This is a genomic window from Clostridium caldaquaticum (genome assembly GCF_023806125.1).
Classification (GTDB): domain Bacteria; phylum Bacillota; class Clostridia; order Clostridiales; family Clostridiaceae; genus Clostridium_AT; species Clostridium_AT caldaquaticum.
Genome location: NZ_JAMSKT010000019.1, coordinates 1 through 57,671, shown reverse-complemented (window position 1 = coordinate 57,671; position 57,671 = coordinate 1). Strand labels below are relative to the sequence as shown.

General features: G+C 32.7%; 40 protein-coding genes, 2 pseudogenes, 1 riboswitch and 1 other annotated feature (1 of these 44 running past the window's edge). Of the genes and pseudogenes, 34 read left to right on the top strand and 8 right to left on the bottom strand.

The window, feature by feature from the left end:
* The 4 genes from M2651_RS11960 to M2651_RS11945 form a co-directional block, all read left to right on the top strand.
* Window positions 1-2,533: the 3' portion of a DNA topoisomerase IV subunit A gene (locus tag M2651_RS11960; protein ID WP_252132582.1), read on the top strand. It extends 410 nt beyond the left edge of the window; 2,533 of the gene's 2,943 nt are visible here — the last part of the coding sequence; its start codon lies off the left edge, out of view; it ends in the stop codon at window positions 2,531-2,533.
* A complete protein-coding gene (locus tag M2651_RS11955; protein WP_252132581.1) occupies window positions 2,517-3,779 on the top strand; it encodes a M16 family metallopeptidase in 1,263 nt (420 codons plus the stop codon). The genes M2651_RS11960 and M2651_RS11955 overlap by 17 nt, the downstream gene beginning before the upstream one ends.
* A 156-nt stretch (window positions 3,780-3,935) precedes the next feature.
* Entirely contained in the window at window positions 3,936-5,705 is a 1,770-nt protein-coding gene (gene recJ, locus M2651_RS11950) for a single-stranded-DNA-specific exonuclease RecJ (RefSeq protein WP_252132580.1), read from the top strand.
* A 127-nt stretch (window positions 5,706-5,832) separates the two neighbouring features.
* Complete coding sequence (locus tag M2651_RS11945) at window positions 5,833-7,848, top strand: PAS domain-containing sensor histidine kinase (protein ID WP_252132579.1); 2,016 nt, start codon at window positions 5,833-5,835, stop codon at window positions 7,846-7,848.
* A 48-nt stretch (window positions 7,849-7,896) separates the two neighbouring features.
* On the opposite strand, the gene M2651_RS11940 is transcribed toward M2651_RS11945, so the two are convergent.
* Window positions 7,897-8,088 (bottom strand): alpha/beta-type small acid-soluble spore protein, encoded by a 192-nt coding sequence (locus M2651_RS11940; RefSeq protein ID WP_252132578.1) that lies wholly within the window; start codon window positions 8,086-8,088, stop codon window positions 7,897-7,899.
* A gap of 212 nt (window positions 8,089-8,300) precedes the next feature.
* Here M2651_RS11940 and murG point away from each other — a divergent pair, with 212 nt between their 5' ends.
* From murG to M2651_RS11910, 6 genes are all read left to right on the top strand, one after another.
* Window positions 8,301-9,353, top strand: coding sequence for an undecaprenyldiphospho-muramoylpentapeptide beta-N-acetylglucosaminyltransferase (gene murG, locus M2651_RS11935; protein WP_252132594.1), 1,053 nt, complete (start codon window positions 8,301-8,303; stop codon window positions 9,351-9,353).
* A gap of 95 nt (window positions 9,354-9,448) precedes the next feature.
* Complete coding sequence (locus M2651_RS11930) at window positions 9,449-10,966, top strand: MBL fold metallo-hydrolase RNA specificity domain-containing protein (protein ID WP_252132577.1); 1,518 nt, start codon at window positions 9,449-9,451, stop codon at window positions 10,964-10,966.
* A 151-nt stretch (window positions 10,967-11,117) separates the two neighbouring features.
* Window positions 11,118-11,726, top strand: coding sequence for a SafA/ExsA family spore coat assembly protein (gene safA, locus M2651_RS11925; RefSeq protein WP_252132576.1), 609 nt, complete (start codon window positions 11,118-11,120; stop codon window positions 11,724-11,726).
* 253 nt (window positions 11,727-11,979) lie between these two features.
* The gene (nifJ, locus tag M2651_RS11920; RefSeq protein WP_252132575.1) at window positions 11,980-15,492 is read left to right on the top strand and encodes a pyruvate:ferredoxin (flavodoxin) oxidoreductase; all 3,513 of its coding nucleotides are present in this window, start codon (window positions 11,980-11,982) and stop codon (window positions 15,490-15,492) included.
* 173 nt (window positions 15,493-15,665) lie between these two features.
* Complete coding sequence (locus M2651_RS11915) at window positions 15,666-16,502, top strand: methyl-accepting chemotaxis protein (protein ID WP_252132574.1); 837 nt, start codon at window positions 15,666-15,668, stop codon at window positions 16,500-16,502.
* A gap of 170 nt (window positions 16,503-16,672) precedes the next feature.
* Window positions 16,673-16,733: riboswitch (Fluoride riboswitch) on the top strand.
* A 206-nt stretch (window positions 16,734-16,939) separates the two neighbouring features.
* A complete protein-coding gene (locus M2651_RS11910) occupies window positions 16,940-17,092 on the top strand; it encodes a hypothetical protein (protein ID WP_252132573.1) in 153 nt (50 codons plus the stop codon).
* Between the two features lie 508 nt (window positions 17,093-17,600).
* Here M2651_RS11910 and M2651_RS11905 read toward each other — a convergent pair.
* The 5 genes and pseudogenes from M2651_RS11905 to istA all read right to left on the bottom strand — a co-directional run bounded on the left by M2651_RS11905 (window position 17,601) and on the right by istA (window position 22,914).
* Window positions 17,601-18,167, bottom strand: coding sequence for a DUF2812 domain-containing protein (locus M2651_RS11905; RefSeq protein WP_252132572.1), 567 nt, complete (start codon window positions 18,165-18,167; stop codon window positions 17,601-17,603).
* Window positions 18,160-18,501, bottom strand: coding sequence for a PadR family transcriptional regulator (locus M2651_RS11900; protein WP_434062150.1), 342 nt, complete (start codon window positions 18,499-18,501; stop codon window positions 18,160-18,162). Before M2651_RS11900 ends, M2651_RS11905 begins: the two co-directional genes overlap by 8 nt.
* 420 nt (window positions 18,502-18,921) lie before the next feature.
* Window positions 18,922-20,248, bottom strand: a pseudogene (locus tag M2651_RS11895) (IS1380 family transposase).
* A 681-nt stretch (window positions 20,249-20,929) separates the two neighbouring features.
* On the bottom strand, window positions 20,930-21,490 hold the full coding sequence (locus tag M2651_RS11890) for an ATP-binding protein (protein WP_350338303.1): 561 nt from the start codon (window positions 21,488-21,490) through the stop codon (window positions 20,930-20,932).
* 35 nt (window positions 21,491-21,525) lie between these two features.
* Window positions 21,526-22,914: pseudogene (gene istA, locus M2651_RS11885) on the bottom strand (IS21 family transposase).
* Window positions 22,915-22,972: 58 nt separating this feature from the next.
* Between istA and M2651_RS11870 the strand changes: the two are divergent.
* Both M2651_RS11870 and M2651_RS14470 read left to right on the top strand, forming a co-directional pair.
* Complete coding sequence (locus M2651_RS11870; protein ID WP_252132568.1) at window positions 22,973-23,170, top strand: hypothetical protein; 198 nt, start codon at window positions 22,973-22,975, stop codon at window positions 23,168-23,170.
* Complete coding sequence (locus M2651_RS14470) at window positions 23,157-23,306, top strand: IS66 family transposase zinc-finger binding domain-containing protein (protein WP_350338302.1); 150 nt, start codon at window positions 23,157-23,159, stop codon at window positions 23,304-23,306. Before M2651_RS11870 ends, M2651_RS14470 begins: the two co-directional genes overlap by 14 nt.
* A 521-nt stretch (window positions 23,307-23,827) precedes the next feature.
* Here the strand turns inward: M2651_RS14470 and M2651_RS11865 are convergent.
* Complete coding sequence (locus M2651_RS11865; RefSeq protein WP_252132567.1) at window positions 23,828-25,072, bottom strand: helix-turn-helix domain-containing protein; 1,245 nt, start codon at window positions 25,070-25,072, stop codon at window positions 23,828-23,830.
* Window positions 25,073-25,253: 181 nt separating this feature from the next.
* Between M2651_RS11865 and M2651_RS11860 the strand changes: the two genes are divergently transcribed.
* The 22 genes from M2651_RS11860 to M2651_RS11755 all read left to right on the top strand — a co-directional run bounded on the left by M2651_RS11860 (window position 25,254) and on the right by M2651_RS11755 (window position 55,814).
* Window positions 25,254-27,557 carry a glycoside hydrolase family 2 protein gene (locus M2651_RS11860; protein ID WP_252132566.1) on the top strand — a complete coding sequence of 768 codons (2,304 nt, stop codon included), beginning with the start codon at window positions 25,254-25,256 and terminating at the stop codon, window positions 27,555-27,557.
* 46 nt (window positions 27,558-27,603) lie between these two features.
* A complete protein-coding gene (locus M2651_RS11855; protein WP_252132565.1) occupies window positions 27,604-29,064 on the top strand; it encodes an MFS transporter in 1,461 nt (486 codons plus the stop codon).
* 132 nt (window positions 29,065-29,196) lie between these two features.
* Entirely contained in the window at window positions 29,197-30,492 is a 1,296-nt protein-coding gene (locus M2651_RS11850) for a glycoside hydrolase family 1 protein (RefSeq protein ID WP_252132564.1), read from the top strand.
* 17 nt (window positions 30,493-30,509) lie between these two features.
* Window positions 30,510-31,355 carry a sugar phosphate isomerase/epimerase family protein gene (locus tag M2651_RS11845; protein WP_252132563.1) on the top strand — a complete coding sequence of 282 codons (846 nt, stop codon included), beginning with the start codon at window positions 30,510-30,512 and terminating at the stop codon, window positions 31,353-31,355.
* A gap of 19 nt (window positions 31,356-31,374) precedes the next feature.
* Entirely contained in the window at window positions 31,375-34,044 is a 2,670-nt protein-coding gene (locus M2651_RS11840; protein ID WP_252132562.1) for a glycosyl hydrolase, read from the top strand.
* Window positions 34,045-34,214: 170 nt separating this feature from the next.
* A complete protein-coding gene (locus M2651_RS11835; RefSeq protein ID WP_252132561.1) occupies window positions 34,215-35,321 on the top strand; it encodes a hypothetical protein in 1,107 nt (368 codons plus the stop codon).
* 321 nt (window positions 35,322-35,642) lie between these two features.
* On the top strand, window positions 35,643-36,989 hold the full coding sequence (locus tag M2651_RS11830) for a sigma-54 interaction domain-containing protein (RefSeq protein WP_252132560.1): 1,347 nt from the start codon (window positions 35,643-35,645) through the stop codon (window positions 36,987-36,989).
* Between the two features lie 260 nt (window positions 36,990-37,249).
* A complete protein-coding gene (locus M2651_RS11825) occupies window positions 37,250-38,611 on the top strand; it encodes an acyclic terpene utilization AtuA family protein (protein WP_252132559.1) in 1,362 nt (453 codons plus the stop codon).
* 15 nt (window positions 38,612-38,626) lie between these two features.
* On the top strand, window positions 38,627-38,929 hold the full coding sequence (locus tag M2651_RS11820; protein WP_252132558.1) for an AtuA-related protein: 303 nt from the start codon (window positions 38,627-38,629) through the stop codon (window positions 38,927-38,929).
* Window positions 38,930-40,624: a CocE/NonD family hydrolase gene (locus M2651_RS11815; RefSeq protein ID WP_252132557.1), complete on the top strand. Its 1,695-nt coding sequence runs from the start codon at window positions 38,930-38,932 to the stop codon at window positions 40,622-40,624.
* Between the two features lie 65 nt (window positions 40,625-40,689).
* Window positions 40,690-42,318, top strand: coding sequence for an extracellular solute-binding protein (locus tag M2651_RS11810; RefSeq protein WP_252132556.1), 1,629 nt, complete (start codon window positions 40,690-40,692; stop codon window positions 42,316-42,318).
* Window positions 42,319-42,411: 93 nt separating this feature from the next.
* A complete protein-coding gene (locus M2651_RS11805; protein WP_252132555.1) occupies window positions 42,412-43,377 on the top strand; it encodes an ABC transporter permease in 966 nt (321 codons plus the stop codon).
* Between the two features lie 12 nt (window positions 43,378-43,389).
* Entirely contained in the window at window positions 43,390-44,286 is an 897-nt protein-coding gene (locus M2651_RS11800) for a carbohydrate ABC transporter permease (protein ID WP_252132554.1), read from the top strand.
* 73 nt (window positions 44,287-44,359) lie between these two features.
* A complete protein-coding gene (locus M2651_RS11795) occupies window positions 44,360-45,127 on the top strand; it encodes an MBL fold metallo-hydrolase (RefSeq protein ID WP_252132553.1) in 768 nt (255 codons plus the stop codon).
* 666 nt (window positions 45,128-45,793) lie between these two features.
* On the top strand, window positions 45,794-47,074 hold the full coding sequence (locus tag M2651_RS11790) for an SLC13 family permease (protein WP_252132552.1): 1,281 nt from the start codon (window positions 45,794-45,796) through the stop codon (window positions 47,072-47,074).
* Window positions 47,075-47,376: 302 nt separating this feature from the next.
* Entirely contained in the window at window positions 47,377-49,140 is a 1,764-nt protein-coding gene (locus M2651_RS11785) for a sigma-54-dependent Fis family transcriptional regulator (protein ID WP_252132551.1), read from the top strand.
* A 277-nt stretch (window positions 49,141-49,417) separates the two neighbouring features.
* On the top strand, window positions 49,418-50,299 hold the full coding sequence (gene dapA / locus M2651_RS11780) for a 4-hydroxy-tetrahydrodipicolinate synthase (protein ID WP_252132550.1): 882 nt from the start codon (window positions 49,418-49,420) through the stop codon (window positions 50,297-50,299).
* A gap of 33 nt (window positions 50,300-50,332) precedes the next feature.
* On the top strand, window positions 50,333-51,502 hold the full coding sequence (locus tag M2651_RS11775) for an iron-containing alcohol dehydrogenase (protein WP_252132549.1): 1,170 nt from the start codon (window positions 50,333-50,335) through the stop codon (window positions 51,500-51,502).
* 3 nt (window positions 51,503-51,505) lie between these two features.
* Complete coding sequence (locus M2651_RS11770; protein ID WP_252132548.1) at window positions 51,506-52,798, top strand: four-carbon acid sugar kinase family protein; 1,293 nt, start codon at window positions 51,506-51,508, stop codon at window positions 52,796-52,798.
* Window positions 52,795-53,790 carry a 4-hydroxythreonine-4-phosphate dehydrogenase PdxA gene (pdxA, locus tag M2651_RS11765; RefSeq protein ID WP_252132547.1) on the top strand — a complete coding sequence of 332 codons (996 nt, stop codon included), beginning with the start codon at window positions 52,795-52,797 and terminating at the stop codon, window positions 53,788-53,790. Before M2651_RS11770 ends, pdxA begins: the two co-directional genes overlap by 4 nt.
* 227 nt (window positions 53,791-54,017) lie before the next feature.
* On the top strand, window positions 54,018-55,238 hold the full coding sequence (locus M2651_RS11760; protein WP_252132546.1) for a sialidase family protein: 1,221 nt from the start codon (window positions 54,018-54,020) through the stop codon (window positions 55,236-55,238).
* A 120-nt stretch (window positions 55,239-55,358) separates the two neighbouring features.
* Entirely contained in the window at window positions 55,359-55,814 is a 456-nt protein-coding gene (locus M2651_RS11755; RefSeq protein WP_252132545.1) for a NanQ anomerase/TabA/YiaL family protein, read from the top strand.
* Between the two features lie 79 nt (window positions 55,815-55,893).
* Here the strand turns inward: M2651_RS11755 and trpB are convergent, their stop codons facing one another.
* On the bottom strand, window positions 55,894-57,105 hold the full coding sequence (gene trpB / locus M2651_RS11750; protein WP_252132544.1) for a tryptophan synthase subunit beta: 1,212 nt from the start codon (window positions 57,103-57,105) through the stop codon (window positions 55,894-55,896).
* An 82-nt stretch (window positions 57,106-57,187) separates the two neighbouring features.
* Window positions 57,188-57,423: a binding site (T-box leader), on the bottom strand.
* Window positions 57,424-57,671 lie beyond the last annotated feature (248 nt).

The following is a 57,671-nucleotide window of genomic DNA, read 5'->3' as shown; positions in this document are numbered from 1 at the left end:
GGAAATGATAAGAGATATAGATAAAGATGTAGTTGATATGGTGGACAACTATTCAAATACTGAGAAGGAGCCAAAGGTGCTTCCAAGTAAGTTTCCAAACCTTTTAGTAAACGGAGCCTTTGGTATAGCAGTGGGACTGGCAACTAACATACCTCCTCACAATTTAAAAGAAGTTATAGATGGAACTATAGCCTTTATAGATAATAATGAAATTACAACTAGGGAGCTTTTAAGCTTTATAAAAGGACCAGACTTGCCTACAGGTGGAATAATTATAGGTAAGAATTCTTTGATTTCTGCTTATGAAACTGGAGAAGGAAAAGTAACTTTAAGAGCCAAGGCAAAGGTTGAAAAACTTGAAAATGGAAGATTAGGAATTGTAATTACTGAGTTCCCTTACAGAAGGTCAAAGGCAAAGCTTCTTCAGACTATATCCGAAATGACAGGAGATAAAAAACATTCAAAAGTTTTGGAGGCTATAACAGATATAAGAGACGAATCAGATAGAAACGGAGTTAGGGCTGTAATTGAGTTTAAAAAATCTGTTGATGAGGCTGCAGGAGAAAAAATATTAAAATATTTATTTAAAAAGACTGATTTACAGTGTAATATATCCTTTAACATGGTTGCTCTATCTAATGGAAAGCCAGAAACTATGGGACTTAAAACTATAATAACCCATTATGTAAATCATCAAAAAGAAGTAGTAACAAGAAGAACTGTAAGAGAACTTGAAATTGCAGAAAAAAGATTTCATATAGTTGAAGGTTTTATAAAGGCTATTGGAATAATGGATGAAATAATTGCTCTTATAAGAGCTTCAAAGTCTAAAAAAGATGCCCAAAAAAATCTGGTTTTAAACTTTGGATTTACAGAAATTCAGTCAGAAGCTATACTGGAGCTTATGCTTTATAGATTAACTGGTCTTGAAATTAAAACTTTCGAAAAGGAGTATAAGGACTTAGAAAAGGAAATTGCTAGGCTTAGAAAGATTTTAGATAATGAAAAAGAACTTTTGAAGGTTATAAAGAAGGAGCTTTTAGAAATAAAAGAAAAGTTTGGAGATAATAGAAGAACAGCTGTAATTGAGGATGATGAAGAAGCTAAAATAGATGTTGAAGAGCTTATAGTAGTGGAAGACATTGTAGTAACAATGTCTAATGAAGGTTTTATAAAAAGGGTACCTTTAAAATCTTATAACAGAATAAACAGCAGCGTTGAGGACATAGATTATAGAGAAGGAGATTTTAATAAGTTTGTCTTTGAATCTAACACAAAGCATACAATTATGCTATTTACTGATAAAGGAAATATGTATCAGTTAAAAGGTAATGCTGTTCCAGAATATAAATGGAAGGAAAAGGGCGAGAGAATAGACGAAATTGTGAAGTCTTTGAATTTAAGCATTGAAAAAATAGTATCCGTACATTCTATAGAGGATATATCTGTTCAAAAGGATTTTATTTTTATAACAAGTAAAGGGAATATAAAAAAGACAGGCTTAGATAAGTTCAACAGTACTTATTCAAAGCTGCAGGCATTAAAATTAAAAGATAATGAAACTTTAGCAGATGTAAAACTTGTAGAAAAACAGCGAAAAGAGGGTTTTGTTAAAATAATAACAAAAAATAGTCTGCAGTTTGTTGTTAAAGAGCCTATAATTGAAGCGCTAGAAAGAAATATTTCTTCTTTGAAATTGGTAAACTTATGTCCTAAAGATGAAGTCATATCTGTAGAGTATATAGAGGAAGGAGAGTATAAAGAGTTTTATTTAGCTGTAAGTGCAGAAGGCAGTATGAAAGTGTATAGCAGCAAAAAGGCCATTGGTAAAAAAAATAAATCTATATTTACAAACTCTTTGGAAAAAATATTTATATTTTTAGACAATGGAACGGCAGTTAGCTTTGATGCTGTTATGCTTTCCAATTTAGAAGATAGAGAAATAAGTTTAAACAGTTTATTTGATATTGACAGCAGAGTAAAAGTATTAAACTTAATTGGTATTAAAGATACAAAAAAGAATATTGATATATTCTTTTTTACAGCAAAAGGACTTGTTAAAAAAACTGGTTTTGAAGATTTTAATGGAGATTTCAGCAGTATTGTATCTTATAAATTTAAGAGTGAAGATGACAGGCTTATTGATGTTTTATTTAGTTTAAGAGATACAAAAAAGGATATTTTAATAATTACAAAGAAAGCTTTCGGAATAAGAATTGATGAACAAGACATACCAACTATGGGAAAAGCTGCTTCAGGTGTTTTAGGTATAAACCTAAAAGATCAGGATGAAGTTATTTTCGCAGCACTAATAAATAGAGAAGAAGTTGTGAACTCTATAAAAATAGATGAGATAGCCTTATCTCTAGAAAGTTATTGTGAAATTATATTGACTACAAATAAGAAAAATAACCAAAATGTAAGCCTTCAAAGCATTAAAAAGCAAAACAGAGCTGGAAGAGGTGTAAGCCTTATGCTTGCAGTTTTGGATGAAGTTGTTAAAGAAGTAAAAATAAATGAAAAAGCAAGATGAATTAAGAATCGGGGGAATAGGCTTGCAAAAACAAATTCTAATTAATGGTATTAAATTTATATATGAATACAGATCAGGAAACCTTACATCCTTTTGCATTGGTTTTGAAGCAGGTGCTTTAATGGAAGAAGGGTATAAAAAAGGCATTGCTCATGTAGTTGAGCATATGCTTTTTAAAGGTACTAGCACAAGAAGTGAGAAGGAAATTAATAAACTTTGTGATGAGGTTTTTGCTTTTCATAATGCCATGACAAATTATCCTTATTGTATATATTATGGAACAACTCTAAGTGAGGATTTTAGAACAGGTTTTGAATTATACTCAGATATTATTTTAAACCCAAGCTTTAAAGAAGAAGGTTTTAAAGAAGAGATAGATATTATTTGTGAAGAGCTTTTAGAGTGGAAGGATGATATTACACAATACTGCGAGGATGAGCTTCTATTTAATGCATTTAAAAATAGAAGGATAAAAGAACTTATTATAGGGTCAAAGGAAAGTGTTAAATCTATAACTCTAGATGAGATAAAAGCATTTTATGAAAGGTTTTATGCTCCTGAAAACTGTGTAGTTACAGTTATATCCTCATTAGGTTTTCATGAGGTATTAAAAATAGTTAAAGAAAATTTAGGAGAGTGGAGAAAGGAATATGTAAAGCCTCAGCTGAAACTGTACGAAGATAATATTTCAGGAATATTTATAAAGGAACGAAAAGGAATAAGCGGAGCAAAACTTCAGTATATATATTCAATTCATGAGCTCACTGATAGGGAAGTAAATATCTTGAAGCTTTTTAATGTAAGTTTTGGAGAAGGGATAAGCAGTATTCTCTATGATGAAGTAAGAACAAAGCATGGACTTGTATATGATATAGGAAGCACTATTAAAAATGAAAAAGGAATAAAACTATATACAATTTATTTTGGAACTTCTAAGTTCAATATAAAAACTGCAATAAAGCTTATAGACAGTATAATAAATGACATTAAAACAAGTAAAAATTATTTTACGAAAGAAAGAATAGAAAATACTGCTAAAATCATAAAGCTTAAAAGAGAATTTAATATGGAAAGAGCTGTGGAGCTTTGCAAAAGTTTAACTTCCTACGAAATAATGTATGGTTCTTATGAAAAGTTTTTATATGAGGAAAATAATTTAAACAATTTTACGGAAGAAGAAATACTTAAGGTTATAAATAAAGTATTAACAAAACCTTCTATTCAGATAATAAGCCCTGAAATTTAGATTGTCTTATAGCTGCAAATAAAACATATATTTCCTGGGAAATTATGTATATGTTATTTTCATGAGTTTTTTAATATATTAGTATTTTAAATTTGACATGAGTATTCATTATCTGTAAAATACAACTGTTAATTGATATATTTGGATGTGATTAAAATGGAAAGATGGATGTTAAAAAATGTAAAGCATGATATAAAAAGAATGGCTCAAGAGTTAAGCTGCAGTGAAATTATTGCAAAAATACTTGTTAATAGAGGTATTACAGATAAGGACAGAGCTTATAAGTTCATTAATGCCAGCGTAGAGCATTTAAATAATCCAAGACTTATGAAGGATATTGAGAAAGGTGTTTTAATTATTAAAAATGCTATAGAGAAACAATTAAAGATACTTGTCGTTGGTGATTACGACGTTGATGGGGTAATTAGTACATATATGCTGTATACTATATTGTCTCGCTGCGGAGCAAATGTAGATTATCGTATTCCAGATAGAGTTAAAGAGGGCTATGGTATAAATGAAAGTATTATAAAAGAGGCAAAGAAAAATTCAGTGGATGTAATCATAACCTGTGATAATGGTATTGCTGCTATAGAACAGGTAAAGCTGGCAAAAGAACTTGGAATTATAGTTATTATAACTGATCACCACGATATTCAGTTTATTGAAAAAGATGATGGAATTAGGGAATATGTAGTTCCAGATGCCGATGCAGTAATAAATCCTAAGCAATTAGACTGTCAATACCCGTTTAAATACCTATGTGGTGCAGGAGTTGTATTTAAATTTGCTCAAATACTGTTTGATATTATGAAATTAGATAATTCGGAGTTATATAAATTATTGCAATTTGTTGCAATAGCAACTGTATGTGATGTTGTAGATTTAATAGATGAAAATAGAATTATAGTTAAAAATGGATTAAGATTAATTAATAATACAAACAATCTTGGACTTAAAGCATTATTTGAAGAAACAGGAATTTACAATAAGGAAATAACAGTATATTCTCTTGGATTTATTATTGGACCTAGTATAAATGCATCTGGTCGTTTGGAACAGGCTATTTGGGCATTAAAGCTTTTATTAACAAACAATTTAGATGAAGCAAAGGAATTAGCTAAAAAGCTTCATGAATTAAATAAAGAAAGACAAGATATTACTAATAATGGGGTTGAAGATGCAATACATTTAATAGAAAATTCTAAAATGAAAAACGACAAAGTATTAGTTGTATTTATGCCAGAGGTGCATGAGAGTGTTGCTGGAATAATTGCAGGACGAATAAGGGAAAAATATAATGTTCCTGCTATTGTTTTAACAAAAGGAAAAGAAGGCGTAAAGGGTTCTGGAAGGTCAATAGAAGAATATAATATGTTTGAAGAACTGTTAAAGTGTAAAGATTTGCTTACTAAATTTGGTGGACATCCTATGGCAGCAGGATTATCTTTAGAAGAGGATAAAATCAGTTTATTAAGAGATAAACTTAATAAATGCTGTCCTTTAACTGATGAAGATATAATTCCTAAAGTAATAATTGATATGCAGTTACCTCTTTCAAGAATTACTATGCAGCTGGCAGAAGAACTAGAATCTTTAGAGCCTTTTGGGAAAGGTAATACAAAACCTTTATTTGCGGAAAAGAAAATAAAAGTTTATAAGGCTATGGTTTTAGGTGTAAATAAAAATGTATTAAAATTAAAATTATTATCTAAGGATGGTAAGCTTATAGAAGCAGTATATTTTGGAGATATTGAAAATTTTAATGAAACTATAGTGAGTAAATATGGAGAAAATGAGATGCAGAAAATGTATGAAGGAATACAAAATAATATTGAAATGGACTTCGTATATTCAATAAATATAAATGAATATAGAGGAACCAGAACTGTTCAATTGATTATTACAAATTATAGAGTATCTTAAAAAATAAGGAGAGGCTAAAAAAGCTTCTCTTTTTTTTAGAAATTTTAATTTGTTTTTGAAGGATTTTACAATTTTATGCAGAATATAATATAAGTTATTTAATGAAAATAATGGAGGAAATGTTTATATGCTGAAATTTTATGAAAGTATTCCTTTTGGAGTAATAATACTTAAAGGTAAACCTTTAAGTATAGAATATTTTAATAATAGGGCAGAAAAAATGCTTAATTTAAAAAAAGAAATACTTTATAAAAGCTTTTATATTCTTCAGTTTTTAAGAGAACTCAGTTCTGTAATTATAAACTGCTTTAACAAAAAACAGGAAGAAGAAATAACAGAAGTTGAAATAGGTGAAAACAAATTTTATTCAATAATTATTTGCGGAAAAGAAGAACAGGTGGAGATATATATACAGGAAAAGACTAAAAGTGTTCTGGAAAATAGAAAAAAAATTGAAGATAGTATGCAAAGATTAGACAGGGAAAAAGAAAAGTTTTTAAATATTTCTACAGAACTTAAAACAAAATGTGATATTATAGAAATATTAAGGGATAGGGAAAAAAAACACCTTATGCATCTTAGAGATGTAATAAATAATATATCAGAAGGGATTTTGGTAGTAGATAGCAATGGTACAATAAGTATATGTAATAGAGCTGTATATAATATTATTCAACTTGATTTTGGTCAGTTAGTAAGCCCAGCAGCTATTTTTAATAAATATAATGTGTTCAATCTGCAGGAAGATAGACTAAGTATGCATTATATATATGAAAAAGCCTGTAAAAAAAATCTACCTATAAATAATCTTATAGTAAAGCTTGTTGATAAAGAAAGCTTAAATACAAAGTATGTAGAGATAAATAGTAATCCTATATTTAACAGACAACAGGAAGTAATATATACTATAATAACTTTAAAAGATGTAACAGAAGCTAAACTTCATCAAATTAATGCAGAGGAGCAGGCAGCTTTTATAAAAGATGTAGTTAATGATTTGGATGTACCAATTGCCGTTTTTAATTATCCTGAATTAACCTGCAAACTTATTAATAAAAAATATAAAAATATAATAAATACTACAGATGATGAAAAAGCATTGATAAATGAATACCATACTATAGATATTAATAAGGTTGATAATAGTTATTCATATGATAAGCTGAATAATATAATTTGCAACGTTGGAGAGAAAGGAAAGCCCTTTAGTCTTTCACCCTACAGTGTATTAGATGAAAATGGAATTAAAAGGTTCTACAAAGTTAAATTTATTCCTTATAAAGATAATGATAACCTGGTAAATAGAATTCATGTGTATGGATTGGATATAACAGATGAGGTAAATAGAAACAGAGAACTTGAAGAGATTACAAAACTAAAAGATGAATTCTTTTCCGTTATATCTCACGAGCTTAGAACTCCGCTGACTATAATTTATTCTTCTCTTCAATTAGCCTATGATATATATAAAGATGAAATAACTGATAATATAGATAAAACTTTGAGAAGAATAGACCAAAACTGCAGCAGACTTTTAAAGCTTATAAATAATATATTGGATATTTCTAAAGCTGAAGCAGGTTTTTTAACTTTAAACTCCTCTAATTTTGATATTGTATATACAACTGAATTTATTATTAGTTCTGTAAATTTATATGCAAAAAGCAAAGGTATTCAATTAATATTTGATACAAATGAAGAAGAATGTATAGTGCTTTTAGATAAGGATAAATATGAAAAAATACTTTTAAATCTTTTATCAAATTCAATAAAATTTACGCCTGAAGGAAAGCAGGTTTTGGTAACTTTATTTGTAGAGGATGATTATGTGACTTTAAGTGTAAAAGATGAAGGAATAGGAATACCGGAAGATAAATTAGACTGCATTTTTGATAGATTTTCGCAGATTAATACATCTCTTTCAAGAAGAGCTGAGGGGACTGGCATTGGACTTTCTTTAGTGAAAAAATTTGTCGATTACATGAATGGAAGTATTAAGGTTATAAGCAAAGAGGGAGAAGGCAGCGAATTTTTAGTAAAGTTTAATAAAGAGTGTTTACAAAAAGGTAAAAATTTAACTATAGCTGCTATAGATACAACTATAAATGATAAGATTAATATTGAATTTTCGGATATAAATTAAAAAGCACAAGGATTACAAATCCATGTGCTTATTTTGTAAAAAAATTTATTATAAATTTCTTTCGTAAGCTTCAACCATTTTCTTAACCATTTGACCGCCTACTGAACCATTTTCTCTAGCTGTTAAATCTCCGTTGTAGCCTTCTTTAAGATTAACACCTACTTCTCTAGCAGCTTCCATTTTAAATTTATCTAAACTAGCTTTAGCTTGTGGAACTAATATTCTGTTGTTTCTTGACATTTTGCATTCCTCCTTTTTATGTTTGTAATAATATATTGTCCATTTAAAAAATAATTATTTTAGTGTAATATAGGTATTGGAGTTAAAAAATTAATTGTTTTTTAAAATTTTATTTTATTATATTCAAAAAATAAATACTTAGTATATTATATAATTAGTAAGCAACAACTAAATGTCTAGGAGATGGTATATTGAATACTAAAAAGATAATAATGACAGGTGGAGGTTCAGCAGGACATGTTACTCCAAATCTTGCGCTTATTCCAAGGCTTAAAGAAGAAGGGTATGATATAGAATATATTGGTACTGCTGATGGTATAGAAAGAAGAATTATAGAACAGCATAATATTAAATATCATATAATAGTCAGTGGTAAACTTAGAAGATATTTCGATATAAAAAATTTTACAGATCCTTTCAGGGTTTTAAAAGGAATTAAACAGGCCTATGATATAATAAAAAAAGAAAAACCAAACATAGTGTTTTCAAAGGGAGGTTTTGTAGCTGTACCTGTAGTATTAGCAGCTTATTTAAATAAAATTCCTGTAATTGCACATGAGTCTGATATAACTCCAGGACTTGCAAATAAGCTTTCTATTCCTTATTGTACTAAAATTTGTGCTACCTTTCCCGAAGCCTTAAAAAAATTAAATAAGAACAAAGCAGTGCTGACAGGAACACCTATAAGAAAGGAATTATTAGAAGGAAGTAAAATTAAAGGATTAAAAATATGTGGATTTAATGATAATAAGCCAGTACTGCTTATTATAGGTGGAAGCTTAGGTGCTAAGGTTATAAATGAGATTGTTAGAAGTAACATAGATGTATTGCTCAAAAGTTATAACATAATTCATATATGTGGAAAAAATAATGTAGAAGATAATTATAATGTGAAAAATGGATATAAGCAATTTGAATATGTAAGTGAAGAACTTCCTCATTTAATGGCTTCAGCAGATATTGTAGTATCAAGAGCTGGTGCAAACTCAATTTTTGAGCTACTTGCACTTAAAAAACCTAATTTATTAATACCGCTTTCAGCAAAGTCTAGCAGAGGAGATCAGATTTTAAATGCGGAATCTTTTGAAAAGAGTGGATTCAGTATGGTTTTAAAGGAAGAAGCTTTAGATAATAAAAGCTTTTTAAAAAGTTTAGAAGAACTATATAACAATAAAGAAAATTACGTAAAAAATATGTTAAACAGTAAATATAGTAATGGAGTAGAACCAATAGTGAAGCTTATACTTCAATATAGCCGAAAATAATAAAATAAGCCCTAAACTTTACAGTCTAGGGTTTTGTTTTAAGTTATTTTAATATAATACAAATATAAAGTAATAAATTGCTGGGAGGAAGCGAAATGAAACTACAATTTTACGGAGCTGCTGGTTGTGTTACTGGTTCTTGCCACTTAATAAAAGTTAACGAGAAGAATGTTTTAGTTGACTGCGGACTTTATCAAGGAAAAGATGAAAAGGAGAGGGGAAACGAAGATTTTGATTTTAATCCAAAAGAAATAGACTTTGTTATATTGACTCATGCTCATATAGACCACAGCGGTAGAATTCCTCTTCTTTATAAGAGAGGCTTTAAAGGGGAAGTTATATGTACAGAAGCCACAAGAGATCTTTGTAGTGTTATGCTTCCAGACAGCGGTCATATAATGGAGATGGAAACAGAGTGGAAAAACAGAAAGAGAATAAGACAGGGTTTGGAACCAATAGAACCTTTATATACTGCTAAAATAGCGGAACTCTCAATTTATCTATTTAGAAGCTGTGAGTATGATAAATGGATTGAACTTTTTGAAGGTTTTAAAATCAGATTTAAAGATGCAGGACATCTTTTAGGCTCTTCATCTGTTGAAATAAAGATAAAGGATAAGGATAAAGGTGAAGTTAAGCTTGTATACAGCGGTGATTTGGGTAATAAAAATTTACCTCTTATTAAAGATCCTTCTAAAATAGACTACGCAGATTATGTAATTATGGAAACCACTTATGGAGATAGGCTTCATGATAATATAAACGATGAATTTGGACAGCTTGTAAATATTATAAAAACTACTTTCAAAAGGGGTGGAAATGTTATAATACCTTCTTTTGCAGTAGGGAGAACTCAAGAGGTGCTTTATGTTATTAATAAGTATGTTGAAAATGACACACTAAAAAACCTAACTGTTTATGTGGACAGTCCTTTAGCTTCTGAATCAACAAAAATATTTCAAAAATATAGTAATATATTTGATGAAGAAGCAAAAAAGCTTATTGATAAAGGTGATAATCCCTTAGATTTTGAAGGATTAATTTTTACTAGTTCACCAGAAGATTCAGCAAGGATAAATAAAATACAAAGCGGTGCTTTAATAATATCTGCAAGCGGGATGTGCGAGGCAGGAAGAATAAAACATCATTTAAAGCATAATCTTTGGAGAAAGGAATGTTCAATTGTATTTGTAGGATACCAAGCAGAAGGTACTCTTGGAAGAGCTATAATTAGTGGAGCTAAGAAAGTTAAAATTTTTGGTGAAGAAATTGCGGTGAATGCTGAAATTCATGTTTTACAGGGTCTATCGGGTCATGCTGACAGAAATGGCTTATTAGAGTGGGTGGAAGGTTTTAAGAAAAAGCCTAAAGAAATTCTTTTAGTTCATGGTGATAGTGAAGTACAGGACAGCTTTAAAAATTTACTAGAATCTAAAGGTTTTAATGCAAGAATAATGAAGTATGGAGAAAGATATATAATTAACAAATATGATGGTAAGGCAACTGTTGATGTAAAAGAAAAAATTATTAAGCTTTTAGATTCATTAAAAGATATCGATGAAATGGATAAGGAAATTTTATTGCAAAAAATAAAAAAAGTATTGGAAGAATAAAATATTTTAAGGAAGGCTTTACAATTTTAGTTAATTGTAAAGTCTTTTTTAATTTAAAAATAACATTTATAGCAATATTTATCTATATAGCCATTAAAAATTAAAATAAATAATATGAAATTTATTAAGAATATAGTTGAGGTGATAAGTGATGAAAAAAATTTGTACAATTATGTTCAGTTTTTTATTAGTCTTTTGTGCAAAAACTGTAGTAAATGCACAAAATATAAGTTACACAGTTAAATCAGGAGACAGCATGTGGAAAATAGCAGTAAGATACCAAATAGGAGTATCTGAAATTATAAGTGCTAATCCTCAGATTAAAAATCCAAGTCTTATATATCCTGGACAAAAGCTCAGCATACCAAACATCGATGATATTAAAAAGCTTGAAAACGAGGTTATAAGATTGGTTAATGTAGAAAGAAGCAAGTATGGGCTTAAGCCTTTAGCAGCAAATTGGGAACTTTCTAGAGTTGCCAGATATAAATCTCAGGATATGAAGAATAAAAATTACTTTTCCCATCAGTCCCCAACTTATGGTTCACCATTTCAAATGATGCAGCACTTTGGAATAGTTTACAGAACTGCTGGTGAAAATATAGCTATGGGACAAAGAACCCCCCAAGAAGTTATGACTGCTTGGATGAATTCTCCAGGTCATAGAGCAAATATATTAAAGGCAGAGTATACAGAAATTGGTGTTGGTGTGGCTAAAGATGGAAGTATTTATTGGACTCAGATGTTTATTGCAAAATAATTAACAAAAATTTCACAAACTCTCTCTTAGCTTTATAAGAGAGAGTTTATTTATGTATACGTATAAAAAATTGTTTTAAAAAGCAAAAATATAGTGACAATTTGGTTGAATTATTAAAATAATAGTATATAATAGAAATTGGGCCTGTACTATTTTATTTAATGTTGCAAAAGACTAGGTATTTGGTATTTTGTTTTAAATGGTTTATGTTTCTGTATCAATTTTAAATTTTTTATAGAAAGAAGGTATATCCATGAGAAAGATGAAAACTATGGACGGTAATACCGCTGCAGCACACGTAGCCTATGCCTTTACGGATGTAGCAGCTATATACCCTATAACTCCATCTTCACCTATGGCAGAGCATGTTGATGAGTGGAGTTCTAAAGGAAGAAAAAATATTTTTGGACAAGAAGTTAAGGTAATTGAAATGCAGTCAGAAGCTGGAGCAGCTGGAGCTGTACACGGTTCCCTACAAGCTGGAGCTTTGACTACAACGTTTACTGCTTCTCAAGGTCTTTTATTGATGCTTCCAAATATGTATAAGATAGCTGGTGAGCTGCTTCCATCAGTATTTCATGTTAGTGCTAGAGCTATAGCTGCTCATGCTCTTTCAATCTTTGGAGATCATCAAGACGTTATGGCTGCAAGACAGACTGGTTTTGCACTTCTTGCATCAAGCAGCGTACAAGAAGTTATGGACTTATCTGCAGTTGCCCATCTTTCAGCAATTAAAGGAAGAGTTCCATTCTTAAGCTTCTTTGATGGTTTCAGAACTTCACACGAGGTTCAAAAGATTGAAGTTTTAGAATATGACGAATTAAAGGCTCTTGTAGATGAAGATGCAGTTAAAGCCTTCAGAAAAAGAGGATTAAATCCAGAACGTCCTGTAACAAGAGGAACAGCTCAAAATCCAGATATATATTTCCAAGGAAGAGAAGCTGCTAACAGATTTTATAATGCAATTCCTGAAATAGTTGAAAATTATATGGCTGAAATAAATAAACTTACCGGAAGGGATTACCATTTATTTAACTACTATGGAGCAGAAGATGCTGAAAGAATGATAGTAGCAATGGGATCAGCTTGTGATGCTATAGAAGAAACAGTAGATTACTTAAATGCTAGAGGAGAAAAGGTAGGTCTTTTAAAGGTTCACCTATTCAGACCATTCTCAATTGAACATTTTGTTAAATACATACCAAAGACTGTTAAGAAGATAGCTGTACTTGACAGAACAAAAGAGCCAGGTTCAGCTGGAGAACCATTATATCTTGATGTTAAAAATGCCTTCTATGACAGTGAATTTAGACCAGTTGTTGTAGGTGGAAGATACGGTCTAGGTTCAAAAGATACAACACCAGGACAAATAGTTTCTGTTTTTGAAAACTTAAAGGCAGACAAGCCTAAAAATGGTTTCACTGTTGGTATAAATGATGATGTAACCTTCCTGTCACTTCCAGCAGCAGAAGAAATAGATGTTGCAGACGCATCAACTAAGGCATGTAAGTTCTGGGGATTAGGTTCAGATGGAACTGTTGGAGCTAATAAAAGTGCTGTCAAGATAATAGGAGATCATACAGATCTTTACGCACAAGCATACTTTGCTTATGACTCAAAGAAGTCTGGCGGTATTACAATTTCTCACTTAAGATTTGGAAAGAAGCCAATTAAGTCACCATATCTAATTAATAAGGCTGACTTTATAGCTTGTCATAACCAATCTTATGTAAATAAATATAATGTTTTAGATGGACTTAAGAAAAATGGAGTATTCCTGTTAAATACTCTATGGGATGAAGAAGGTCTTGAAAAACATCTGCCAGCAAACATGAAGAGATTTATTGCTGAAAACAATATTAAGTTCTATACAGTAAATGCTGTTAAAATAGCACAAGAAATTGGTCTTGGCGGAAGAATTAACATGATAATGCAAGCTGCTTTCTTTAAGCTGGCTAATATTATTCCAATAGAAGATGCTGTTAAGTATCTAAAAGATGCAGTTGTTGCTTCTTATGGCTTAAAGGGAGAAAAAATTGTTAACATGAACTTTGCTGCTATCGACAAAGGACTTGAATCCTTAGTAGAAGTTAAGGTGCCTGAAGCATGGAAGAATGCCTATGAAGAAGCTGCAGCTACTAAGGCTGTACCAGACTTTATAAAGAATGTACTTGAGCCAATGAATAGACAAGAAGGAGATGCTCTTCCTGTAAGTACTTTCTTAGGAGTTGAGGATGGAACCTTCCCAATGGGAACAGCTGCTTACGAAAAGAGAGGAATTGCTATAAGTGTTCCAGAATGGAATATAGATAAGTGTATTCAATGTAATCAGTGTTCTTATGTATGTCCTCATGCTGCAATAAGACCATTCTTAGTTAATGAAGAAGAAGCTAAGAGTGCTCCAGAAGGTTTTAATACTAAGAAAGCTCAAGGCGGAAAGGCGTTTGAAGGCTTAAGCTACAGAATTTCAGTTTCTGTATTAGATTGTACAGGCTGTGGAAACTGTGCTGATATTTGTCCAGCACCAGGAAAGGCACTTACAATGAAACCGGTAGAAACTCAGTTAAATGAGCAAAACAATTGGGATTACTCTTTAACATTATCATATAAGGAAAATCCAATGAACAAAGAAACAGTTAAGGGCAGCCAATTTGAGCAGCCGCTTCTTGAGTTCTCTGGTGCTTGTGCAGGCTGCGGAGAAACTCCATACGCAAGACTTGTAACACAATTGTTTGGTGATAGAATGATGATAGCTAATGCTACAGGATGTTCATCAATCTGGGGAGGAAGTGCTCCATCTACACCATATACTACAAATCACTGTGGACATGGTCCAGCTTGGGCTAACTCTTTATTTGAAGATAATGCTGAGTTTGGATTTGGTATGTTCCAAGGCGTAAGGCAAATAAGAGAGAGATTAGCTGCACGTGCTAAAGAAGCTTTAGCTTTAGAAATAAGTGATGAGTTAAAGGCAGCAATTCAAAATTGGCTTGATAATTTCAAGAATGGAGAAGGTTCAAAGAAAGCAACACTTAAGATGCTTCCACTTCTTGAAGTTGAAAAAGGTAATTTTGAAGCTTTAGCTGATTTATATGAAAACAGGGAATTCTTAATAAAGAAATCTCAATGGATATTCGGCGGAGACGGATGGGCATACGATATAGGATACGGGGGATTAGACCACGTACTTGCATCTGGAGAAGATGTAAATGTTCTTGTATTCGATACAGAAGTTTACTCAAATACTGGTGGACAATCTTCAAAGGCAACTCCAACTGCTGCTATTGCTAAGTTTGCTGCTGCAGGAAAGAGAACTAAGAAGAAAGACCTTGGTATGATGGCTATGAGCTATGGATATGTTTATGTAGCACAAATAGCTATGGGTGCTGATAAGAATCAGACTATAAAAGCTATAACTGAAGCTGAAAAATATGATGGACCATCCTTAATTATAGCTTATGCTCCATGTATAAACCAAGGACTTAAATCAGGAATGGGTAAGAGCCAGGAAGAAGCGAAGAAGGCTGTTGAAGCTGGATACTGGCATATGTATAGATTCAATCCAGAACTTAAGGAACAAGGAAAGAATCCATTTGTTCTTGATTCCAAGGAACCAACTGCTTCCTTTAGAGAGTTCCTGCTTGGTGAAGTTAGATATGCTTCCTTATTAAAGGTATTCCCAGAGCAGGCTGAAGCATTGTTTGAAAAGACAGAGAAGGATGCAAAAGAAAGATACGAAGCCTATAAGAGACTAGCTGCTAATTAAGCTGACACTTAAAAGTAGACTGCAATTGCGGTCTACTTTTTTTAAGTGCTCCCTGTTATTGTCAATGAAAATTTTCCCTTTTTCGGTAATGTCATTTAGTTAAGACATTAGGATGAAAAAACTTAAAAGAGTAAGGTATAAAAGAAGTAGCTTATATATTGGAGGTGTTTTAATTGAATAATAATATTTTTGATAATGAAGTTTTAAATTCGTTTAATATGGTTTTGCCATATTTAAAAAATATGTTTGATGAAGATGTCGCCTTTGGTATATCTAATACTGATATATTTTTAAAAGTTCAACAAGGAAAAACTTTAGTTTTAAAATCAAAAGAAGGTGATAAAATTCCATCTGGTGGTGCTGTACATAAAGCAATACAATCTGGAGAAATTATTGTTGCTGATGTACCAAAAGAAGTTTATGGTGTACCATTTAGATCCTATGCTGTTCCAGTAAAGGATGATTCCAATAAAGTGGTTGGGTGTATTGTATTAGGTAAAAGCTTAGAAACGAGTTCTGAACTAAAAACAATTGCTAATACTTTATATTATACTCTAGAAAAAATATCTTCTGAAATCAATGATTTATCAACTGCTATTCAAAAAGTATTAAATATGAATATTGAAATTTCTACTCAAGTTCAAGAGGCTGAAAAAAGTTCAAAAAATACCGATGATATTTTGAAATTTATTCAGGGTATTTCTGCTCAAACAAATATGCTTGGTTTAAATGCAGCTATAGAAGCTTCAAGAGCTGGTGAAGCAGGAAAAGGTTTTAATGTAGTTGCAAAAGAAATTAGAAAGCTTTCTGGAACAACTAGTGAATCTATAAAAAAAATTGATGATGTTCTTAAGAATATTGTAACTTTAATTAATAGTATTCATTCAAAAATTAATGAATCAAATGAAATATTCCAAGCAAAAGCAACTGTTATTGAACAAATTGCTGTTGCACTACAGGAATTAAATTCTTCTGCGCACAAACTAAATAATTTATCAAAGAAATTATAATATAAATGTGGTTAACCATTTACAGTAATGTATATAAAAAATATAGACATACATTTGACAGTACATCATAGAACAAAATATTTTATGAAGGCACTTTAAATGATTAATGTAATATATGGAATTTTTGTTGACTTAAAAAAAATATGGTGTTAAAATTATTTTAGAATTGAAAATTAATAGGCGATGGAGTTCGTCTAAAAATGCTTATAAGCTAATGACTCCTGCAAATGTTTTAAAACATTTGCAGGAGTTTTTTGTATTTAATTACAACTGCTATTAGTTATATTTATCCTACTATAAAACAGGAATTAAATGATTTATATAATTAATATTAGAAAAATTGTAGGCATAATAATGAGATCGGATAAGTTTGTATAGAGTTGTAAGAGTAAAGACTAACCATAACTTTCTATCTATGATAAAGGGAGGTCGTTTATATGTTTTACAGTATTCTTTTTAAGACTAAAGAGCAGTATGATCAAAAAAGGTGTATAGATGAACCAGATTGTTTTAAGGATTTAAATCTTAATCAGATTTTTGATCTGATTTTAAAAAATAAAAAGGTGTTGCTTATAATCCACAGAAATTGATAAATGATATAAAACATCCAGAAGTTACAGGCAAAGCTGCTTAATAAATATGTATAATTATTATTTAAATATAAATTATCAACAGATTTTTAGATTGTAGTTCTTTGATAAATGAAGCTTGGAGTAGTCGGTAGTATAAATCACCATACGGGCATAGACCCTGCAAAGGAGCATAACTGACATCCACCTCACGGATAGGTTGAACGAAGGAATTTTGGGACGATGATCCTGCGAGACATGGGAGGGTAGACCACCTGAGAATTGTGGATATCCATTAGCTTTATTTTATTGAAAATGAAAATCTAAGAATAAATAAGTATATTAAAGAAAATTAAAGATTATAGAGGGAGGAGAGTTATAAAAATACCCTATCATTAATTGGTGGCGGCCGAGTAGCGATAGGGTGTTTTTAATGTATTAATTTATATATCGCAATGCAATTTTCACAAATGTTTGTATTCTATTCAGAGAGAAGAATGATTTTAAATAAGAAATTTTAGTATTGTTATTATTCATGTAGTCTTTTTTCTTTTAACAGTCTTGAAATCTTTTTTTGAAGTGGTATGGCTAAAGTAAGAAAATACGCTCCAATTATTATAAGTATAAGATTTACGATTATATCAGAGACATTTAAAGTTCCCCAAAAAATACTTTGTATAAGTGTAAATGGCTGGGATAGCCCGGAGAAAATAAATATAAAGGCAATGATATACCATATAATATTTATTCTCTTATAGTGCTCAATTTTTGAATCAATATCAGAATAGATATCAAATTCACCTAGACACGATTTTTTTCTAAAATAGTGCCATCTCCCTACAGATGAAACAAGATCAACATTCATTTCTTGCATAAAATTTTTGTAAGACTCTTTATTTTCATAAGTATTCTCGTTTTTTATAAATTCTACCCTATATATATATTCATTAGGATTACAATCTTCAAAAATATAATAGCCGTTTGAAATATCTTTTAGTGCATATCCATCACTACACATCTTATTTAGCCATTTTTCTTCTTTTTCTAAATCAACAAATATATTTTTAATTATGTTTCTTCGTATCTTTTTAATCATTTACATGACCTCCAACAATTTTAATACCGTTATTGTAAAGCTCCTTTAACCTGCTAATTTCAGATTCAATTACTTCACGACCGAGATCAGTTATAATATATTCTTTCTTCCTAGAGTCTGTGTTAGAGTTATAAACTTTAATCCAATTCTTATCAAGTAAGCTGCTAATCGCACCATAAAGCGTACCAGGTGCAAGGACTAAACGACTATTGCTTATATTACTTACAAATTGCATAATTCCGTAACCATGCAGAGGTTGAAATAGTGAGAGTAGTATATAATACGTGGATTCTGTTAAAGCAGGGTATTTAATATTTGGTAATATTTCAATCACCTCCTAAAAATATTAAAAAGGTATATATCGTCATGCGTTATATCGTAATACAAATATAACGCATGACGATATATTTGTCAATATGGTACAAATATAAATTTAGATTTTTTAAGTATTTTAAATAATTTTGTGGTGAATTTGAAAAATTATTTAAACCTGAATTATTCACCAAGTTTATTTCGAGTACCTATCTTGAAAATTATGGCATTAAAAATAAGCTTGGTGATTGTTTTTTTGTTCTAATTTAGAAATTTTTCATATAAAACTTCTTTTTCTTAACTGGCAGCCTTCAAATGCTTTAAAAAACGCTAGTTTTTCCCTACTGACTTGCACCTTAGATTTTAGAGCCAAAACTAAAGTAAGTACCTACCATAAACCCGTAGGGTGCTTTCAAATATACCTAAATATATCTAAACATTTTTAAGTATAAGATGAAAAAAATGAAAGCTTATTAATATTGTCTAAAGTATTCCAAAACGTATCTTTATATGCATAAGTGCTGCAGAGCTTAAAATTCAAATATCTAGAACCCTTAACTATCTTTGCAGCTATTTTTACAAGCTTTATTCTTATAGTTTCAATTCTGCTTGATACCATTGATTTGCATAAGACTAATCTTCTAAACCAATTATTAAAGTTATAGGCTAGCATGGCTATTTGAAGTTTATTTGCGTTGGCAATAAACTCTGAACTGCTCATAGAAGCAAAGTTAAAGCCGTTTTTACCTTCTTTAATAAAGTTTTCCATGGTTCCCCTGTTACAGTAAAACATTATTATCTTTTTAGGTGTAGAAACCATATTACTGACTACAAAAGTGTAATTGTAACACATCTCACCTTCAGGCTTTTCAACTTTAACAACCACTCTTCTTTCCTTATCCCATGATGAAGCTTTATAGGCAATCTCACCATAAACAACTTGGTAATCGTAAATATTACTTTTGCACAACTTATCCATTCGCTCAGTTATGCTAGCAGCTGTTTTGTAGAGAGTAGCATTAGCTTTCAGTCTTATAGCGTAAAAGCCTTTATTTTCTTCAATCAGTTTATATAGCTCTGGATTAGCAAAACCACTGTCTCATCTTACAAACCTTGACATAGAGGGATACTTTTCTGCATACATTTTTAAACTTGGTCCAATGAATCTTACAATCTGCCTTGATGTATAGATGTTACCTGCTCTAAGCTCCGCTTTAATTAAATCTCCTGTTAGTCCATCGAACATTAATATATGGATGGTATCCAGTTGAAGAATAGTGAAAATTATACGCTGACCCATGTTGATTACCATAAGTCTCAAAATTCGTAGAATCTATGTCAAATATAATTTCACTAGGCATTTCCACTGAATAAACATTATTCAGAAGTAACTCATTTATCTTTTCAAACTGCTTTACATTGTCAATTGCCAATCTATTGTTGAATCGTGAGATTGTAGGCTGAGAAGCTAATGCTCCCTTCTCTAAAACAGCTGTAAATGCTGGGTCATTAATCAAATCATCGGCATTATCATCAGTGTGATACCCAGATATATTTTGATAAATCTTGTGAATAGCTATGTCAGAATTTGTATGATATCTAAATTTAGCATCATCTTTAACTCTTAAATTATTTTCTATAGCTACGCTTAAACCTATCTTTTCATTAAACTCTTTATAAAGAAACAATCCTGCATCAGATGTTAAATCTCCACCATCAAAATTGATTTTTTTATTGAAATTTAGTGATTTTTCTTTTAAACTATTCATAAAAAGTCTCTCCTTTGTTAAGTGTTTTACGCAAATTAACCATAACAAATTAAGGCCTTTTTTTCTATAGCTTTTTATCACTTTTTAAGTGAAAGCTAAAAACAAAGGAAATGTAGTTATAATGCCATGCTACGCATAGTTTTTATAGCATTCGTGAATAATTCAGGTTAAAATATAAGTCTAGAATATTTTTTCATGCTTTATTCGAAATGAAAAGGCTTATTATAATTTGTTATTTGCATAAATGTATAGATATCAATTTTTAGATGCCCCCTTACTATAGGGGGTTCATCTTTACGCAAAATCTATATTAATGCGTATTAGTATCATCATTCTATCAAAACACACGTTGAGTGTGTCGTGAAGATAGAGAAGAAATAGCTTGAAATCAAAGGCTTGGGGCAATTTGCCCCTTTTTTTCATGTGTGTTTGTATGTTCCCTCAGACTACGGTTTGGGGAATTTTTACTTGAGGGGGTTGTACTAATTCGCTAAATTAGGAGTATTTGGATATTTGCAAAATGGTATGAAGAGTTGCGGTAAGAATACAAAATACTAAAAGCTAAATTATCAGTTACCGAGGAGTTCTCGGATACTTAGATGTATCTCAAAAATAAGTATTTACAAATATACGTATATAAAATACAATATAAGTATATTTGTAAAGGGTGATGAGAATGGATTATATAAAGAAATTAGAAGATTTAATTAAGGAAAACAATGGAACGATAGTAACCTCCGAAGTTTCTTTTATCCTATAAGATGGTCCACTCATGTTCACAACATAAGATTTGTGAGTTAGCCTATCCGTCATTGCTGCAGTCATTACAGGGTCACCAAATATTTCGCCCCATCTATCAAAAGAAAGGTTAGTGGTGATTATAGTGGATTTTTGCCCAGCTCTAAGGGAAATATGGGTAAAAAGGAGCTCCGCCCCCTCCTTATCAGCAGAGATGTATCCAAATTCATCAAGTATAACTAAGTCGTACTTAGAAAGTTTATTTTGAAAACCTCTTAAACTCTTAGTGGATTTCAACCCCTTTAACTGTGTAATAAAAAGCGGTACAGTTGTGAATAATACTTTATATCCTTCTAAGCATGCTTTTATTCCTAATGCGATAGCAATGTGGGTTTTTCCAGTTCCACAGTTTCCAGACAAAATAACATTTTGACCATCTTTTATAAACTTTAAGCTGCTGAGATACTTTAATTTTAGTTGAGCGTCAGCTGGTAGATCTTCAATAGGTAATAAGCATATTTTCCCTTTATATGTGCTTACTAAATATTTAGAAGGCTGTTAAATTCATTTAACATACTAAGTGAGTTATTCATAATTTCATCATTATGGTCTGCCAAATAAACAATTTTAGGATCATCTTTTCTACAACAAATAAACTCAATTTTATCAATGCTTATATCTGTTGGGCATAACTCTTGTAAATTCTTAATGGCATTATCAATAGATATAAGACCATAGATCCCAACTAATTCAATAAGCCTTACAAAGTCTTTTTCATTGCTCTTAAAATATTTAGAATAAATGTCTTTAAGCGTATTATCCATCTGTTTAAAAGCTGTACTGTTAACTAGAGCCTTCGGCTTTTTAAAAAGAGTTTTAGAGTAATGGGGAATATCTATATGCCATAGATTCATACCATAAATCTTATCATGTCTGGCAATTTCCTTCTCATTATAAAAAACTAAAATTTTAGTAGTGTAAACCTTGCAGCGTACTATTGTGCCAACATAATCATCTGGTACAGAGTAATAGCAGGAATCAACCATAATTGTTGAATATTTATTTACTCTTAGATCTGTAATGGTTGCAGTTTCATATAAAGGCATATCTGGCAATAAGTACTCTCGTTCTTCGTTTAATAATTCTAACGGTGACTTATTGCAATTAGATAGAGTTTGTGAATTTAATTTATCTATCATTTCATCAAGATAAGCGTTAGCCTCATTAAGAGAGCCAAATGTGCAATCTCTTGAAAATGCTTTTCTTCTTACAAATTCAACACTTCTCTCAACGTGTCCCTTTTCATTACCGCTATATGTATTGCAGAATCTAAATAAAAATTTATAGTATATAGATAGCTTTAACAGTGCTTCCGTTGGTTCTTTTTCTGTATGCCCTACAAACTTTGCTACCGCAACTCTTGTATTATCATAAACAACAGTCCTGTAATTTCCCATAATTTTCTTAAAAACAAAGCGTGAGCTTCTAGAAAGCAACTTGTATTCTGTTTTGGAAATAATCTAGCCCATCTATAATTACTATAGGCTGCAGTAAATACAGCTAGTTGAAACTCTTTTATGCCTCCATCATTCATCTTAAGCTTTACTGTTCCAAAATCAAATTCTACAATATCTCCAGGTGCATATTCCTGTTTTATGTACGCTTCGCGTTTCTTTCTTTCAATGCTATTTATGGTATTTACAACTGATGGGTAGCTTATGTCATATCCTTCTTCAATTAAAGCCTCGTACATATCAATCTTTTTCTCCTAAATTGTCATTGACTTCAGTAAGCTTTTTTTCATAGGCTTTAATATATTTTCTTATGGTCTCTCTAGCAATTCCTGATTTTTTACTTATCTGTCTCTGTGACTTACCTTCTCTAATATACTTTAATATAATTTCTTGCTTCTCATTCAAATTTATCACCTTCCACACTTCCTCTTATACCCAATATTATTACCTAAATATTGTTAGTATAATTGTTTTGGAAAATACTAGTGGGCAGGTTTTTATTATTACTTGGCACAGTTATAGTTTAGACAATACAAACACTTTTTATGTAGGAAAAAAAGATAACCTTGCTAATTTAGAAAGAGTTGCTATTAAACATAAATTAGATGATGACAATGCAACTTGTGATAAATGCCATGATAAATTAACTATAAACTATAATAGGAACTAAAACAAAAGAAATTTTTAAATATAAACCAGCACAGCTTTATATAGAGGAACATATAACCTACAGCTATGCTTGTAAGTCCTGCGAAGAAACAGATGAAAAGGTAAATATAATTACAACAATATTGAAAAGTATTTAATTTATCTTATGGATGTGCTATGCAATTTAGATAAGATAGATACAGATACGCTATTAAAATACATGCCTTGGTCCAAAGAACTTCCTGAAGAGTTAAAGCTTCAAAACAAAAATATCCATGGAACAAAAGATTAAAAATAATCCAGTAGAAGGCTTTACAGCTTATTCTACTGGATTTATTTTATAAAAGGATAACTGAGCAGTGAATACGGAAATTTTTTGAAACTAACGTTTTTTGGCAACCGGGAGACAGTTTATAAATGTTCCATATTAACATTTTCTTTTTCAGTTAAGTTATAGAAGAAAAATAAATTAAATTGCATGATGTTGAATGTTTCTTATATGTAATCAATGATTTTGTTTGGAATAGTCACGATTACCTTGGTGAAGCCGGTCTTGGAAAGCAGGAATCTGTAGAGCCTGAAGAGACAGCGGTTGCTTTTAGAAGCCCCCATATAGTCAAGTAACCGTGTAAAACTTCTAATGATGCCGATTTAGACTTGTACGGTTTTGCTGCATGGTTTATTTCAGATTCTTTCTGTATTCCGAAGGTGTCATTTTCTTAAATTTTTTAAATACTTTTGAAAAGTAATTAATATCATTAAATCCAACCATATAAGCTATGTCTGTTATTGATATATCTTTATTTTCCATAATATACACAGCCTCATTTATTCTTTGTATATTTATATATTCAGTAATATTATATTCCGTCTCTTTCTTAAATTGTCTGGACAGTACATAGGGATTCACATTAATAGCCTTAGAAATAGTTTCGAGACTAAGTTCGATGTCAATATTTTTTCTTATATATTCTATAGCCTTTTTTGTAAGATAATTATAGTTTCTTAGTGACAGCTTTTTTACAGCTTTGCAGTAATCTAAAGGCATCTTATTAAGCAGTTTTGATAACTGTTTGATAGTTGTTGTTTGTTCAATTTGTACTGCATATTTCCCCGACATGTTGTGAATATCCACGGGATGAAGCCCGCCTTTTTCTGCAGCCTTTCTTAGAAGAGTATTTAATACAAAAGCTAAGTTTTTTCCTGCTCGTAAAGGATCGTTAGGAACCCGAGCCTGCAAATCATGGTTTATGAGAGAAGATTCTTGGAATATTTCTTCAAGTTTTTCGATATCACCTATTTCAACAGCGTGGAGAAAGTCATTTTCATTTTTATATATTTTTTTAATCGTATCTGTAGATTTTTCTGTGTTTTGCTTTATAAAATCTCTTAAAATTGGTGATTCGGTCTGAAAGCTGTGTTTTATATTTCTGATACTAACATTATGCATTTCCATAAACTCAATATTTAATGCGTTATAGGATAGAGATTCAGCAATAATTTTAGCCTTATAAGTGCTTATCAATGGAAGAGAAAGATAATATTGTTCAATTGCATCTTTGAGAGAAATTGAAAGCTTATTTTCAGAAATTATACTTTCAATCATTAATTTATTAGGTTCTTCAGTAAGGTAAGGCCCTACAATAATGCTTCCAAGGTATTTATTGTTTTGGCATACTTTAACAGAGACAAAGTTAGTCATGTATGGGGTTAAATGCATAAATACGTCTTCATCGGAATTAAAATCCTGTAGATTTAACAGCTCATCTAGCTTTCTGAAGTAAGGTTTTAAAATTTCTGGTATTTGTGTATGACCGTATTCAAATAGAACATTTAAGGATGAATCTATAAAAATAGTATCTAAATTAGTAAGATTAAATGTAAATTTACAGAGTTTTTCGATTGAGGTTTTGAATGCAAACATTTTAATACATCCTTTCGTTAATTAAGCTGCCTTATAAATTATATATATTATAACTTACAATAAATAGTAAAGAAAAGTTAAAATATTACTAAAAAAGTCAATATATTGCGAGTATAAAAAAGCTATATAATATATTATAGATGTAAAAGATTACTACTACAGAATGAGGAGTGAATGCTTAGTGCGAAAAATTATTAATATCAATAACGGATGGAAGTTTTTAAGACAGGACGAAATTGAAGCTATGAATAAAAACTATAATGATGAGAGCTGGGAAAGTATAAATCTGCCTCATACATGGAATGCCATTGATGGTGTCAATGGAGATGATTTTTATAAGGGAGTATGCTGGTATAGAAAAGAATTTATTATAGCTACATTAGAGAAGGGGAAAAAGGTTTTTATAGAATTTGAAGGTTCTAACAGTATTACTGATGTTTATGTAAACGGTAAGCACCTTGGACAGCACAGAGGAGGATATTCTACTTTCAGGTTTGATATAACCGAGGCTGTAGAATACGGCAGCAAAAATATATTGGCTGTAAAGGTTGATAATACAGTTGTAGACTATGTATATCCTCAGATGGCTGATTTTACCTTTTTTGGTGGAATCTATAGAGACGTAAATATAATAATTACTAATAACGTTCATTTTGATTTGATGGATTATGGTTCAAAAGGAGTATATATAATCCAAAAAGAAGTGAGCAAGGAAAAGGCTTCGCTGATTATAAAAACCAGATTGGTTAATCAAAATGGCGAAGACAAGAAAGTAAGGCTTTGGACAGATATTTGTGATGCAGAGGGCAGTAGTGTAACTTATGCAGCAAAAGAAGTTATAATATCTGCAGGTGAAACTAAAGAAGTTGAGTTGTTAGCTTTAATAGAAAGCCCAACACTTTGGAATGGAAGAAAAAATCCTTATTTATATGAAGCAAAAATTTCTGTGACGAGCTTTAATGATAGATTAGACGAGCTTTCAATTCCTTTTGGGGTTAGATATTTTAGAGTTGATGCTGAAAAAGGCTTTTTCTTAAATGGAGAACATCTTCCATTACATGGAGTTTCAAGACATCAGGATAGAAAAGATATGGGCTGGGCAATAGGCCATGCAGAACAGCTTCAAGATATGGAACTTATTAAAGAGATAGGAGCTACATCCATAAGACTTGCTCATTATCAGCATGACCAATTTTTCTACGACTTGTGCGATAGAGAAGGTATGATTGTATGGGCTGAAATACCATTTATATCAGTTATGATGAAGTCGGAATTTGAGGGCATAAACGCAAAACAGCAGATGATTGAACTTATCAGACAAAATTATAATCACCCTTCAATAATGTTCTGGGGAATACAAAATGAAATTCAAATCGGCGGCGAAAGACCTGAAGTAAGAAAGGTTGTTAAGGAGCTTAATGAGATTACTAAAAAAGAGGATCCAACAAGGTTGTCTACGATGGCAAATGTTTTCTTTGTAGATGAAACCGATGAGTATAACTTTATAACTGATGTAGTTGGTTATAATCTATACTTTGGATGGTATAGAGGTAAGGCGGAGGATTTTTCAGATTGGCTTGATAATTACCATAAGGCTAATTCAGATGTATCTTTATGCATATCTGAATATGGTGCTGAAGGTATTGTAGAATATCATAGTAGCACCCCGAAAGTAAAGGACTATACCGAGGAATACCAGGCACTATTGCATGAAAAAGTTTGGAAAATATTTGAGGGGAAATCTTTCTTATGGGCAACCTATGTATGGAATATGTTTGACTTTGGAGCAAATATAAGGAACGAAGGCGGCGTAAAAGGAAGAAATAACAAAGGTCTTGTAACCTACGACAGAAAGATTAAAAAAGATGCTTTTTATATGTACAAGGCTCATTGGAGTGATGAAAAATTTGTGCATATCACAAGTAAGAGATTTATAGACAGAACTGAAGATAAAATACAGGTTAAAGTTTATTCAAACTGCAGTGAAGTAACACTTTATATAAATGGAAAAGAATTAAAGTCAAAAGCAAATTGTCATAAAATCTTTGTATTTGAAAATGTTATGCTGCAGGATGGTATAAATATAGTTAAGGCAGTAGGCATAAGTAATGGTGATGTTTATGAGGATTTAGCAGTGTTTAACAAGGTAGCTGAGAAAAATGCAAGCTATGAAGCTCCTGTAAATGACAAAGGAAGATCAGCAGAAAATTGGTTTAAGATGCCTGACTTAAGCGATGTAGTTGTGGAGGATATTGATATTACTGGCGATGTTTACTCAACACGCTGCACCTTTGAGGAAATTATGAAAAATGAAGAAGCCAAGAAGGTACTTAGAAAGTATCTAGGGAAAATGGATGAACATCCTTCTTTTGCTATGATTCGATGGATGAGCATTGACAGAATATCTACTTTGGCAAAAGACGTATATAATGAAAAAATGATGTACATGCTTAACAAGGAATTAACCAAGATTAAAAAAAATTAGATCTTGGTTAAAAATTATAAATATTAAAAGAAAAGAGGAGTAATATATGAAAAAAGAGAAGAAACAATTTCCTTACAATGCTAAAACAAGCTTTGGTGTTACCGGAGTATCTATTATTAACATTATTGCATCTGCATTTATGTCCAATTATTTTTTATTGTACTTAACTGACTATGCGAATCTTGGTGTGCTTGGTGCAACAATAGCTCCTACCATCTTGCTTATTGGTAGAGTTGTAGACGCTGTTAACGACCCATTGCAGGGCTGGATTATGGATAACGCAAAACCTAGAAAATTTGGCAAATATCGATTCTTTACTTTAATCAGCATGGTTTTAACTCTTATTAGTATCTGCTTCTTGTACAGTATTCCAAATGGAATTAAAACAAATGTTGTGATGTTATTTATTTGGGTGTTATTCTTTTATCTGATGTATGATATGGGTGCCTCATTTTTTGCAGTAACGCCTATAATACAAAGCTTTGGCTCTGACCACGTACATCGCTCCAAGCTCATGATGTACCATCGTTTGTTAGCAGTGTTTGTTGGTGCTGTGTTCTCCATGTTCTTGATGATGGTTAATGCAGTAAATGCTAAAGTAGGCAATTTTGGTAAATCATTTTCTATCACGACTTTTATCGTATGCATCATAGCTTTTGCTATTTCGATTACCTGCCTGATGATGTTTAAAGAAGGTGGAAATCATGAAGAGGATGCCAAATCTCAAGAAAACAACAAGGTTGGATTAAAAGATTTTAAAGAAGTGTTTACGAAAAATAAGGCATTTTTAGTTCATTTTATTGGTCAGATTTGCCGTGGTATGGTATTTGCACTTGCTGGTGTGGCAGGTATGTATTACGTAAAATGGGCGTACTGTGCAAATCTTACAACAGGTGTTGTGGATTTTAAACAATTTGGTTTATATTCTGCTATTGGTGCTATAAGCTCTATGTTACCGATGCTCATATCTGCTATGATTTCACCTTTGCTTGCAAAAAAACTTGGTTCTAGTGTAAAACTGCTTAATCTTGGTTGCTATATCACATTCGTTGCCACATTAGGACTTTTCGTGCTGCAAATTCTCGGTATTTTGCGTATGAGCTACTGGATTAATTTTACCCTTACCTTTATATATTCTTTCGGTAATGGTTTATGCTTTGTTCCGGCGCAAACCATGTGGATGGAGTGCATTGATTACAACAAGCATATAAGCGGCAAGGGTATGGGTGGTATTATCTCTACTCTCAGCACTTTTCTCGGTAAAGCACAGGCTGCTATCGGTACATTAATCACAGGCCTTGTGCTCGGAGCTGTAGGCTATGTTGTAGACTCCGCAACTGGCAATTATGTTGGTGATTTAAGCCGAATTCCATCCATGCTTACTTGGTTCATGGTAGCAAGCGGTTTGATTCCAGCTATTTTTTCCGCACTTTCTGTTATAATTTATAAATTCTACCCAGTAGGCGTAGTGAATAAAATGGAACAAGCAAGCAAATTAAATATATAATATTTACCCATTCAGAACAAAAAATACGAGAGATTAAAAACGTTTTAATGTATCATTATAATATGGGATTAGATTTTAATATATCTATTTCTATATATGATAAGTAAGTTTTTAGGGTTGGAGGAAAAGTAAATGAAAAAATTCAATGAAAATTTTATGATAGGTGCGGCTACTGCAGCCCATCAAGTAGAAGGAAATAATAAAAACAGTGATTTTTGGGTATTGGAGAATATTCCAGGATCTATGTACAAAGAGCCGTCTTTAGACGCAGTTGACCATTACAACAGATACAGGGAAGACATTAAGCTGCTTAAAAATGCAGGCTTAAATGCATATAGGTTTTCAATAGAATGGGCAAGAATAGAGCCATTAAAAGGCAGATTTGATAAGAATGAAATTGAGCACTATAGAGATGTGCTGAAATTCTGCCATGCGAATGGGGTAACACCTATAGTAACTCTACACCACTTTTCATCGCCAAAATGGCTGATTCAAGAAGGTGGATGGGAAAGTGAAACTACTGTGGAGTACTTTGGTAACTATTGTAAGAACGTTGTTTCTGAATTAGGTAACTTAATACCATATATTTGTACAATAAATGAAGCAAATATGGGAATACAAATAGCGAGAATAATGAAAGAGTATCAAGCTAAGATGTTAAAAGCTGCAGAGGCAAAATCAGCAAATGGGGATGTTCAGGTAGGTATTAACGTAAGCGGACAAAGTACCATGGAGAAATATTATAGAGCCGCTGGAGAGGCATTTGGAGTTGAACCAAGAAATATACACACTTTCCATGAGCCTCGCACTAAAAATGGCGATTTAATTATTATGAGAAGCCATATAAAAGCTAGAGAAGTTATAAAGGAAGTAAATTCAGATATAAAGGTTGGATTAACTATGTCTCTTTATGACTATCAGGCATTACCAGGCGGCGAGGGATATATACAAGCATTATGGGATGAGGATTTTCTGCATTATCTTCCATATATTAAGGAAGATGATTTCTTAGGAGTTCAAAACTATACCCGTAAGGTCTTTGGACCAAATGGTAAGATAGAGCCTGATGAAAATACAAAAATGACAGAGGCTGGAAATGAATATTATCCATTATCCTTGGCAGGAGTTTTGAGATTTGTTTCAAAATACTGGAATAAACCTATTATAGTAACTGAAAATGGTATATCAACTAGCAACGATAAAGATAGAGTGGAATTTATAAAAGAAACAATGAAGGGACTTTATGAGTGCCTTGAAGAAGGAATCAATGTTCTAGGATACATGCACTGGTCTTTAATCGATAATTTTGAATGGCAACTTGGATATAAGCCAAAGTTTGGTCTTATAGCTGTAGATAGAACTACACAAAGAAGAATTCCAAAGGAAAGCTTGACGGTGTTAGGGGATATAAAAAAATACGGGTTCTAGGAAGGAAGATCAGATATATGACCATTAAGGCGGTACAACAATTTCAGCTTCGAACAGTCATGGAAACGGAGAGTAAAGCCCGGGAAACCTTGCAGCTTATGAAAGAGGTCGGATACAACGGTATTGAGCTGAATGGTTTTATGATTAAGAAAATGCCAATGAGTGTTCGTATACTTACCAGAATGGCAGGAATGCCCATGGGGCGAAGCGGTAATCTTAATTGGAAAAAGCTTATAATAGAGTCAGGTTTAAAAGTTGTGAGTGTTCATGAGGATTTAGGAAGCATTTTAAACAGGACTCAGGAAATCATTGAGGAAGCCAAAGATTTTAAGACAGAGTATGTTGTTTTAACAGGGATGCATCATTTCGACTATTCAGATAAGAAAGCAGTCTTAGAACTGATAGATAAGCTTAATCATGCAGGAAAACTTCTGAAAGAAGGCGGCATAAATTTTCTTTACCATAACCATAATTGTGAATTCCGCAAGGTGGAGTTAGGAAAGACTGCTTATGAACTGATTCTTCAAAATACGGATCCACAGTATGTAAACTTCGAGTTTGATTCTTACTGGCCAACGGAAGCTGGAGCAGATGTTTTGGCATTAATGGATACCCTTGGGGAGAGAATGAAACTCTATCACATTAACGACAGGGGAAGCAGAGTAACCGGACGAGCCAGCCCTATTTTAAAATCCGACAGTATAGAGTTAGGATATGGAAACATGAACTTGAAGGATATGGTAGAAAAAGCAAAAAATTACGGTGTAAAAGCTATTATTCTTGAAAGCCACAGAAACTGGATTGACAAATCTCCAATCAAATCATTTCAGGTTAGTGCGGATTTTTTGAATAAGTATGTTTAGTAAGACAGGGGGTAATACAATGAACTCAAAAATTAAAAATCTACTGCAGTCAAAAGGTAGTAATTACATCTTTCCTTTTCTATGGATTCATGGAGAAGAAGAGTCAGTGCTTAGAGAATATATGGGAGCTATACATGCATCAGGTATAGGAGCGGTTTGTATAGAAAGCAGACCACATCCTGATTACTGCGGACCACAGTGGTGGCATGACATGGATATTATTCTTGATGAAGCTAAAAAACGCAATATGAAGGTATGGATTTTAGATGACAGTCATTTTCCTACAGGATTTGCAAATGGTGCATTAAAAGATGAACCTGCAGAGCTTCATAGACAGTTCCTTTACTATTCTTCCGTAGAAGTTGTGGGGCCTATGAAATCAGCACAGTTAAATATAACAAAGCATGCCAAGTTTACTAAGAATCCACTTGCGGGCGATTCATTTTTTGCCAGAGGAAACAAGGAAAGAAGATACTTTGATGATGACAAACTTCTAAGCATATGTGCGGCTCGTATTGACGAAAGCTTTGATGCATCAACACTTGTTGACATAACTGAGTTTGTTGAAGATGGACAGCTTGTATGGGATGTTCCTGCTGGTAAATGGAAGATTTATGTTAACTTTCTTACTAGGAATGCCGGAACTCGTGAAAATTATATCAATATGCTTAACAAGAAAAGTGCAAGAAAACAAATCGAAGCAGTATATGAGCCTCACTTCGAGCACTATAAAGATGAGTTTGGTAAAACCATTGCGGGCTTCTTCTCTGATGAGCCGGAGCTTGGCAATGGCGAAATGTACAGTAATAAAGCTATTGGAGAAGATCAGGATCTTCCATGGAGTGATGAAGTGGAAGAGCAGATGCTATGTCGTATAGGAAATGAATGGAAAACAAAACTTCCTCTTCTGTGGGAAAATGGGAGATTTCCAAATGAAGCAGCAAAGGTACGTTATACTTATATGGATATCATAACAAGACTTGTTGAAGAGAATTTTTCAAAGCAAATAGGAAAATGGTGTGAAGAGCGAGGCGTTGAATACATTGGTCACTTAATTGAGGACAATAACTCACATGCAAGACTTGGCTCAACTCTTGGACATTTTTTTCGTGGCCTTTCCGGTCAGCATATGTCAGGGATTGATGATATTGGAGGACAGGTAATGCCTGCAGGAGAAATTTATCCTAAAAAAACTTTTATAAAAGAACGTGATGGAGAATTCTATCACTATATGCTTGGCAAGCTAGGCAGTTCCTTTGGAGCTATTGATCCTATTAAGAAAGGACGCACCATGTGTGAAATATTCGGCGCCTATGGCTGGAGCGAAGGCGTTCGCATAATGAAATATCTTGTGGATCACTTTCTTGTAAGAGGCGTAAATCACTATGTACCACATGCTTTTTCCTGTAAGCCTTATCCGGACCCTGACTGCCCTCCACATTTTTATGCTAACGGTCATGATCCACAGTTTAAGCATTTTGGAGCCTTAATGAGATATCTGAATCGTATGTGTGCATTAATCAGTGACGGAGTAAGGGTAACTCCTGTGGCTATACTTTATCATGCAGAGGCAGAATGGACAGGTAAATATATGCTAAGTCAAAAGCCTGCACATGTACTTATGGACAATCAAATTGACTTTGATTTTATCCCTTCTGATGTATTTGCTGAAAAGGAAAGATACAATACAAAATTAGGCAGGATTTTAAAGATTAATAATCAGGAGTACAAGGCTTTAATTGTACCTTATGCACAATATATCACTGAGACTACAGCTAAGGCTGTAATTGAACTTAAGAAAGCAGGTTTTCCTGTTATATTTATTGATACTCTTCCATTAGGAGTTGTAAATGGAAGCAATAGCCTGATGACTGAGCTGTCAGACTGTAAAGTAGTAGCACTAGACATGTTGGTTTCTGAACTGAAAGAAAACTCTGTTACAGAAATTAAAGTAGAACCTGCATTCTCAATGCTTAGATATTTACATTACAAAGAAGATAATGATATTTATATATTCACAAATGAAAATGTAGCTGAGACTTTCAGAGGAACTGTTACCGTACCAATGACAGGATGCTTATATGGATACGATGTTTGGAGAAATGAGCTGCATGAGGTTAAGATATTGCAAAATGGACAGAGCACTACTCTTTATCTAGATATACCACCTTATCAAAGTGTAGTGGTAGTTTTTGATAAGGCTGAAGACATTGAAATCAAGCCTGAACTTTCATATGATGAAGAACTTGTTTTAAACGATGGCTGGATCATGAGCTTTTCAAAATCTATTGAGTATCCTGATTTTCATGGAGAGCAGAGGATAAGCTCCTTTGAAAATGTCGCGCTAAAGTATCCGGACTTCTCAGGATTTATCCGCTATGAAAATGAAATCGAAATTGGTAAAATAAAAGGTGCAGCTCTCATCATACAAGATGCCTTTGAAGGTGTAGAAGTATTTGTAAATGAGGAATCTGTTGGAATTCAAGTAGCTCCGCCCTTTGTTTTTGATGTAAGCAACAAGCTTAAGCAGGGTAGAAACAAGCTCCGCATTGAAGTGGCAACAACACTTGAGCGTGAGAGACATTTTGCACCTTCCACATCAGGTGACTTCTTTGCAATGCTGTCAAAAGGACCTATATTGGGACCAACAGGTATTGTGGGGGATGTTAAGCTATTGATTAAAAAATAGGAGGAGAAAATATTTATGAAATACGTATGTAATCCAATCAACATGGAATACAAATATCAGTTCATTGATAACAATGGTAAAATATCGGTTTCAAGATAGGCTGAAGCTCCTTCTATTTATAATGTTCAAAGGGAAATACTTTCTTTTTCCTTCCATGACTGCAGGATTTTTTGCAAGCGATAATCTCACGAAAGTATGCCTGCACAGGAACTCAGTACAATATATACGGTGATGATGTATATGTATCTGATAGACCATTAGATCCTTTTACTTTAGATAAAAACAATCCATATTCCTATAAACCAGGCGGTTTTATTCCTGGAGCAGGACATGGTTCCACAATGGAAGATAAGTTCGGAAATTTTTGGCATGCTTCAACCATGAGAATAAGTGTAAATCATATATTTGAAAGACGATTGGGAATATGGCTGGCAGGATACGATAAAGATGGGGAATTGTTTTGCAATCAGCGATATGGTGATTGGCCAATGAAAATTCAACAGGCAAAGATGGATCCATGGAGTAATCCGGAGTGGATGCTTCTTTCTTATGGTAAGCCTGCTAAAGCCTCATCCTTTGAGGAAGGAAAAGAGCCATTTAAAGCTACAGATGAAAATGTTCAAACCTGGTGTAAAGCCTCTTCAAATAAATTAGGGGAATGGCTTGAAGTTGATCTTAAGGAAATTTGTGATGTATATGCCATTCAAATAAACTTTGCAGACGATAATATAGATACTCAACTTCCAGAGGGAGTAGCTTTCTATAGAGTAGGATCCCCAAAAAGATATATAGATGAAAACAGGCACTATACAAGATGGATTTTAGAAGGTTCATTAGATGGAAAAGAATACTTTGTTATTGAGGATAAATCAAAAGCAGATACGGATTTGTCCCATGATCTTGTAGTAAAAGAGAAAGGACTTAAAGTGCGTTTTGTCAGATGTATAGTAAAGGAACTTCCTTATAATCAAAATGCATGTATCTCTGGTCTTAGAGTATTTGGAATAGGAAATGTTGAACTTCCTAAGAAAGCTGCAGGAGTTACATTAGAAAGATTAAGCGAACTTTCTCTTTTGGTTAAGTGGGAAGACGTTGGCTCTGTAGGATATAATGTGATTTGGGGCTTTGCATCGGATAAATTTTATCACAGCTACATGGTTTTTAGCAGCAATGAAGTAAAGATAGGTGCTTTAATCAAAGGTGAGCCGGTATATGTAAGAGTTGATACCTTTAATGAAAAAGGTATAACTGAAGGGGATGTATGTAAATTGAATTAGCTTATGATGATAGAACTATTAGTTTTTGTATGTAAGCAAAAGAATCTATATAAATTCATTAATTTTTACTCAAATTATGAACGAAAAGTGTTAAGCTAAAATATGGTAAATTCAGCTTGTAATTTTGTTATTTTTTCAAAGGAAAATAATCATTCTTGTAGAATATACATAAGTATTCACTTCACTTTATTTTGTATCTTTAATGATATTTAAATATTGGATATTTTGGGGTGAATTTTCTTTTTGAATAATTATTAAAAGTTTTACAGTCATAGATTTATTGCTGATGCTTGATACAAGTGTATAAAGGTGGGACTGCTTATGTATATTAGTGAATTAGAAAAAAGTATATTTGAGTCTCTTTACGATGGTGTATTAATTGCAGATAAAGATTGCAAAGTAGTATATATAAATAACGCTTATACTAGAATTACAAAAGTCAGACCTGAAGATATTATTGGTCGTTCATTAGATACTGTCAGGAAAGGAAGCAAGCTTCCGGAAGTTATAAAAAGTGGCAGAAAACTTTTGGGTATTCGTAGGAAGGTTGATGGTATAGAGTATGTTGTAAACATAGTGCCCATTATAAAGAATGATAAAATTATTGGAGGTGTATCAATTCTTAATGAGATAAATGATATTTATAAATTGGTTGAAGAGCTTAGAAAATCGAATAATACAATTATGAATTTAAAGAAACGTGTTAAGCAGATGGAAAATGCCAAGTACACTATAGAAGATATTATAAGCTCTGATGCAAAATCTGAAAATACAAAAGAACTTGCTTTAAAAATTGCTCATAAGGATATAAATGTACTTATAACTGGTGAAAGCGGCACAGGAAAAGAGTTATATGCTCAGTCCATTCATAATGCCAGTTCAAGAAGAAATGAATCTTTCGTGCCGCTGAACTGTGCAGCTTTGGATAACAATCTGTTTGAAAGTGAATTATTTGGTTATGAGGAAGGTTCCTTTACAGGATCAAAAAAAGGTGGTAAGACAGGACTTATTCAAGAAGCTGATGGTGGCACAATCTTTTTGGACGAGATTTCTGAACTTGATTACAAGCTTCAGGCAAAACTTTTAAGATTTCTTCAAGAACGTTGTATAAGACCTGTAGGAGGTGTTATGGAGATACCTGTGGACGTAAGAGTAATTGCAGCTACCAACAAAAATCTTGAAACTCTTGTAGCTGAAGGAAAATTTAGACAAGACCTTTACTACAGGCTTTCAGTAGCTACTCTAAACCTTTATCCTTTAAAAGAGCGTAGAGGTGATATTCTGCCTCTCATTAATAATTTTCTTCTGCATGCTCAGTATAAATTTAATAATAAAGTAGAAATGTCAGAGGAAGCTCTTGAGCTTCTTTTAAACTATGACTGGCCTGGAAATGTAAGAGAATTAAAAAATACTGTTGAATTTGCTGCAATGATGGCAGCAGGAGGTATAATAAGAAGTGAGGATTTGCCAAAGAAGATTCAGAAAGAAGGATTAAGAAAGGATATTATACCAATAAGGACTTTAGAAGAAGTAGTCAAACAAGCTGAAATCAATGAAATTAAAAAGGCTTTAATGAAATATGGAAATTCCGTTGAAGGAAAGAAAAAGGTGGCACAGGCTTTAGGTATTTCTCTAGCTTCACTATACAACAAAATAAATAAATATTAAACAAAGTAAAGAGTTTCTAATTTTTTAGAATTAATATGTATGATTTCTAAAAAATTAGAAACTCTTTTATTTTGTGCTGAAACATTAATAATAAAACTTTTGACTGGAAAGTAATTTCCAAAAAATGAGAAATTATATAAGGATTATTTTATAATGGCTAGCTGATTGCAATAGTTTTAATACTGGCACAAAAATTGCTTTAATTTAAGTATATAAACATTTTATTTTATGTAAGTAAAGACATAAGGAGGTTTTTTAACTTGAGGAAGTTGAGGATAGGTTCCGGAGCTGGTTATGGCGGAGACCGGATCGAGCCTGCAATAGAGATAATGAAAAAAGGCAACCTGGATTATATTATATTTGAATGTCTTGCTGAGAGAACTATAGCTCTGGCACAGAAACAGAAACTTAAGGAACGGGATAAAGGTTACAATGAATTGTTTGAATACAGAATGAAGAAAATATTGCCAATTTGTATAGAAAAAAAGGTAAAAGTTGTAACCAATATGGGGGCTGCAAATCCACTGGCTGCTGCAAAGGTAACTAAGCAAATGGCGGAGTCAATGGGTATCAGGAAGTTGAAAATTGCAGCTGTTCTTGGTGATGATGTTTTTTCAAATATTGAAAAGTATTTGGATCTTGAGATTATGGAAACAGGAGAAAAGCTAGAAACTATAAAACATTTGATAATTTCAGCTAATGCCTATATTGGTACAAAAGGTATTGTTGAGGCATTGGAAAATGGTGCGGATATAGTTATTACTGGAAGAGTAGCAGACCCATCTTTGGTACTTGCCCCTTTAATCTATGAATTTGGATGGAAATATGATGATTATAAAATGTTGGGAAAGGGTACCTTGGCGGGACATCTGCTGGAGTGTGCAGGACAGGTTACAGGAGGATATTACGCTGATCCGGGATACAAAGATGTTCCAGATTTATGGAATATAGGTTTCCCTATAGGAGAAATTTATGAAAACGGTGATATCATTATAACCAAGCTTGAAGATGCTGGCGGAATTGTAACGGTTGATACGTGTAAGGAGCAAATACTCTACGAAATACAGGATCCACAAAGATACTACACACCGGATGTTATAGCTGATTTCTCAAAAGTAACAGTGGAACAGGTGGAAAATAATAAGGTACTTGTAAAGGGAGCAAGTGGTATTAAAAAGACAGAACTTCTTAAAACCAGTATAGGCTATAAAGATTGTTATATTGGTGAAGGCGAAATAAGCTATGGTGGCTCCGGAGCTTTAGAAAGGGCAAAATTAGCTGGGGATATTATTAAGAAAAGACTTGAATATATTGAGTTACCAATAGAGGAACTAAGAATTGATTATATTGGAGTGAATTCTTTATATAAGGATAAATTGAGTAATACTATAAAAAAAGGAAGGAATGATTTTAATGAGGTAAGATTAAGAGTAGCAGCTAGAACTTTAAACAAGGAACATGCTGAAATAATAGGGAATGAAGTTGAGGCACTATACACAAACGGACCGGCAGGTGGTGGTGGTGCAAGAAAATATGTGAGAGAAATAGTATCTATTGCATCAGTAATGATACCGGAAAGGGATGTAGATATTAAGGTAGTATATGAAGAAATTTGTGTATGATTGCGAGGTGTAAAAATGAAGTTAAGGGAGATAGCACATTCCAGGACTGGAGATAAAGGCAATATTTCCATAATTTCACTTATTGTTTATAATATTGATAATTATGAAAAAATTAAAAACCAGGTTACTGCTAACAGGGTAAAAGAATGGTTTAAGGAAATAGCTTTTGGGGAGGTTAAAAGATATGAAATACCATCTTTAGGCGCACTTAATTTTGTGATGGAAAACGCCTTGGGTGGTGGAGTAACAAGGTCGCTTGCAATTGATATGCATGGAAAGAGCTTAAGTTCAGTACTATTAGATATGGAGGTAATATAAATGGAGGAAAATGATTTTGTGAATATGATTGTTAACAGGATAAGAAATTCTTTCAAAAACAGTGTACGAGCCGAATCTCATGAAATAGGTGATATTAAGAATATAATGGTGCCCATGTCTGATGGTACAAGACTTCGGACTATAGTATGTTTCCCAAAGGGGAAGGGGCCTTGGCCTGTAATATTTACACGAACTCCTTATCCACATAATGAACCTATAAGTTTGGCTAAATCAGAGGAATATGCCAAAAGAGGTTATGTGTCTATATTTCAGTATTGCCGTGGTACAGGCGGTTCGGAGGGTGTGTGGGTGCCTAATGAAAATGAAAGAAGAGACGGAATAGATGCAATAAATTGGCTTGCAGAGCAGGAATGGTGCAGCTCCATAGGAATTTATGGATTTTCTTACAGCGGTCTTACTGCCTGGATTATTGCAGATAAACTTCCTGAAAAAGTTAAGACTATTTATCTTGCTCATTACAGCGTAGACCGTTATCTTTCATTATACAAAGATGGATTGTTTTGTCACGACATACTTACAGCATGGACAATGGAGAATTCAGGATATGAAATTAACGTGGATTATATAAAGTCTTGTCTTTATCGTCCTCATATAAATGTAGATGAAAAATTATGGGGTGTAAAGCTGCCATGGTATAGGGATTGGCTATTGAATACTGATTATCAGTGTGAATATTGGCAATCTGGGGTGTGGAAAACGTTAAGAGAAATGCCTAAGAAAGTCAAAGTGCCAATGTGTATAGTAGCAGGTTGGTATGATCATCATCAGGAGGGCACCATTTTAGGATATGATGAATTAAGTCCTGAAGTAAAGGCTCATAGTAGACTTGTAATTGGTGGTTGGAACCATTTTATGGTACCCTGTATTGATGCACATGAAACTAAAAATGCAAAAATAAATGATGAAATTGATATGTTTCAGTGGTTTGAAAAAATATTGATGGAAAGGAAACTACCTGATGCCGAAATAAAAGCTTATATGGTAGGTAATGATGAGTGGGTAAAATGGGATAAATGGCCCATAGTAAATAGTGGACAAAAGGTTTTTAATTTAACAGGTGATAAAAGAGAAAGTTGTAATTCATATAGACTTTCTTATATAGCAGAAAATAAATTAAGTGAAATAAAGTTTGATTATAATCCGGAAAATCCAATTTATTCTCATGGTGCGGATACACTTTTTAAAACTATGGAGGAACAAGGAAGTCTTTTACAGTATGAGCCAGGTTACAGGGATGATGTCTTGAGTTTTGTTTCAGAACCTATATCAGAAGATATGTGTATAATCGGAGAGATGAATGTAAAACTTTTTGTGAGTTCAGACTGTGAAGATACCAGTTTTACAGTAAAAGTTATGGAAGTTAAGTCTAATGGAAAGGCCTATAATATAAGATCCAGTATAACTACTCTTGCTTATAGGAATAATTCATCAATAAGGTTAACTTATGAACCAGGAGAAGTAGTAGAAGTAAATATAAAGCTTCTGCCAATTACATGGAATATAAGGGCTGGCTCAAGATTACGCATAGATGTTTCTTGTTCGGATTTTCCGCAGTTTGCAATTCACTCTAACTATGTAGGAAATTGGGCTATTCAGGAAAAGGTTAAGGTAGCTCATCAGACTATTTATTGTGGAGGTAAGTATAAGTCGTTAATAGAGATTCCAATAAAATAGTTAAAAATTAAATTGATAACAGCAATAAAGCTGTTGTTTATAAATTAAAAAGGGGGAAAAGAAAAATGATAAGAAAAAAAACTATGCTGGGTCTTTTATTAAGTTTTTCAATCATTATGTCTATGACAACAGGATGTTCTTCAAGTAAAAATACTTCTGCGGACACTGAAAATGTATCACAGACTGCAGTGACAGAAAACTCATTGCCGCTTACAGATAAGCCTGTTACTCTTAAATACTGGGTTACGAATGCAAGTTCAGAGCAGATTAAGAATTACAATGAAACTCTCAGTATGCAGGAGATAGAAAGGAAAACAGGGGTTCATATTGAGTTTATCCATCCAACTGCAGGACAAGAACAGCAGGCTTTTAACTTGATGCTGGCCTCTGATGATATGCCGGATATAATACAGGAGCGTGAAGGAACTATTTACTATCCTGGTGGTCCGGATAAAGCTATTGCTGACGGTGTGTATCTTAAATTGAATGATTTAATTGAAAAATATGCTCCTAATTATTCTAAATTAATGTCTAAGAATCCAACTGTTGCAAAACTAACAGTGACTGACTCAGGAAACAGATGGGCATTTTTCCATTTGACTGACGGAGCAGAACCTGCTTGGACCGGATTTGTGGTTCGTAAGGACATGCTAGACAAAGTAGGCTTGAAGACTCCTGTAACTTTGGATGACTGGCATGAGGTATTAACTGCTTTTAAAACAAAGTTAAATGTAGAAGCTCCTCTTCTTTTACCTAATACAGGTGTTCCTTTATTCAATCAGATTTTGTCCGCTTGGGATATAGGAGGAAGTTTTTATCAAGTAAATGGCAAGGTAAAATATGGTCCATGTCAGCCTGAATATAAGGAATATCTTACTCTTATGAACCAATGGTATAAGGAAGGCTTGATTGATAAGGATTTCATGGGGCGTACTGATGCAGGTTTTGAAATTATGGCACCAGCAAATCTTGCAGCAAGTAATAAAACAGGTATGTTTTCAACTTTATGGGGTCTTACAGCTAATGCTTATATTATATATGGTAATGTAAAGGATAACCCGGATTTCTATTTAGAGGCTATACAAGCCCCTAAGAAAACTCCAGATCAGAAGATTAAATTCAATTATCCTTCTTATGAAGTACGTGAAGGTACTGCAATCACTAAGAGCTGTAAGAATCCAATTCTTGCTGTTAAATGGCTGGATTACCTATACACTGAAGAAGGAAGTAATATAGTAAACTATGGTAAGGAAAATGATACCTTTATACTAAAGGATGGAAAACCAGTTTGGACAGATAAGGTTCTTAAAGCTTCAGGAGATTTGACTCCAAATGCTGCTATGCATAAGTATGCAAGATGGGATGGTCCTGGAGTTGTAGATTATAAGCGTATGTGGCAGGTATATAATGCAAGTGGACAGAGTGCATCATTGGAAGCATGTAATGTATGGGCTAAAGATGGTATAGATTATGTAATGCCTCCAGTAACTCTTACTTCCGATGAATCTTCAGAATTTAGTAATATTATGCCCGATATAACAACCTACGTAAATGAAATGACTGTAAAGTTTATAATTGGTACTGAACCATTAAGCAAATTCGATGATTTTGTTAAACAGATTAACAACATGAGAATTGAGGAGGCTATTAAGATACAGCAGACAGCTCTTGATAGATTTAATAACAGAAAGTAACATTTCTTTTAGTATACTGTTATGGTGATAAATAATCACCATAACAGTTAAAAGCTAACTTTTATTATTTATAACTATAAATGGAGGTTGAATATGCATACATTGAAAGATACAGTACCAGGAACAGGTGAAATTAAATTAAAGAAAAGAAGCTTACTTAAAGATATAGCTATTGATATACGTAAAAACACTGTTATATATTTGATGGCAGTTCCTATGCTTTTATATTTTATTATATTCAGTTATATTCCAATGACAGGAATTATTATGGCCTTTAAACGTTATTCACCGGCTTTAGGTATATTTAATAGTCCTTGGATAGGGTTTAAAAATTTTTATGATTTTTTTAACAGTTATTATTTTTTTCGATTATTAAGGAATACATTTTTACTCAGTTTTTATGATCTGTTGTTTAACTTTCCTATTCCAATTGTTTTTGCATTGCTTTTAAATGAAATAAAAGGTAAATTTTTTAAACGAACTATTCAGACTATAAGCTATATGCCTTACTTTATATCCATGGTAGTAATATGTGGTATAATATCTGAATTTACTAATAGTAATGGTGTTATTACCCAGTTATTAAGTATTTTTGGTTTTGAGAAAAAGAATCTGCTTGGTCAGGCTAGTATGTTCCGTTCAATTTATGTTGGTTCTAATATGTGGCAGGGAATGGGTTATAGCAGTATTATTTATTTAGCTGCCTTATCAGGAATTGATCAAGAGTTATATGAGGCAGCAGAAATTGATGGAGCTGGTAGATGGAAACAGACATGGCATATAACCTTACCTGGTATTATGCCTACAATTGTTATTCTTCTTATCTTAAGAATGGGTTCAATGTTTAGTGTAGGCTTTGAAAAGGTTCTACTCCTATATAGTCCAGCAACCTATCAAACAGCAGATGTTATATCCACTTTTACCTATAGAAAGGGTCTTCTGGATATGAATTATAGTTTTAGTACTGCAGTAGGTATATTTAATTCTGTAATAAATACATCAATGCTTTTATTCAGTAATTGGCTAAGTCGTAAATATACAGACTCAAGTCTGTTCTAAGGAGGGAATTATATGGTTAGGAAAAAGGGACTGGGTAAATGGGCATTTGATATATTTAATTATGTATTTATGCTTTCAGTTGCTTTTATTTGTATAGCGCCACTTTTGCATGTATTTTTTATGGCTATCAGCGATCCTGGAATTGTAAATACAAAATCCGGTATAATGTTATGGCCTGAAGGTAAGATAAGCTTTAATGGTTTTAGATTAATTTTTCGTAATCCTAATATCATAGGAGGTTATATCAATACAATATTTTATGTTGTAGTAGGTACTTCAATTAGTATGCTTTTTACAGTCATTAGTGGATATGTTCTTTCAAGAAAGAGTTTAAAATATAGAAATGTATTAATGTTTATTGTAACTTTTACAATGCTTTTTAATGGTGGATTGATACCATTTTATTTGACTGTTAAAAATATAGGATTATTGGATAGTCGCTGGTCAATGCTGATTCCAAGTGCGCTTAATGTTATGAATATTATTATAATGCGTACTGCATTTTTGGCGATTCCAGACAGTCTAGAAGAATCTGCCCGTCTAGATGGTGCTAATGATTTGACTATTCTCTTTGTGGTGCTTCTTCCCTTGGTAAAAGCAACCGTTGCAGTTATAGCTCTATTTTATGCTGTAGGAAAATGGAATGAATGGTTTTTTGCATCCATATTCTTAAAAAAACGAGAACTCTATCCATTACAGCTATTCTTGCGAGAGATTTTGTTACAGAACCAGAATGCTGTGGATAGTGGTAGTGTTGCTCAGCAAATAGTTGCTGACAATCTTGATATTTATAAACCTCTTATAAAATATGCAACAATTTTGGTTTCAACAGTTCCAATTCTTTGTATTTATCCATTTGTACAAAAGTACTTTGTTAAAGGTGTAATGATAGGTTCAATAAAGGGATAGGAAAACTTATTAACATTCTAGGGGCATTGATTAATAAGTTGATGAATAAATTATTTTGAAAGGGGAAAATAAAATGCAAGACAGGCCTTTTACCGCGAGAAAATTTAATAAAAATACCTGGGTTATAGAAGGAGTGGGAAGCTATTCCTATCTATTGCTTGGAAATGAAAAAGCTATGATGATAGATACAGGAATGAGTAGATTGAATCTTCGACAGTTTGTAGAAACAATCACGGATTTACCAATATTTGTTGCAAATACTCATGGTCATTTTGATCATACCGGTGGAAATGGATGGTTTGATATTAGCTATATGCACCCGAATTCAGTTCAGGATGCAAAGAAAGCTTTTGGTAATCCTGAAGAATTTCCTTTGGATTATAAAATTGAAACTGTAACAAATGGACATGTTTTTGATCTTGGTGGGCGTACTTTGGAAGTTATTGAGATTCCTGCACATAATGCTGGAAGTATAGCTTTTCTGGATAAAGAAAACAGGCTACTATTTAGTGGAGACGAATTAGAAGCTGGGCAGGTACTCTTAATGCTTGCAGATTATAGTTATGTAGAAAAGCATCAGCAGAATATGAAGCTTTTAAAAAAGAGGAGTAACGAGTTTGATTATATTTGTCCGGCACATAATGGCACTCCAATCCATGTCAGTTATATAGATGCCTTTATAGAAAATGATCAGAGGGTTATGGATGGTATTGAAGGAAAACAAGATATATTTTCACCGTCCCTGCCACAGGGCTTTTTTGAGTCAAATAAGCTTTTTAGACGTTCGGAATATAAAGGTAGTTCAATTGTATATAATATTAATAATATTTTTATCAGATAGTGGTTAAACTATTGTCTTAAATAAGCTATAAAGCTCCTCAGTGCTAATATTTATATCAGGAATTTGAGGGCAAAAATAAACTAATATTTATAAAGCTTTAAAAATATATACATAACTTTGACAGCACATCATGGAACAAAAGATTTAAAATAACTCCAGTAGAATGCTTTAAAACATTCTACTGGAGTTATTTTTATCAAAGGACAAATGATCAGTAAATACAGAAATTTTTGACGCTTACAATTATATTGAGTTTATTTTTTTCGAAATATATGAAAATTTAAAAAGAAACAGTTGAAAAATACAACAATATAGTGTAAAATAAAAAATGTAAGGTAGCTAACTACAAAAAAGTGTTGCAAATATCAACTGACATCTTTGGTTGATAACGAATTCTAATTCACCAAGAGTTAATTTTCAAAAGTAAATTTCATCAATAGGGAGGGGATTGGTAAAATTATTTTTATGTTAATCATCAAAGCACTTATAGTTTTGCGTATTTAAAAAGTAAGTGGTATACTAGTTTGGATGTAAAGGTTTAAGAGAAATTTTGAGATTCAAATTAAAGTGTGCTGAAAGGCAGTCATCAAACTGCCGCTTTGAGATACATATCTAGATAATCTCAGAGTCCTAAAAATTGTGTAAAAAAGAGAGGAGAACTATAAAATGACAACACAAATGATTATTGCCCTTAGTATCTTAATACTGATGATCGTACTCATCATGTCGGACAAGCTTGCGTTCGGTGCACCACCGCTGCTCGCCTGCTTACTACTGGTAGTAACTGGTCTATCCACCGTTCAGGAGGCTTTTGCAGGCTTTGTGAACCCAAGCGTTATCATGATTGCCGGTTTTATGGTAGTTATGGCAGCTCTCCAGAAAACCAGCCTTATTGATAAGGTCAAATCCTCTATGATTACCTTAGTAGATAAAGGTGGATACAAGAGTTATGCTCTGCTAATTGTGGTTGTAATGCTTGGAGCCAGTCTGGTAGGAAGTGGAGCTACAGGTTACTATGTGCTTATTCTGTCGTTGGTGGCTACTATTCCATATAGCAAAAAACTTCCAACTTCAAAGCTCATGATGCCTTTAGGTTTTGCTACTAACCACCCACTGATTCCAATTAATGTGGCGCTACACTTCGGTGTTACGATTACTGTTCTGGAAACTGCGGGATTCACTGGAAAACTTTCTATGGTAAAATTCTCCCTGATGAATGTGATTATGTCCATAGCTTTTCTGGTATGGTGTCTGATTTCTTATCGCTTGTTGCCTGATCATCCTGTTGCTGAAGCTTCTGAGGAGAATAAGGCTATGAATGAAGTTGCGTCAACTAAGATGGTTGCATGGAAAGAATACTGCGTTGTTGCTGCTTTCGCTGTAAGCGTTATCTGTATGATGCTCATGAACAAGTTGGGCAATGCAGCTTATGTGATTCCGGGATTGGCAGCTGCATTTGTGCTCTTTATTGGTGCTCTTGATTTTAAGGAAGTTCGCGACAATATGGGTGCTCCTGTGATCATTATGATGGCTGGTGTTATTGGTGTGGCTGACGCACTTGCTAATTCTGGCTTCACAGCCATGGTTGGTAAAAACGTGGCTAATGCCCTAGGTAACAACATGAACCCTTTTATCATTATCTTAATTTTCGCCTTATTGACTAGTACTTGTGCTACTTTTACAGGCTCTAACATGGGTTCTGTGTATATCTTTGCTCCTATTGCCATTGCTGCTTGTATGAGCTTGGGACTCAATCCTACCGCTGCTGCAGCTGCCGTGGTTGTATCAGGCTGGAACGGAGGATATATGCCAATCGACGGTATGCCAGCAATAATCTTTGGAATGGGTAAATATAAACTGCCACAGTTTTGGATGTTCACCGTTCCTATGTACTTTATAAGAATACTTGCACTTTGTATTGGTGCTGTTGTATTGTTTCCAATGTAAAACTGACGTTTTAACAGCAGGAACAGTTGACTTTTGTAGGTGTTTTGGCAATATGTTCTTGTTGTAATAAAAAATACAGATATGACTCTGAAAATAATATATTTAAGAGTTATATCTTTATTTTTTTCTGTCAAAATAAATAAAGAGTTTTTATAGGTTTTTATTGACTTGCAATCATTGTTTACAAGAAGTTTTGTAGATTAAATAAAACTTTTTTGTGGCTTATATATTGGGTATTTAATCAATAATTGCTATGGTATAATAATAACGAAAATAGTAAAATTACATTAGAAGGTGAGAATATGAAGGTTATGGTAATTGCTCCTTATAATGGTTTGAAGGAGTTAATAATAAATATGAAAGAGAATGTAGATTTCGATTTGCAAGTAGAGGTTGGTGACATGGAAAAGGGGGTGGCGCTTGCAAGAGAAGCATTAACCAATGGAACAGATATTATAATTAGCCGTGGTGGTACTGCAGAGTTGATTCAGAAGGAAGTTTCCATTCCGGTTGTAGAGGTAGAAATTTCAGGATATGATATGCTCAGAGTATTAACACTTTTAAAGGATTATCCTGGAAAAACTGCTATTGTGGGCTTCGCCTCAATTTCAGAAAGTGCTGCTACTGTTTGTGAAATATTAAATGCTGACATATATACGTATACTATTCAGAAGGAAGACCAGGTAGAAGAAATATTAATTAAGTTAAAACAAGAAGGATACAATGTTATTATTGGTGATGTTATCACAGTTAGGGAAGCAGAGAGAATGGGCTTAAATGGGGTATTACTTACTTCTGGCAGAGAAAGTGTACTAAAGGCCTTTCAAAATGCAAAAAAAATTTATGCTTATACTAAAAAGCTTAAAATGGAATTTTTGGTGGCTCATAATATTATCCAAAATGAGAAGGCGGGAATTGTTGCTTATAATCAAAGGCTTCAACCAGTTTATTCAAACCTTTTTTATCAAGAAAATCTGGATAATCTTAGAGATAAATTAAACTTGGAGCACTTAGTAAAAGAGGTGTTTCAAAAGGGTGAGTTTCAGACACTTATATTTATAGAAAATGAATATTGGAAGATTACAGGTTGTTTACTTGAAAATAACTCTGAGCTTGCTGTATTTCGTATTGAAAGAGGTAGATTGAATAATGAGAAAGATATTCCAGGTGTTTTCATAATTTCACCTGATGAAAATCTATCTGTAAATATTACAAATTTGATGATATCTAAAAATGAAAAGATGAAATATGCATTGGAAATGGCTGAAAAGTATAGCCGCATTGAAGATTCTATATGGATTACTGGGGAAAAGGGAACAGGAAAAGAAAAGTTAGCCCAATACATTCATTTTAATAGTTCCAAAAGACAATATCCTCTAGTAGTATTTCACTGCGATATAATTACAGAAGAGAGTTGGTCTGATCTATTAAATGAAAATGGTGACAAAGCCATCATTTCTTCAGCTGAAATAGGTATGGTATTCTTCAAAAATATTGATGCATTATCAGTATCTGTTCAGAAACAGTTAATAGATTATTTATTGAAGAGTAAATTGAATTGCAGACTAATAGCTTCTTCGGGGCATAATATTCTAAGTCTTATAGAACAAGGAAAGTTTCTACATGAGCTATATTATTATATGTCGCATCTAGCTTTAGAGCTTCCCTCATTAAATGAGAGAAAAGAAGATGTAGAAAGTCTAGCACGTATTTATATTAATGATTTTAATGTGAAGTTTGGTAAGCAAATTGTTGGCATTAGAGAAGGGGCGATAGAACTTCTTAAGAATTTTAAGTGGCAGGGAAACTTAAATCAATTTAAGGAAGTTATCGGAGAAATTATGTTAGTAGCAAATAATACTTATATAGAGTATGATGATGTTGAAAAAGTGCTAAAGCGTATAAAGATGCCAATTGATAAAGAAACTATTGATTTATCAGGAACACTAGAAGAAATAGAGCAGAGGATTATTAAAAAAGTTTGGCTTGAAGAGGGGATGAATAATACTCGTACAGCTGAACGATTGAATATAAATCGAACTACTTTATGGCGCAAGTTAAAATAAGCGCCTTTTTTTATGCAATATTTTATCGTTTATCTGAAGATATATTTCTTAGAGCTATAATAGATAGTATAAATAAAAAGATATTTTATTTTCTAGTATGGAAAATGAAAACAAGTTGAGAAAAGAAATAATTCTGTTTAAATATGCAACGATTTTTGATTGGTATGATGAAATTTGCAAAAAATATAGAGTAAATGTTGACAAATTAAACATATAGATTTATAATTAACTTATGAAACAGTTTTCAGATTCCTGTTTTAAAAAGGAGGTTATCGATATGAATATAAAAGGGATTTTTCCTGCAATGTTAACGCCATTAACTAAAGAACAAAAGGTTAATGAAACAGTATTACGTCAACTAACAAATTATTTAATTGAATCGGGTGTACATGGCCTTTTTGCATTAGGAACAAATGGTGAATTTCATCTGTTTAATGAGGAAGAGAAAATTCAAATTGCTAAGATAGTTATAGATGAAGCTAAAGGAAGGGTACCAGTGATGATTGGTACTGGTGGAAATGGAACGGCAGAAGTTATTGAACTATCTAAAAAGATGGAGGAGATAGGAGCTGACGCACTTTCTGTTATTACACCATATTTTATTACACCGTCACAGGATGAATTAGCTGTTCATTATGAAAAGATAGCTGAGGCGGTATCAATTCCAGTGATGTTATATAATTTACCTTCAAAAACTGGAATGAATATAGAGCCTGAAACCGTTGCTAGATTAGCGAAGGTTTCAAATATTATAGGAATTAAAGATAGCAGTGGTAAATTTGAAAATATAGAGCAGTATATCAACGTGACAAAAGAAGAGGATTTTTCAGTGTTTGCAGGTACAGACTCTTTAATTCTTAAAACATTAATGGCAGGAGGCGTAGGAGCAGTGGCTGCAACTGCTAACATGCTGCCAGAAATAGTTGTATCAATTTATAATAATTGGCGTGAAGGAAATATAGAGGAAGCTCAAAAAGCACAGGAAAAGTTACAACCTCTCCGCGATACCTTTGCCTTAGGAGCAATCCCTTCTGCTTTAAAGAAAGCGGTAGAGTTTAATGGAATACCAGTAGGGCCGCCAAGATTTCCTATATCTGAATTATCAGGTGAAGCTGCTTTGAAAGTAAGAAAAATGGTTGATTTTTATAAAGGAATATAACAGAAAACATGACTAGAAAGTGGTGATTAGATAATGAATTTATATCAATTTCAAACAGCAGATCATATTATAGCTGGACAAAATTCTATTGAATCCTTATCAGAACATTTACATTTAATAGGTACAAAAGTAGAATCTGTTTTGGTTCTAACACAGCCACCAATTAAAGCGTTAGGATTTCTTGATAAGATTGTAACTCAGTTAGTAAATAAAGGTATAACTGTGGATGTGAACATGGATATTCTACCTGAGCCTACGGTTGATAATATAAAAGATGTTTTCGGACAAGTAGGCAACAAAGAATATGATGCAATAATTGGTATTGGTGGAGGAAGTGTTCTTGATACTACAAAAATTATAGCAGTACTAAAAACTAATGATAGTCCTATTGAAGAATTGTTTGGAACAAATCTTATAAAGAAGCCAGGTGTTCCAACAATTTTAATTCCAACAACATCTGGAACAGGCGCAGAGGTAACACCAAACGCAATTGTCACTGTACCAGAGCAGGAATTGAAAATTGGTATAGTAAGTAAATATATGCTGCCAAGGCTTGTATTTATTGATCCAATATTAACTTTAGGCCTGCCAAAGCCAATTACAGCTTCTACAGGTATGGATGCATTTATACATTCACTTGAGTCCTTTATCTCAAATAAAGCAAATCCTATAAGCGATATGTTTGCGTTAGAGTCAATACGTTTGATCTCATCAAGCATAGTACAAGCTTATGAAAATGGATCAGATGTTAAAGCTAGAGAGAAGATGCTTCTTGGTTCCATGTACGGTGGCATGGCATTAACTTCTGCAGGTACTGCAGCTGTACATGCTTTAGCTTATCCATTAGGTGGAAAATATAAAGTTGCTCATGGTGTTGCAAACTCAATGTTATTACCTCATGTAATGAAGTTCAATATGGATGCTATTGCAGATCGTCTTTCTCTTGTTGCAAAACCGATGGGAATTCAAGTAGAAGAAGGGTTAACTCCTATTCAAATTGCTGAAAAGGTTGTAGAGCGAATTGTTGAATTAACTAATATTTTAGAAATTCCTCAGGACTTGACAGAATATGGCGTGAAAGAAGAAGACTTAGAAGAATTAGCAAAATCTGCTTTAGAAGTGAAACGTCTGCTAAATAATAACCCTAAAGAATTAAAATTAGAAGATGTTAAAGCAATATATAGTAAATTATTAGGTCGATAAACAATGAAATCTATAAGATTAGCGGTTATTGCAGATGATATAACAGGTGCAAGTGATTGTGGGGGTCAGCTTGTGCATTATGGTTTAGACGTTTCAGTGATACTTAACAATGATTTAATACTTCAAGGTAATAAAGAGGCTGTTATTTTCAATACTGATAGCCGTTCAATCCCTGAGAGTCAAGCCTATGAAAAAGTAAACCATATTTGTCAAAAAATAAAAAATGAGTATTTTGATGTTATTTATAAAAAAATTGATTCTACGATGAGAGGCAATATAGGACAAGAGATAAATGCGGTATATGATGTTTTTAAACCTGATTTTATGTTGATTGCTCCTGGTTTTCCTGAGAATGGTCGCCAAGTAATTGATGGTATTCACTTTTTAAATCAGAAGCAGCTACATGAAACAGAAGTAGCTAAGGATCCTAAGACTCCTGTAACAGATTCTAATATCATGAGGTTAATTCGAAATCAAGCTAAAAAAGAAGTGGGACATATTTCTTACAAAGAATTGAGAGAGGGATATGAATGCGTTGCAAGACGATTAGCGTACTTTAAGAATAATAATATTTCCTATGTGACAGTAGATTCTGTAGAGGAATCTGACTTGAAATGTTTGGTACAGATAATGTATAAAACTGATTATTCAGTGGTTTGGGTTGGTTCCGCAGGACTTATGAATTATCTTCCTCAAGTTTATGGTTTGAATAAGAAAAAGACAACAATAACTATAGAACCTTCTGAAAAACCTGTATTATTAGTTATAGGAAGCGTCAGTGCAATAGCAAGAGAGCAATTAGAGCAATTATTAAAAGACCAAAATGTAGCTGGATTAGAAATGAAATCCACAGAGATTATAGTAAATAATAAAGCAAAAGAGCAAGAGATTAAGAGATTAAAACAAGAGGCAATTTTAGCCTTCAAGCAAAAAAAGAATATTGCACTTTTTTCTTCATGGGAAGTAGCAGAAACTCAGAAGATAGGACGAGATAATGGATACAATGCAGTAGAAGTTAGTAACATGATATCCAATACTTTAGGAGAATTAGCTGTAGAATTAATTCAGGAGCTTGATCTGCGTCGCCTTTTTCTTACAGGAGGAGATACTGCTTTTCAAGTATTTGCACAATTACACATGACTGAATTTCATTTAATCGATGAAGTTGAATCAGGTATTCCAATAGGAAAGCTACAGAGTGACAAAGAAATTTATGCAGTAACAAAGGCAGGCAATTTCGGCACTAGTTTTGCTATGGTAAATGCTTTAAATATACTTCAAGGAGGTATAATATGAAACCTATTATAGGAATTACAATGGGAGATGCAGCTGGTATTGGCCCTGAAATCATAGTAAAAGCATTAGAACATTCTTCTGTCTATGATATTTCTCGTCCAGTTGTAATAGGAGATATAAAGATGTTACAAAGGGCTGCTAGCATCACAGGATCAAAATTGACGTTGAATAAAATAGAAAACATCAGTGAAGGTAAATTTGTTTCAGGAACAATTGATTGCATACACATGGATTTATTACCTGCTGATCTTCCTTTTGGAGAACTTTCTCCTTTAGCTGGAGATGCTGCTTTTAAGTTCATAAAAAAAGCTGTTGATTTAGCTAAAAATGGAGAAATTCAAGTTATTTGTACAGCGCCATTAAATAAAGCTGCACTTCATCTTGGTGGTCATATGTATCCTGGTCATACTGAAATTTTAGCTGATTTAACAGATACGGAAGATTACTCCATGCTTTTAACAACACCTAAGTTAAAGGTTATTCACCTTACAACACACAAAGGCTTAATAGATGCAATAAACTCAATAAATCCGGAGCGAACTTATAAAGTGATTAAACTTGCTAATGAAACTTTAATACGTGCAGGTTATAAGAATCCTAAAATTGCTGTATGTGGTATCAATCCTCATTGTGGAGAAAATGGGTTGTTTGGATATGGCGAGGAAGAGGAAAAATTAATTCCAGCAATAGAAAAAGCAATTTCAGAAGGAGTTAATGTAAGTGGACCTCATCCTGCAGATACAGTTTTTTTCCGTGCTATTCGTGGAGAGTTTGATTTAGTTGTAGCTTGTTATCATGATCAAGGACATGTACCAATCAAGGTATCAGGTTTTGAAGATGGTGTTAACATAACTGTTGGATTAAAAGGTGGTATAATTCGTACATCCGTTGATCATGGTACTGCTTTTGATATCGCTGGTAAAAATATTGCTGATGAGGCAAGTCTTCTTGCAGCAATAGAAGCAGGTGCTGAATTAGCTCCAAAATCTTAATACTATTTGAAGTAATAGCTTTAGAAAAATTATTTAGTTAAAATAAAAAGCTGACACAGAAGAAAAAGTGGCATAAGTAGTAAGATAATACAAATTTATATATGAATACCTAATGAAATGTATAATACAATATTATTTCATTAGGTATCATTAAAAACATAAATATCAATTCACAATGATTAAAAATATTAATGCTATATTAAATATAAATGGAGTGGAGTGTTATTATGAATAATATTGAAAAAGAAAACGTTAAAGTTAGTCAAGGAAAACTCTATCAAGTTCAAGATGATGTAGATAGAGTAGAAGCAGCGTTACCATCTTTCTGTATCCAGAATCATGCATCAAATATAATGCCATTACCAAATGGGGATTTATTATGTGTATGGTTTTCAGGAACACAAGAAGGTATAGCTGATATATCAATTTACATGTCAAGGCTTAATAAAGGAGAATCAGAATGGACAACTCCTGTGAAATTATCTGAAGATCCTACTAGGTCAGAACAAAATCCTATTTTGTTTCTAGCACCAAATGGAGACTTATGGCTAATATACACAGCACAAAAATCAGGAAATCAAGATACTGCTATAGTTAGATACAGAGTATCTTCAGATAATGGATACACATGGGGACCAATAGAGACTTTATTTGATAAACCAGGTACCTTCGTACGTCAGCCAGTAGTTGTTTTAGATAATTCAGAATGGCTTATTCCAATTTTCTATTGTCGTACACCTAAAGGTATAAAATGGACTGGAGATTACGATGTAAGTGCTGTTAAAATTTCAAGTGATAATGGTAAAACTTGGACTGAATACGAAGTTCCAAATAGTTTAGGCTGTGTTCATATGAATGTAGAAAAATTGAATGATGGTACATTATTAGCTTTATTTAGAAGCCGTTGGGCAGATAATATATATATGAGTGTATCTAAAGATAATGGAAGAACATGGACAGAACCTGTTCCAACAGAGTTACCTAATAACAATTCTTCTATACAATTTACAGTACTTGATAATGGTCATTTAGCATTAGTATATAATCATATAAATGCTGAAAAAGCTACAGAACGCAGAGCTTCATTATATGATGAAATAGAAGATGAAGAAGATGCTACAGTGTCCGAGGTTAGCGAAGAAGAAAACAGTTTTGTTCCAGAAGAAGAAGCTAATAGAAAAACAGCATTCTGGGGGACGCCAAGAGCACCATTAACAATTGCTATATCTGAAGATGGAGGAAAAACTTGGCCATATAAGAGAAATATCGAAGTTGGTGATGGGTATTGCATGAGTAACAATTCTAAAGAAAAAATAAATCGTGAATTTTCATACCCTTCTGTAAAACAAACTCAAGATGGAAAAATTCATGTTACATTTACTTACTTTAGACAGTACATCAAATATGTATGTGTTTCAGAAGAATGGGTAAAGGCCGGAACTAAATAAATTATGAATCTTTAAATTATGAAGCAATTGATGTTTAATCCATTGCTTCATAATTATTATTAGCCTAAATTCAAGATTTTATTAAACTTACCTAACTTTTTAAAAAGGAGAGAATATTAAATGATTATTGCAGCTTTAAAAGATGCTGAACGTTACTGTTACAATGATAAAATGCAAAGAGCTTTTAAATTCTTAAAAGAAACTGATTTACAATCATTAGAGATTGGTAGATATTCAATTGAAGGCGATGATATATTTGCGTTGGTGCAAGCTTACAATACAAGAAAAGAAGAGGAGTGTAGGTTTGAATCCCATCAACGCTATATGGATATTCAATTCATTATAGAAGGTGTTGAAAAAATGAGCTGCATTCACGTCGATAGATTGGTTTTAACTGAGAACGATCTTATTAAAGGTGATAAAGCTTTTTATAAAGCAGATTGTGTTGGTAGTGAACTGATTGTTCATAAAGGTGATTTTGTTATTTTTTATCCTGAAGATGGTCATAAAGCCTGCATTGCTGTTGATGAGCCTTGTTTTGTAAAAAAAGTTGTTTTGAAGGTTTCTTTAACTTAGTTATTAAATAAAGACTGCAAGAAGGCATGAGAATGCTTTATGCAGTCTTTATTTAATTGTCTATAATTATAACAGAAATTTATTGTTTATTTAAAAGATCAGCGACAGTTTCATCTTCTTCAATCATATCTTTAACCTGAGCTACATCTTTATCTCCTCTGCCGGATAAATTAACTATAATTATATTATCTTTAGGAAGTTTTGATGCAAGCTTTATAGCATATGCTACTGCGTGAGCACTTTCAAGGGCAGGTATTATGCCTTCTGTTCTAGATAATTCAAAGAAAGCTTTTAAAGCTTCATGATCAGTTACGGCTACATAATCAGCTCTTCCGCTGTCTTTATAATAGCTGTGTTCAGGTCCTACACCAGGGTAGTCAAGACCTGCAGCCATTGAATATACAGGAAGAGGTTCTCCTTGTTCATCCTGAAGAGTATAACATTTAAATCCATGAATTATACCAGGAGTACCTTTAGTCAAAGAAGCGGCATGTTCTTGAGTATCAAGGCCTTTTCCCGCAGGTTCAACACCTATTATTTTAACGGCCTTATCGTTAAAAAAAGGATGGAAAAGACCGATAGCATTACTTCCACCGCCTACACAGGCCACAATATAATCAGGAAGTTTTCCTTCCATTTCAAGTATCTGCTCTCTGGCTTCTTCTCCAATTATGCTTTGAAATTCTCTAACCATTGTTGGATAAGGGTGTGGACCAACAGCAGAACCTAGAAGATAAAAAGTATCCTCAGCATTTTGTACAAAATCATTTAAAGCAGCATCAACAGCATCCTTTAAAGTTGCAGTTCCACTTGTTACAGGAATAACCTTAGCACCAAGTAACTCCATTCTAAATACATTTAATTGTTGTCTTTTAGTATCTATTTCACCCATATAAATTGTACAATCCATACCAAATAATGCACATACTGTTGCTGTAGCAACACCGTGTTGTCCTGCACCGGTTTCAGCTATTATTCTTTTCTTACCCATTCTTTTAGCTAATAAAGCCTGACCTATAGCATTATTTATTTTATGGGCACCAGTATGATTTAAATCCTCTCTTTTAAAATAAATTTTTGCGCCACCAATTTTTTCGGTTAATCTTTCTGCTAAATATAGAGGATTTTCACGTCCTATATACTGCTTCTGATAAAACTTTAATTCCTCTAAAAATTCCGGATCTTCGATATACTTATAAAAACTATCCTCTACTTCTTTTAGTACATTTTTTAATGGTTCAGGAACAAATACTCCGCCAAACTCACCAAAATAACCATTATTATTTAACATATAAAAGCCCCCTTATTTTAAAATAATATTATTAACTTATCTTAATTAATTAAAAAATCCTCTGCAAATGCAAAATGCAAATGCAGAGGACGAAATATCCGCGGTGCCACCTCAATTGTTTGAAAAAACCACTTATTTGGATACAATATAAAATGATATCCTATCTCTATAACGGGAGAACCCGGGTTACCTACTATATAAATTATTTCAGCTTCCTCTCATAAGACCATTCAATATGTTCTCTATCATCGGATTCCCACCAACGCCGACTCTCTGTAGACTTTAAACATATCTACTTTTCTTAATCATTGATTTAGTGTAATAAAATAATTAATTTAATTTTAAGGAAATAGTTTGTCAATGTCAAGGGGAATTTTTCTTTTTGATTTGTGAAATGTTAAACAATAAAATATGCATAGTAAAGTAAATATTATTTATAGTTTTTAACTATAAATATCCTATATAATTCATATTAACTATCATTCCTTTCGCTGTGCTCAAGGCACAAAAATTTATGAAAATGTATATTCTGTACAAACTCTGTCAATAATATAGGCAAGTATGCA

What these genes read in the sequence shown, in the direction of transcription:
- M2651_RS11955 (WP_252132581.1), top strand. Translation starts at nt 2,517, where the DNA reads ATGAAAAAGCAAGATGAATTAAGAATCGGGGGAATAGGCTTGCAAAAA.
- recJ (WP_252132580.1), top strand. Translation starts at nt 3,936, where the DNA reads ATGGAAAGATGGATGTTAAAAAATGTAAAGCATGATATAAAAAGAATG.
- M2651_RS11945 (WP_252132579.1), top strand. Translation starts at nt 5,833, where the DNA reads ATGCTGAAATTTTATGAAAGTATTCCTTTTGGAGTAATAATACTTAAA.
- M2651_RS11940 (WP_252132578.1), bottom strand. Translation starts at nt 8,088, where the DNA reads ATGTCAAGAAACAACAGAATATTAGTTCCACAAGCTAAAGCTAGTTTA.
- murG (WP_252132594.1), top strand. Translation starts at nt 8,301, where the DNA reads ATGACAGGTGGAGGTTCAGCAGGACATGTTACTCCAAATCTTGCGCTT.
- M2651_RS11930 (WP_252132577.1), top strand. Translation starts at nt 9,449, where the DNA reads ATGAAACTACAATTTTACGGAGCTGCTGGTTGTGTTACTGGTTCTTGC.
- safA (WP_252132576.1), top strand. Translation starts at nt 11,118, where the DNA reads ATGAAAAAAATTTGTACAATTATGTTCAGTTTTTTATTAGTCTTTTGT.
- nifJ (WP_252132575.1), top strand. Translation starts at nt 11,980, where the DNA reads ATGAGAAAGATGAAAACTATGGACGGTAATACCGCTGCAGCACACGTA.
- M2651_RS11910 (WP_252132573.1), top strand. Translation starts at nt 16,940, where the DNA reads ATGTTTTACAGTATTCTTTTTAAGACTAAAGAGCAGTATGATCAAAAA.
- M2651_RS11905 (WP_252132572.1), bottom strand. Translation starts at nt 18,167, where the DNA reads ATGATTAAAAAGATACGAAGAAACATAATTAAAAATATATTTGTTGAT.
- M2651_RS11865 (WP_252132567.1), bottom strand. Translation starts at nt 25,072, where the DNA reads ATGTTTGCATTCAAAACCTCAATCGAAAAACTCTGTAAATTTACATTT.
- M2651_RS11855 (WP_252132565.1), top strand. Translation starts at nt 27,604, where the DNA reads ATGAAAAAAGAGAAGAAACAATTTCCTTACAATGCTAAAACAAGCTTT.
- M2651_RS11850 (WP_252132564.1), top strand. Translation starts at nt 29,197, where the DNA reads ATGAAAAAATTCAATGAAAATTTTATGATAGGTGCGGCTACTGCAGCC.
- M2651_RS11845 (WP_252132563.1), top strand. Translation starts at nt 30,510, where the DNA reads ATGACCATTAAGGCGGTACAACAATTTCAGCTTCGAACAGTCATGGAA.
- M2651_RS11840 (WP_252132562.1), top strand. Translation starts at nt 31,375, where the DNA reads ATGAACTCAAAAATTAAAAATCTACTGCAGTCAAAAGGTAGTAATTAC.
- M2651_RS11830 (WP_252132560.1), top strand. Translation starts at nt 35,643, where the DNA reads ATGTATATTAGTGAATTAGAAAAAAGTATATTTGAGTCTCTTTACGAT.
- M2651_RS11820 (WP_252132558.1), top strand. Translation starts at nt 38,627, where the DNA reads ATGAAGTTAAGGGAGATAGCACATTCCAGGACTGGAGATAAAGGCAAT.
- M2651_RS11815 (WP_252132557.1), top strand. Translation starts at nt 38,930, where the DNA reads ATGGAGGAAAATGATTTTGTGAATATGATTGTTAACAGGATAAGAAAT.
- M2651_RS11810 (WP_252132556.1), top strand. Translation starts at nt 40,690, where the DNA reads ATGATAAGAAAAAAAACTATGCTGGGTCTTTTATTAAGTTTTTCAATC.
- M2651_RS11805 (WP_252132555.1), top strand. Translation starts at nt 42,412, where the DNA reads ATGCATACATTGAAAGATACAGTACCAGGAACAGGTGAAATTAAATTA.
- M2651_RS11800 (WP_252132554.1), top strand. Translation starts at nt 43,390, where the DNA reads ATGGTTAGGAAAAAGGGACTGGGTAAATGGGCATTTGATATATTTAAT.
- M2651_RS11795 (WP_252132553.1), top strand. Translation starts at nt 44,360, where the DNA reads ATGCAAGACAGGCCTTTTACCGCGAGAAAATTTAATAAAAATACCTGG.
- M2651_RS11790 (WP_252132552.1), top strand. Translation starts at nt 45,794, where the DNA reads ATGACAACACAAATGATTATTGCCCTTAGTATCTTAATACTGATGATC.
- M2651_RS11785 (WP_252132551.1), top strand. Translation starts at nt 47,377, where the DNA reads ATGAAGGTTATGGTAATTGCTCCTTATAATGGTTTGAAGGAGTTAATA.
- dapA (WP_252132550.1), top strand. Translation starts at nt 49,418, where the DNA reads ATGAATATAAAAGGGATTTTTCCTGCAATGTTAACGCCATTAACTAAA.
- M2651_RS11775 (WP_252132549.1), top strand. Translation starts at nt 50,333, where the DNA reads ATGAATTTATATCAATTTCAAACAGCAGATCATATTATAGCTGGACAA.
- M2651_RS11770 (WP_252132548.1), top strand. Translation starts at nt 51,506, where the DNA reads ATGAAATCTATAAGATTAGCGGTTATTGCAGATGATATAACAGGTGCA.
- pdxA (WP_252132547.1), top strand. Translation starts at nt 52,795, where the DNA reads ATGAAACCTATTATAGGAATTACAATGGGAGATGCAGCTGGTATTGGC.
- M2651_RS11760 (WP_252132546.1), top strand. Translation starts at nt 54,018, where the DNA reads ATGAATAATATTGAAAAAGAAAACGTTAAAGTTAGTCAAGGAAAACTC.
- M2651_RS11755 (WP_252132545.1), top strand. Translation starts at nt 55,359, where the DNA reads ATGATTATTGCAGCTTTAAAAGATGCTGAACGTTACTGTTACAATGAT.
- trpB (WP_252132544.1), bottom strand. Translation starts at nt 57,105, where the DNA reads ATGTTAAATAATAATGGTTATTTTGGTGAGTTTGGCGGAGTATTTGTT.